This is a genomic window from Spiroplasma endosymbiont of Dromius quadrimaculatus (assembly GCF_964031155.1).
Classification (GTDB): domain Bacteria; phylum Bacillota_I; class Bacilli_A; order Mycoplasmatales; family Nriv7; genus Nriv7.
In genome coordinates this window covers 1,268,772-1,326,442 of the sequence record NZ_OZ035010.1, presented here as the reverse complement: position 1 = coordinate 1,326,442, position 57,671 = coordinate 1,268,772, and the positions used below count along the sequence as shown (strand labels likewise).

At 27.3% G+C, this 57,671-nt stretch carries 58 protein-coding genes and 1 pseudogene (2 of these 59 cut by a window edge); 45 read left to right on the top strand and 14 right to left on the bottom strand.

Features of this window, described 5'->3' with window-relative positions:
* The 5 genes from purB to AAHM88_RS07315 form a co-directional block, all read left to right on the top strand.
* On the top strand, positions 1-758 hold the 3' portion of the coding sequence (gene purB, locus AAHM88_RS07335; RefSeq protein ID WP_342262781.1) for an adenylosuccinate lyase. Its footprint begins 541 nt before the window's first position; only the last 758 of its 1,299 coding nucleotides appear in the window; its start codon lies off the left edge, out of view; its stop codon occupies positions 756-758.
* A 12-nt stretch (positions 759-770) separates the two neighbouring features.
* Positions 771-1,616 (top strand): 16S rRNA (cytidine(1402)-2'-O)-methyltransferase, encoded by an 846-nt coding sequence (gene rsmI / locus AAHM88_RS07330; protein ID WP_342262780.1) that lies wholly within the window; start codon positions 771-773, stop codon positions 1,614-1,616.
* A gap of 124 nt (positions 1,617-1,740) precedes the next feature.
* The gene (locus AAHM88_RS07325) at positions 1,741-2,529 is read left to right on the top strand and encodes a hypothetical protein (RefSeq protein WP_342262779.1); all 789 of its coding nucleotides are present in this window, start codon (positions 1,741-1,743) and stop codon (positions 2,527-2,529) included.
* 61 nt (positions 2,530-2,590) lie between these two features.
* Positions 2,591-3,406, top strand: a complete 816-nt coding sequence (locus AAHM88_RS07320; RefSeq protein ID WP_342262778.1) for a hypothetical protein — start codon at positions 2,591-2,593, stop codon at positions 3,404-3,406.
* 20 nt (positions 3,407-3,426) lie between these two features.
* Complete coding sequence (locus AAHM88_RS07315) at positions 3,427-3,663, top strand: hypothetical protein (protein ID WP_342262777.1); 237 nt, start codon at positions 3,427-3,429, stop codon at positions 3,661-3,663.
* Between the two features lie 69 nt (positions 3,664-3,732).
* Here the strand turns inward: AAHM88_RS07315 and tpx are convergent, their stop codons facing one another.
* Positions 3,733-4,221: a thiol peroxidase gene (gene tpx / locus AAHM88_RS07310; RefSeq protein ID WP_342262776.1), complete on the bottom strand. Its 489-nt coding sequence runs from the start codon at positions 4,219-4,221 to the stop codon at positions 3,733-3,735.
* A 92-nt stretch (positions 4,222-4,313) separates the two neighbouring features.
* Here tpx and metG point away from each other — a divergent pair, with 92 nt between their 5' ends.
* The 4 genes from metG to AAHM88_RS07290 all read left to right on the top strand — a co-directional run bounded on the left by metG (position 4,314) and on the right by AAHM88_RS07290 (position 8,361).
* Complete coding sequence (gene metG, locus AAHM88_RS07305) at positions 4,314-5,858, top strand: methionine--tRNA ligase (protein WP_342262775.1); 1,545 nt, start codon at positions 4,314-4,316, stop codon at positions 5,856-5,858.
* 28 nt (positions 5,859-5,886) lie between these two features.
* Complete coding sequence (locus tag AAHM88_RS07300) at positions 5,887-6,612, top strand: hypothetical protein (RefSeq protein ID WP_342262774.1); 726 nt, start codon at positions 5,887-5,889, stop codon at positions 6,610-6,612.
* A gap of 235 nt (positions 6,613-6,847) precedes the next feature.
* Positions 6,848-7,789 (top strand): hypothetical protein, encoded by a 942-nt coding sequence (locus AAHM88_RS07295; RefSeq protein ID WP_342262773.1) that lies wholly within the window; start codon positions 6,848-6,850, stop codon positions 7,787-7,789.
* Positions 7,790-7,857: 68 nt separating this feature from the next.
* On the top strand, positions 7,858-8,361 hold the full coding sequence (locus AAHM88_RS07290; RefSeq protein WP_342262772.1) for a hypothetical protein: 504 nt from the start codon (positions 7,858-7,860) through the stop codon (positions 8,359-8,361).
* A 333-nt stretch (positions 8,362-8,694) separates the two neighbouring features.
* Here AAHM88_RS07290 and AAHM88_RS07285 read toward each other — a convergent pair whose 3' ends face one another.
* The 12 genes from AAHM88_RS07285 to AAHM88_RS07230 form a co-directional block, all read right to left on the bottom strand.
* Positions 8,695-9,777 carry an integrase core domain-containing protein gene (locus AAHM88_RS07285; protein WP_342262771.1) on the bottom strand — a complete coding sequence of 361 codons (1,083 nt, stop codon included), beginning with the start codon at positions 9,775-9,777 and terminating at the stop codon, positions 8,695-8,697.
* 158 nt (positions 9,778-9,935) lie between these two features.
* Positions 9,936-10,379 (bottom strand): hypothetical protein, encoded by a 444-nt coding sequence (locus tag AAHM88_RS07280; RefSeq protein WP_342262770.1) that lies wholly within the window; start codon positions 10,377-10,379, stop codon positions 9,936-9,938.
* 56 nt (positions 10,380-10,435) lie between these two features.
* Positions 10,436-12,301 carry a hypothetical protein gene (locus tag AAHM88_RS07275; protein ID WP_342262769.1) on the bottom strand — a complete coding sequence of 622 codons (1,866 nt, stop codon included), beginning with the start codon at positions 12,299-12,301 and terminating at the stop codon, positions 10,436-10,438.
* Entirely contained in the window at positions 12,294-12,677 is a 384-nt protein-coding gene (locus tag AAHM88_RS07270) for a hypothetical protein (protein ID WP_342262768.1), read from the bottom strand. Before AAHM88_RS07270 ends, AAHM88_RS07275 begins: the two co-directional genes overlap by 8 nt.
* Positions 12,678-12,703: 26 nt before the next feature.
* The gene (locus tag AAHM88_RS07265) at positions 12,704-12,958 is read right to left on the bottom strand and encodes a hypothetical protein (protein WP_342262767.1); all 255 of its coding nucleotides are present in this window, start codon (positions 12,956-12,958) and stop codon (positions 12,704-12,706) included.
* A gap of 9 nt (positions 12,959-12,967) precedes the next feature.
* Positions 12,968-13,294, bottom strand: coding sequence for a hypothetical protein (locus AAHM88_RS07260; protein WP_342262766.1), 327 nt, complete (start codon positions 13,292-13,294; stop codon positions 12,968-12,970).
* Positions 13,295-13,306: 12 nt separating this feature from the next.
* Complete coding sequence (locus tag AAHM88_RS07255; RefSeq protein WP_342262765.1) at positions 13,307-14,290, bottom strand: hypothetical protein; 984 nt, start codon at positions 14,288-14,290, stop codon at positions 13,307-13,309.
* Positions 14,291-14,330: 40 nt separating this feature from the next.
* Positions 14,331-14,573: a hypothetical protein gene (locus AAHM88_RS07250; RefSeq protein WP_342262764.1), complete on the bottom strand. Its 243-nt coding sequence runs from the start codon at positions 14,571-14,573 to the stop codon at positions 14,331-14,333.
* Positions 14,574-14,588: 15 nt separating this feature from the next.
* Positions 14,589-14,822 (bottom strand): hypothetical protein, encoded by a 234-nt coding sequence (locus tag AAHM88_RS07245; RefSeq protein WP_342262763.1) that lies wholly within the window; start codon positions 14,820-14,822, stop codon positions 14,589-14,591.
* Between the two features lie 164 nt (positions 14,823-14,986).
* On the bottom strand, positions 14,987-15,199 hold the full coding sequence (locus tag AAHM88_RS07240) for a hypothetical protein (protein WP_215826178.1): 213 nt from the start codon (positions 15,197-15,199) through the stop codon (positions 14,987-14,989).
* A 29-nt stretch (positions 15,200-15,228) separates the two neighbouring features.
* The gene (locus tag AAHM88_RS07235; protein ID WP_342262762.1) at positions 15,229-15,405 is read right to left on the bottom strand and encodes a hypothetical protein; all 177 of its coding nucleotides are present in this window, start codon (positions 15,403-15,405) and stop codon (positions 15,229-15,231) included.
* Positions 15,406-15,595: 190 nt separating this feature from the next.
* The gene (locus AAHM88_RS07230; protein ID WP_342262761.1) at positions 15,596-15,925 is read right to left on the bottom strand and encodes a hypothetical protein; all 330 of its coding nucleotides are present in this window, start codon (positions 15,923-15,925) and stop codon (positions 15,596-15,598) included.
* A gap of 334 nt (positions 15,926-16,259) precedes the next feature.
* Here AAHM88_RS07230 and AAHM88_RS07225 point away from each other — a divergent pair, with 334 nt between their 5' ends.
* From AAHM88_RS07225 to tuf, 35 genes and pseudogenes are all read left to right on the top strand, one after another.
* Complete coding sequence (locus AAHM88_RS07225; RefSeq protein WP_342262760.1) at positions 16,260-16,784, top strand: hypothetical protein; 525 nt, start codon at positions 16,260-16,262, stop codon at positions 16,782-16,784.
* A gap of 115 nt (positions 16,785-16,899) precedes the next feature.
* Positions 16,900-18,771, top strand: a complete 1,872-nt coding sequence (mnmG, locus tag AAHM88_RS07220) for a tRNA uridine-5-carboxymethylaminomethyl(34) synthesis enzyme MnmG (RefSeq protein WP_342262759.1) — start codon at positions 16,900-16,902, stop codon at positions 18,769-18,771.
* Between the two features lie 27 nt (positions 18,772-18,798).
* A complete protein-coding gene (locus AAHM88_RS07215; protein WP_342262758.1) occupies positions 18,799-19,941 on the top strand; it encodes a hypothetical protein in 1,143 nt (380 codons plus the stop codon).
* Positions 19,941-21,611: an ATP-binding cassette domain-containing protein gene (locus AAHM88_RS07210; protein WP_342262757.1), complete on the top strand. Its 1,671-nt coding sequence runs from the start codon at positions 19,941-19,943 to the stop codon at positions 21,609-21,611. The genes AAHM88_RS07215 and AAHM88_RS07210 overlap by 1 nt, the downstream gene beginning before the upstream one ends.
* Positions 21,612-21,613: 2 nt before the next feature.
* The gene (locus AAHM88_RS07205) at positions 21,614-22,741 is read left to right on the top strand and encodes an ABC transporter permease subunit (RefSeq protein ID WP_342262756.1); all 1,128 of its coding nucleotides are present in this window, start codon (positions 21,614-21,616) and stop codon (positions 22,739-22,741) included.
* 2 nt (positions 22,742-22,743) lie between these two features.
* Positions 22,744-23,637 carry an ABC transporter permease subunit gene (locus AAHM88_RS07200; RefSeq protein ID WP_342262755.1) on the top strand — a complete coding sequence of 298 codons (894 nt, stop codon included), beginning with the start codon at positions 22,744-22,746 and terminating at the stop codon, positions 23,635-23,637.
* Position 23,638: 1 nt separating this feature from the next.
* On the top strand, positions 23,639-24,325 hold the full coding sequence (gene rsmG, locus AAHM88_RS07195; RefSeq protein WP_342262754.1) for a 16S rRNA (guanine(527)-N(7))-methyltransferase RsmG: 687 nt from the start codon (positions 23,639-23,641) through the stop codon (positions 24,323-24,325).
* A 78-nt stretch (positions 24,326-24,403) separates the two neighbouring features.
* Positions 24,404-25,192, top strand: coding sequence for an AAA family ATPase (locus AAHM88_RS07190; protein ID WP_342262753.1), 789 nt, complete (start codon positions 24,404-24,406; stop codon positions 25,190-25,192).
* The gene (locus AAHM88_RS07185; RefSeq protein WP_342262752.1) at positions 25,164-26,066 is read left to right on the top strand and encodes a ParB/RepB/Spo0J family partition protein; all 903 of its coding nucleotides are present in this window, start codon (positions 25,164-25,166) and stop codon (positions 26,064-26,066) included. Before AAHM88_RS07190 ends, AAHM88_RS07185 begins: the two co-directional genes overlap by 29 nt.
* Before the next feature lie 194 nt (positions 26,067-26,260).
* Positions 26,261-27,361, top strand: a complete 1,101-nt coding sequence (gene ychF / locus AAHM88_RS07180; protein ID WP_342189694.1) for a redox-regulated ATPase YchF — start codon at positions 26,261-26,263, stop codon at positions 27,359-27,361.
* A gap of 117 nt (positions 27,362-27,478) precedes the next feature.
* Positions 27,479-28,936 carry a glutamate--tRNA ligase gene (gene gltX / locus AAHM88_RS07175; protein WP_342262751.1) on the top strand — a complete coding sequence of 486 codons (1,458 nt, stop codon included), beginning with the start codon at positions 27,479-27,481 and terminating at the stop codon, positions 28,934-28,936.
* Position 28,937: 1 nt separating this feature from the next.
* Positions 28,938-30,161: an HD domain-containing protein gene (locus AAHM88_RS07170; protein WP_342262750.1), complete on the top strand. Its 1,224-nt coding sequence runs from the start codon at positions 28,938-28,940 to the stop codon at positions 30,159-30,161.
* Between the two features lie 19 nt (positions 30,162-30,180).
* A complete protein-coding gene (rpoE, locus tag AAHM88_RS07165) occupies positions 30,181-30,612 on the top strand; it encodes a DNA-directed RNA polymerase subunit delta (RefSeq protein ID WP_342262749.1) in 432 nt (143 codons plus the stop codon).
* Between the two features lie 28 nt (positions 30,613-30,640).
* Positions 30,641-32,242, top strand: a complete 1,602-nt coding sequence (locus AAHM88_RS07160; protein WP_342262748.1) for a CTP synthase — start codon at positions 30,641-30,643, stop codon at positions 32,240-32,242.
* 25 nt (positions 32,243-32,267) lie between these two features.
* Positions 32,268-33,137 (top strand): class II fructose-1,6-bisphosphate aldolase, encoded by an 870-nt coding sequence (gene fba, locus AAHM88_RS07155; RefSeq protein WP_342262747.1) that lies wholly within the window; start codon positions 32,268-32,270, stop codon positions 33,135-33,137.
* Positions 33,138-33,359: 222 nt separating this feature from the next.
* Complete coding sequence (locus AAHM88_RS07150; protein WP_342262746.1) at positions 33,360-34,577, top strand: hypothetical protein; 1,218 nt, start codon at positions 33,360-33,362, stop codon at positions 34,575-34,577.
* 54 nt (positions 34,578-34,631) lie between these two features.
* Positions 34,632-35,900, top strand: coding sequence for a hypothetical protein (locus AAHM88_RS07145; RefSeq protein ID WP_342262745.1), 1,269 nt, complete (start codon positions 34,632-34,634; stop codon positions 35,898-35,900).
* A 147-nt stretch (positions 35,901-36,047) separates the two neighbouring features.
* Positions 36,048-37,601 (top strand): ABC-F family ATP-binding cassette domain-containing protein, encoded by a 1,554-nt coding sequence (locus tag AAHM88_RS07140; RefSeq protein WP_342262744.1) that lies wholly within the window; start codon positions 36,048-36,050, stop codon positions 37,599-37,601.
* A gap of 30 nt (positions 37,602-37,631) precedes the next feature.
* Positions 37,632-38,930 carry a hypothetical protein gene (locus AAHM88_RS07135; protein WP_342262743.1) on the top strand — a complete coding sequence of 433 codons (1,299 nt, stop codon included), beginning with the start codon at positions 37,632-37,634 and terminating at the stop codon, positions 38,928-38,930.
* Between the two features lie 108 nt (positions 38,931-39,038).
* Positions 39,039-39,251: pseudogene (gene rpmE, locus AAHM88_RS07475) on the top strand (50S ribosomal protein L31); the annotation flags it as partial.
* A 221-nt stretch (positions 39,252-39,472) separates the two neighbouring features.
* A complete protein-coding gene (locus tag AAHM88_RS07125) occupies positions 39,473-41,404 on the top strand; it encodes a hypothetical protein (RefSeq protein ID WP_342262741.1) in 1,932 nt (643 codons plus the stop codon).
* Positions 41,405-41,420: 16 nt separating this feature from the next.
* Positions 41,421-42,374, top strand: coding sequence for a bifunctional oligoribonuclease/PAP phosphatase NrnA (locus AAHM88_RS07120; RefSeq protein ID WP_342262740.1), 954 nt, complete (start codon positions 41,421-41,423; stop codon positions 42,372-42,374).
* Positions 42,374-43,027, top strand: a complete 654-nt coding sequence (locus tag AAHM88_RS07115; protein ID WP_342262739.1) for a thymidine kinase — start codon at positions 42,374-42,376, stop codon at positions 43,025-43,027. Before AAHM88_RS07120 ends, AAHM88_RS07115 begins: the two co-directional genes overlap by 1 nt.
* Positions 42,978-44,057 (top strand): peptide chain release factor 1, encoded by a 1,080-nt coding sequence (gene prfA / locus AAHM88_RS07110; protein ID WP_342262738.1) that lies wholly within the window; start codon positions 42,978-42,980, stop codon positions 44,055-44,057. The genes AAHM88_RS07115 and prfA overlap by 50 nt, the downstream gene beginning before the upstream one ends.
* Before the next feature lie 2 nt (positions 44,058-44,059).
* Positions 44,060-44,902, top strand: a complete 843-nt coding sequence (gene prmC, locus AAHM88_RS07105; RefSeq protein ID WP_342262737.1) for a peptide chain release factor N(5)-glutamine methyltransferase — start codon at positions 44,060-44,062, stop codon at positions 44,900-44,902.
* Between the two features lie 57 nt (positions 44,903-44,959).
* Complete coding sequence (locus tag AAHM88_RS07100) at positions 44,960-46,552, top strand: hypothetical protein (protein WP_342262736.1); 1,593 nt, start codon at positions 44,960-44,962, stop codon at positions 46,550-46,552.
* A gap of 13 nt (positions 46,553-46,565) precedes the next feature.
* Complete coding sequence (locus AAHM88_RS07095; RefSeq protein ID WP_342262735.1) at positions 46,566-47,084, top strand: hypothetical protein; 519 nt, start codon at positions 46,566-46,568, stop codon at positions 47,082-47,084.
* 7 nt (positions 47,085-47,091) lie between these two features.
* Complete coding sequence (locus tag AAHM88_RS07090) at positions 47,092-47,505, top strand: hypothetical protein (RefSeq protein ID WP_342262734.1); 414 nt, start codon at positions 47,092-47,094, stop codon at positions 47,503-47,505.
* Positions 47,484-48,305: a hypothetical protein gene (locus tag AAHM88_RS07085; RefSeq protein ID WP_342262733.1), complete on the top strand. Its 822-nt coding sequence runs from the start codon at positions 47,484-47,486 to the stop codon at positions 48,303-48,305. Before AAHM88_RS07090 ends, AAHM88_RS07085 begins: the two co-directional genes overlap by 22 nt.
* A 12-nt stretch (positions 48,306-48,317) precedes the next feature.
* Positions 48,318-48,845: an L-threonylcarbamoyladenylate synthase gene (locus tag AAHM88_RS07080; protein ID WP_342262732.1), complete on the top strand. Its 528-nt coding sequence runs from the start codon at positions 48,318-48,320 to the stop codon at positions 48,843-48,845.
* 165 nt (positions 48,846-49,010) lie between these two features.
* On the top strand, positions 49,011-50,930 hold the full coding sequence (locus tag AAHM88_RS07075) for an MFS transporter (RefSeq protein ID WP_342262731.1): 1,920 nt from the start codon (positions 49,011-49,013) through the stop codon (positions 50,928-50,930).
* Positions 50,931-51,099: 169 nt separating this feature from the next.
* Positions 51,100-51,513, top strand: coding sequence for a 30S ribosomal protein S12 (gene rpsL / locus AAHM88_RS07070; protein WP_342262730.1), 414 nt, complete (start codon positions 51,100-51,102; stop codon positions 51,511-51,513).
* Positions 51,514-51,536: 23 nt separating this feature from the next.
* A complete protein-coding gene (gene rpsG / locus AAHM88_RS07065; RefSeq protein ID WP_342262729.1) occupies positions 51,537-52,004 on the top strand; it encodes a 30S ribosomal protein S7 in 468 nt (155 codons plus the stop codon).
* Positions 52,005-52,025: 21 nt separating this feature from the next.
* Positions 52,026-54,104 carry an elongation factor G gene (fusA, locus tag AAHM88_RS07060; RefSeq protein WP_342262728.1) on the top strand — a complete coding sequence of 693 codons (2,079 nt, stop codon included), beginning with the start codon at positions 52,026-52,028 and terminating at the stop codon, positions 54,102-54,104.
* A 99-nt stretch (positions 54,105-54,203) separates the two neighbouring features.
* Positions 54,204-55,391: an elongation factor Tu gene (gene tuf, locus AAHM88_RS07055; RefSeq protein ID WP_342262727.1), complete on the top strand. Its 1,188-nt coding sequence runs from the start codon at positions 54,204-54,206 to the stop codon at positions 55,389-55,391.
* Positions 55,392-55,474: 83 nt separating this feature from the next.
* On the opposite strand, the gene AAHM88_RS07050 is transcribed toward tuf, so the two are convergent.
* Positions 55,475-56,839, bottom strand: coding sequence for a M17 family metallopeptidase (locus AAHM88_RS07050; protein ID WP_342262726.1), 1,365 nt, complete (start codon positions 56,837-56,839; stop codon positions 55,475-55,477).
* Between the two features lie 113 nt (positions 56,840-56,952).
* Between AAHM88_RS07050 and pepF the strand changes: the two genes are divergently transcribed.
* Positions 56,953-57,671, top strand: the beginning of a protein-coding gene (gene pepF, locus AAHM88_RS07045) for an oligoendopeptidase F (protein WP_342262725.1). The gene runs 1,069 nt beyond the window's last position; 719 of the gene's 1,788 nt are visible here — the first part of the coding sequence; the start codon lies at positions 56,953-56,955; the stop codon falls past the right edge of the window.

Genomic DNA, 57,671 nt, shown 5'->3' with positions numbered 1-57,671 from the left:
GTGCGGTTGGTAATTATGCGAATGTTGAACCAGTTGTGGAGGATTTTGTCAGACAAGAGTTAGAATTAGGTGTTGATAATATTTCAACACAAGTAACCCAAAGAGATCGGCATGCCTTTCTTTTTAGTGTTTTTGCAAATATTGCTTCCACATTAGAAAAAATTGCTCTTGAAATTCGTCATAGTCAGCGAAGTGAAGTTGATGAAATTCGCGAAGGATTTTCATTAAACCAAAAAGGTTCTAGTGCGATGCCTCATAAACAAAATCCAATTGGGAGTGAAAATATTTGTGGGTTAGCGCGTCTGATTCGTGCTAATAGTGTTGTTGCTTATGAAAATAATTTGTTATGAAATGAAAGAGATATTTCGCATAGTTCTAATGAAAGAATAATTATTAGTGGAACATTTTCATTATTACATTTTATTTTAAAGCGGATGAATGCGATTCTTAATCTTTTAGAAGTTAATGAAAAAAATATTGCTTTAAATATTGAAAAAACATTTAATACTTTTTTTAGTCAAAGATTATTATTAGAAATTATTAAGAAAACCCAATTTTCTCGTGAAGAAATTTATGATTTTTTACAAGAGTGTACTTTTGCTAGTTTAAAAGAAAAACGAGATTTTAAGGAAGTTGTTAAAGAATATAAAATTTCTAAATATTTAGATGATAAGCAATTAGAAAAATGTTTTGATATTAATTATTTTGTTCGTAATGTTAATATTATTTATGAACGGGTTTTTCCTAAAAGAGAATAGGATAAGATAATAATGATTCAGAAAAGTTTTCGTAATGAGCAGCCATCGCTATATTTAGTAGCAACACCAATTGGCAATTTAAAAGAGTTAAATAGTCGGATTGCAGAAACTTTACAACTGGTTGTTGTAATTTTTTGTGAAGATACAAGAGTAAGTAAGAAAATATTACAACATTTTAATATTAAGAAAAAACTTATTTCGTTACATCAACATAATGAAAAAGAACGAATTGATTTAGTATTACAATTTTTAAATAATAATCAATCAGTTGCTTTGCTAAGTAATGCTGGCTATCCATTAATATCGGATCCCGGATATCAATTAGTCCAAGCAGTAATTGCTAAGGAATATAATGTTGTTAGTATTAGTGGTTCTAGTGCGTTATTAAATGCTTTAGTTTGTTCGGGATTACCACCATATCCGTTTTCTTTTTGAGGTTTTTTAGACCACAAAGTAGGAAAACTTAAACAACAAGTTGAACAATTAAAATATCGTTCTGAATCGTTAATTTTTTATGTTGGTGTGCATCATTTAGAAAAAACATTAAGGGTGATGAAAGAAATTTTAGGTAATCGTGATGTTTGTTTAGCAAGAGAGTTAACGAAGATGTATGAAACTATTTATCGAATGCCATTAAATGATATTATTAACCTTGATTTAACTTCATTAAAGGGTGAATTTGTGTTAATTGTTAAAGGATATGAAGTGGTGGTTGATTATCGTTCTTTAACTATTAAAGACCACATTATCTTAGTAGCTAAAAAGCAAAATATTACTATTAAAGAAGCAATTAAGGAAGTAGCAAATATGCGAAATCTTCCTAAAAGTCTTGTATATCAAGTCTATCATCAAGAGTAACCCTAGGAGCAGAAATGTTGACATTTTCCTATTTTTACTGTATATATTAACGAGTTAAGGTATAAAATAGGAAAAGAAAGTTTCAGTTTATACTGAACAAATTATTAAAAAAAGAGGGAAAAATATGAATATGAATGGAACAAAGCGTTTATTAATGGCTTTAACTAGTATTACATTAGGTTTAGGAACAGCGACAATTGGTTTAGTTGCTTGTTCAACAGGGACAGTTACTTTTGATAAAATTACAAGTCAAGAAGCAATTGCTCAACTTAAAACAAATTTTGCTAATACTGTTAATACTTTAAAGACAAGAATTAAAACTTTGGAAACTCAATATGATGCACAAAAACAAGCATTTAAAGCAGTAAAAGGTAAGATTGATAACCTAATTAGTAGTGTAAAAACTATTGGAGAAAATAATGATGCATTATTACTAGAACTTAAAACACAATATGATGCGATTAAATCAAATGATACAGTTGTTGTAATTAAAGAGTTAACTGAATTTAATAGTGAAAAAACTACTGCTTTAAAGTATGTTAAGGCTCTTGAAGACTACCGATTTGAAAAAGAAAAATCTTTAAATGCTAAATTAGTTAAGAAGGATGAACAAATTGCTAAATTAAATGAGCAAATTGAATCATATGAACAACAAGTTAAGTTAATTACTGATTTAGTTGCTACTTTTGGTAAAGAAGGTAGTTTAAAAGAACTTAAAAAAGTAAAAGAAGAAGCGAAATTTGAAGACCAAGTTGATCATATTAAAGCTGAGTTTGAAAGAATAATTAAAGAAAAAACTAAGCTTAATACTGAAAATGAAGCAAATAAGCAAGAAATTAAGGATGCTAATGAGGCTTTAGATGCTTTACAAATAGCGCGATTGATACTGGTAAAGCCGTTAAAACTGAATTAGAAACTGCTGTTAACGATTTAGAAGAGTTAATTAACAACTTCAAACAATAAGAGGCAATATTATGATGTTTAAAAATCTTTTAAACCTTTTAATTGTAGCTAGTTTGACAGTTGGGGTAGGGGTTACTTTAACAGCTTGTGCTGATAAAGCACCAATTCCTACGGAACAAAACTTAATTGTTAACGATAGTATTTTTGATGAAATTGTTAATAACACTTTATTTCGTGTTGAAAAACAAAGTTTAGTGAATAAAATTAATGATTTGACTAATCAAATAAAAAATCTTGATAAAAATATTGATTTAACTATTGCACAACTAGAAAATATTAAGGTCAAATTAGAAATTAAGATTAAAAAATACCAAGATGAATTAGCACTTTTAAATGCTGATTTACAAAAATTGGATGAGTTAGTTAATAGTTTTGGTAAAGATAAATTAAAGGATATTAAACCTTTTACGGGTTCTAAAACTGATTGAAAGGGTAAAATTGCCCATATTAAAGCTGAATTTTTACGAATAATTGGTGAACGAAAAGATTTAATTAAGGAAAATCATAGTTTAATAATACAACTTATTAAATTGTATTTTGAAACTGAGTTTGATTTTAATGTCCACAAATTAAATACTGGTAATACCAGATTAGATGCGTATAATAAGGCAAAAGAATTAATTAAAACTTTATTAGGTGATGATTACCAACTTTTAAAAATTTCATTTAAAGGTTCAGAAACTGATAATTTAACTGGTAATTCAGAATGATACGATATGGATATTACTATTGGTAAAGAAACGGCAACGATTCGTTTTAAAGTAAAAAATGTTAGTTTTATTAGAAAATCAAATGAAGAAATTTTAACTTTAGTTAAAAATTTTTAAAAATTCGCTATAACTGACGTTTGAAAGAACTTACAAACTCAAGGAGCGAAGCTATTGCTCTTTTAAAAGAACAATTACAAAAATATTTGGGAAAAATAAACTATGATCAAGTAATTATTGAGGATGGAACACCAATTTCAAAAAATAATAAATTAACTTCTTTTTTTGGTGAAACAGATCTTGATTTAACTGTTAAAGTTGGTAGTTTAGATGAAGTTTCATTAAGTTTATATTTAGAAGGACTTTCACATATATAAAACTTATATAAATTAATAATAAAATAAATAAAACACACTTTGTATAAAGTGTGTTTTTAACATATGTGATTATTTGTTTAAAAAGTCTCATAGTTTAGCGTAATTCGGTTCCACTGATGTTTCTTCGTTAATATCAATATAGATAACGATGTTATTTTCATCTAATACTAATAAGGTTCTTGCTAGAAGTTCTAGTTTTTGGATTACTAAACCAGTTTTAATGCCGAAATCACGGTATTTGTAATCAGATATAAGGATGTGATTATTGTCTTTAAAACTTTCACAAGCTTTATTTTGGGCGAAGGGTAGGTCTCTTGAAATTGTAATTAGTTGCATATTTTCTAGTTTACTAATATTTTCGTTCATATGTTTAGTTTGGGTTAAACAAGTGCTAGTATCAACACTGGGGACAACTGAGATTACTTTCTTTTTATTGACGATATCAGTTATTTTAAAGTCTGACATATTAAGATTAGTGGCGATAAAATCAAGAGTTTCACCAATTTTAATTGGTTCTTTAATTAATTGTAAAGGTTTTCCTTTCATTTTTACTTCCATATTAGTCCTCCTTAGGGTATGTATAATTTAATTATATAAAGAAATGATGTAATATAATATATAATATAAATAATTTGATAAAGGATGAAGTTATGCAACCAAAATATTTTTATGTTTCAACGCCAATATATTATCCGAATAATGAATTGCACTTAGGGCATGCGTATACAACAGTTTTAAGTGATGTTTTAGCGCGTTATAAGAAACAACAAGGTTATGAAGTATTTTTTACTACTGGTAGTGATGAACACGGACAAAAAATTGCTAAGGCGGCACAATTAGCAAATATTACCCCCCAAGAATTTGTTGATGGCATCGTTAATAAGTTTAAAGATTTATGAACAGCCTTACACATTGATTATTCTAAATTTATTAGAACTAGTAGTCAAGAACATACTATTGTTGTTGAAAAAATCTTTAATCAGTTATTAGCCCAAGAAGATATTTACTTAGATCAATATGAAGGCTGATATTGTATTGCTTGTGAAGAATTTGTTACTAAATCACAAATTTCTCGTGATAAGTTGCATTTATTATGTAATCAACAATTAAAGTTTTTACAAGAAGAAAGTTATTTTTTTAAAGTTTCAAAGTATCAAGAACAATTGTTAGCTTATTATCATCAACATCCTGACTTTATTTATCCCGAATCACGAATGAATGAAATGATTAATAATTTTTTAAGTCCGGGACTTCAAGATTTAAGTGTTACAAGAACAAGTTTTAATTGAGGGATTCCGGTTAAAGAAAATTCCAAACATATAATTTATGTTTGAATTGATGCTTTAAGCAATTATTTAAGTTCATTAGGTTATCTTTCATCAGATAATAGTGAATTTAATAAATATTGAGGCGAAAATAGTGAAATTGTGCAATTTTTAGGTAAAGAAATTACTAGATTTCATGCTATTTATTGACCAATCCTATTAATGGCATTAAATATTCGTTTACCTAATAAATTAATTAGTCATTCGTGAATCACAATGAATGATGATAAAATGTCAAAATCAAAAGATAATAGTATTAATCCATTACAATTAATTAATGAGTATGGCAGTGATGCTTTACGATTTTTTCTTGTTAATGATTTACATATTACCAGAGATAGTAATTATAGCTTACAATTATTAATTGATTCTTATAATAGTAATTTAGTTAATAATTTAGGTAATTTATTATCAAGAACAATGACAATGACCGAAAAATATTTTAATAATGTTATTCCGCAGTATGTTCCTAGTACTAATGATTTAGATAAGGCATTAGAACAACACATTCATTTAACAATTGAAAGTTATGAAGCAAAAATGGATCAATATTTAATTAATGATGCTGTTAAAGCAGTAATTGAATTATTACATTATGCTAATAAGTATATTGAAGAAAGAACTCCTTGAATATTATTTACTAATCATGATGTTAATTTAAATAAAGTTATTAATAATTTATTACAAGTTTTAAAAGTAAGTGCGTATTTATTACAACCTGTTTTAGTAACGAAAAGTATTGTTATTTTTCAACAATTAAATATTAATTACGAACAGTTAAATTTTACAAATTTAACTAATTTTCAAGACTTAGATAATGTTAAAATTAATTTGAAACAAATATTATTTCCACGAATAAATAATAGTTAATTATTTTTAATTTAAAGGAGGATATTTTATGAAAATTACTAAAGATTCTAATAAATGATGGTTCATTTATGAAATCGTAATTGCCGTCTTTACATTATCAGTTTTAATTTTTGGTTATGTTGAACATTTAATAACTAAAACTTGAATGCGAAGTATTGATGAGCCTTTTTCTTATACGGGTTTTCAAGGTCAATATTTTAGTTATTTTACAATTCAAAGTAATATTATTGTTTTTGTGTGATTTTTATTAGCAGCAATTTATCACTTTAAAAGTGATAAACCACTAATTTTAAGACAAGGTGGTTTAATTGTCATCTCATTATATATTTCTATTACTTTTATAACATATATGACAATGATGCTCCCTTTTGCGGCGACAACAATGGCACCGATTACTTGATTTGAAAATATGAGTCAGCATTTAATTATTCCATTATTAGTAATTTGCTATATGTGTTTTCATATTGGTGAAAAACCAATTGTTATTAAAGAATATTTAAAGAAAAAATTATGAATTAATTTTCTTTATCCATTGTTTTACTTTTTATATATTATTCTTCGCTTGTATATGGGAGTATTAGATGATAAACCAACTTTATTGTATTTCCCTTATTTACCTAAATTAGATGTTGCGAATTGATTGTTAGTTGTTTTAGTTATTATCGCTAGTATCATTATTTTGATTTTATTTGTTGTTGTTAATATCTTTTATTGTTATATAAATAATAAAATATATGAACGAAAAGAAAAATAATCAAAAACCGCTAGAGTAGGGGAATATTTGACTTTTTAAGGTATTTTTTATATAATTAATAGGATAAGGTATAAATTAGAAATGAAGAGTTACTACTTTTTTATGTAGTTTTGGTTTATATTGAGTAAAAATGAGGTATTAAAAGCTATGAATAAAATAGAAATAACAGGTCAAAAAATTACAAATTTAAACTATAAAAAAGTTTTAAATAAATGACAAATAGAAGTAGATTAAAATGGTTAAACGATGATTAAATATTTTAATTGTGACTGTTTTTTCGTTAGGAATTGGTACTAATTTAATTGCTTGTTCTTCGCAAACAATGGCAAAAAATTTCATTAAGGAAGAAATTACGAATAATCAGTTATTAAATGAGGAAATAAACGCGTTAAAAAGAAAAATTGCGATTTTAACAAATGATTTTCAGGAGTTAATTAAGAAAAACAATGTTACTAAAAAAAGAATTGGCCAACAAGAAAGTGAAATCGTGCAATTAATTGAATATACCAGTGAATTAACTAAGTTAATAAGTAGTTTTGGTAGTGGTGAATTAGCAGATATTGCTAAGTTGCTTAAAGATAATGCTACTTTGGAAGATAAACTGCATCATATTAGAACGGAAATGGCAAGATTGTTAAATAAAGAGGAATTAATTGCTAAAAATGATGCTTTAAAAGTAAAAATTGTTTCTACATATTTAGAACAATTTAATGCCAATAATCGTTTCGATTTAAGTGGATTAAATATAAATCAGCAACGAAGTTATGCTTTGGATAAAGTAAAAATAAAATTACAGGAAAAATTTCCTAATATCTTTAAACATATTAGTAATCTTGAAATTTATAATGAAACTTGAACACTAGGAAAAAATGCTATTGAAGTTTTTAAAGATGGTAATACCGCACTGGAAATTAGGTTTAAAATTGGTGTTAAAACTTCGCAATGAATTCCAATGTATTTTAAAAATATTAAAAATAATGATGAACAGTTATTTAATAAAGTGAAAACATATTTAGAGAATTTTGATTTTTCTCATCCTTTTGACTTAGAAGGAATGACTGCTGATAAAAAAATTAGTGATGTTTTAGAAAAACTTCGAAAAAATTTAAAAAATCAATTTAGTCAGGAATATAATCGGATTAAGATTGATATGTCGGGTTATTTAATAAGACAATAGAAGAAGATGGTTTATTACGACCTAAAAGTGGCGATTATGATAATAATTATAAGCAAGTTACTCTTACAGTGGGTTCATTTAATGATACAATAGAACTTTTCTTTAAAAATATTAAAAGAACTGATGAACAGTTATTTAATAAAGTAAAAGAGTATTTAGCGAAATTTACTAAAGATAATCCTTTTGACTTAGAAGGAATGACTGCTACTGAACAAATTCGCGATATTTTATCAAAAATGAGAAAAGATTTAAAAAGTCAATTTGGTGATGAATCTAGTCGGATGGCAATTACTATGAAGAATGTTAATAACACCATAGAAGAAGATGGTCTTTTTGACCTTAATGAAAATTATAAGAGAGTTAGTTTGACAATTGGTTCATTTACAGGCGAAATAAATGTTTATTTTAATAATTTTAAAAGAACTGATGAACAGTTATTTAATAAAGTAAAAGAGTATTTAGCGAAATTTACTAAAGATAATCCTTTTGACTTAGAAGGAATGTGTAATATACCACAGATGTTTTGCACAATCAAGAAAAACATTAAAAAGGGACGCATAAAGTTTTGTTAGGTGGTAAAAGATTTAAATAATTATGAAAGAAAAGCAACTACAAATTGGTTACCTTTTTATTTGAAAAATAAGTAATAAAACAAAATATTTAATATTAACAAACATAATCTTAATAAAAAGGTTATAAAAACTAAGTAAAATGCTTATAAAACCAACATTAAAATAATTTTTTACAACAAAAATCATACATTAGAAATATATACTTAATTTGCATATTAAAATAATTTATAGCAAATAATTATTTTTTCTTTTTTTAAAAATACCTAAGAAAACTAAACGCGACCAGTTTATTTACTTGTTAAGAATAAAAGTATAAATTGTATATAATTAAAATTATTTTGTTAAAAATTTTTGTAATGTTTGAAATGGCGTTTTAGTGTTTAGTGATGAATGACAGCGTTCAAAGTTATAAAAGTAATAATATTTGTTTAAATAATGTTGAAGTTCATTTTGATTTAACTTTTTATCCTTAGCATAAAATAATTTAGTATAATGTTGATGAAATCGCTCAATTTTACCGTTACTTTGTGGTGAACGAATTGGAGTGGTTTCATGGATAACCCCATTCTTTGAAAGAAAGGTTGTAAAAGGCCTTTCTTTTACTTTGTATGCTTTTTTATTACTTCAATTAGTAGTGGTGAATTCAGGAGCATTATCAGTACGAAGGCGTTTAATTGTTATACCAAGTTCGTCGAAATCTTTCATTGCTCTTTGCACGGCATTAAGGGCATTGTTAGTTCCTAAACTATCATAAACATAACCAAATACTATTCGTGTTATTTCGTCAATGAAATCATAAATATAATATTTTTTATCAACCGGAAAATTTGATGGGGTAATAATTTTGGCATCCATTTGTAAAAGACCAATCTCGGACACTTCATAACGCTTAAAATGGCGTTTTGTTTGTTTGATTTGCTGTTTTAATTCTTTTCAACGAGGGTCAGATTTAATTCAACGATAAAAAGTTTTAATATTTTTCGGAACTTCCGAATTTTTAACATCATGAAAACCGATTTTTAAATTGTTAAATAAAGACCACATCCCGCCGGCTTGAAGATTTTTGTAATCAAAATATAAATCACATACTTTTTTGCGAGAATTTAAACTATATTGATAATTAATATTTTGTGGTTTTGTAGTTTTAAACAATAACAAATCTAAATTGTCAGAATAATAAGCGGTCATAATTTTTTCTGCCCAACGATAAAAGGTTTTCGTTGCATTCTTAAAATATTTTTTAATAAGTTTTGTTAAAGTAGTTTCTTCAATATAGAAATAAGTACATAAATTTAAATAGTTAGTAATGCGTTTTTTAGTTTTATAGTAATAAGGATTACGGCAATTAGCACTTAGTCAACTTTGGGTTTTTGCTTTTAAATCCGCTAAATCAGCTTGAGAAATAATATATTTCATTTTAAAACTCCTTAAATTAAGAAAATCGTATTACAAAAAACACGATTTTCAAAAATATTTATTAAATTACTAATTTTTATTAGGCATTTTGACAGAAAAGGATGTTATAACTCGGTTCTAAATAATAATTTTGATTAGGCAATGGTTGCGGTTGCTCGTTATCCTTTTTGGGTAAAAGCAGGAGAAGCAAACATTAATTCTAATCAATCATATTGTCAATCAGCTCCCATACCCATTTCACTTGTTCCAATATTATAAGTATGAATTTTAGCTTTAATACTAACTGCATCAACTTTACCTAATTTTGTTAAATCATAATCACCAGTCAATAAATCACTAACAGTTTTTTCCGTAAACCGAAAAGATGGATATCAAGTAATACCATTAATCATATTCTCTGGTAAATTTTTTAACTCACTTTTATTAAAATTTGAAAACCCAACAAGATTTCTTTTAGAATTATTACCTTGTCAATTAATAGTTGCCTTAGATAAAGAAAATTCATAAATTTTATTTTTAACAAACTGAAAATCATTGCTTTTACAAGCAAAAGTAAACACCACAATTACTAAACTTAACACTGATAAACTTTTTTTTAACATAATTAAAAATCCTCCTTTCAAAGAGATTATATTATACTAAGAATATTAAAAATATTTTAAGAGAACTTTTTAATTAACATTAACAAAATTGCTAAGGGCACTACAAATTCAAATAGCATTTGAAATGCCGGAATAACTTCAAACACCGGAAAGGCAGTTTTGGTAAAATTAATCGTTGTTTTTGCAATATCCGCAAGCGGGCGAATTAAAAGATTAATCCCAGAAAGACCAAGTAATCAATTTAACACACTAACAGAAGCGTGCTGAATGCCACAAGATATTGCACTAAATAGGCCCCAATAAGAACAGTTGGGCGTAGGAATTAAATCATCGGTATTACCATTTGTTCCACCACCAATAAAAGCTGTTGAATTCAAAATGTTAAAATCGTATAAAGAATAATGATATTCAGTACTTTCATTTTTCTTTTTATATAGTGGAAAAGTTAGTGTAAAAATATTAATTCCATACATCACATCAACTTTGGCATTGTAAAAATACAATTTATTACTAGTAGTGTTTCATAATTGGTTATCATATGCTTTTAACACATTAAAATATACTTGATAAGAACTTTTGCCAATATTAAAACCATTGGCAACTTGTTTATCTTTAACAAAAAAATAGGAACGAAAAATCATATTCTTACTATTTTCGATTGTTGAACCAAAGTTAATTAAATACTGTTTGGGATAAAAAGTAATTAAGGAACGATAGAAAAAACCCATTTGTAAAACATTTTTAGGAATTTGTTGCATTCCTTTGTAATCTAATTCTACATAAGTAGAAGCATCCATATCAAAACTCGCATAAAAGAATTGTACAAAAAACTCACCTAAAACTTTATAAATTTTATTAAATAAACCATTAATAAAATCAATAGTTAAATCTTTTTGATAATAAAGCATAAAATCTTTAAAATCAAATTTTAATTTGTCATCATAGCGTAAAAAATGGAAAGTATTACCATAATAATTAACTTGTCCAAAAAAGGTATTAATAAAATCTCCTCCAAAACTTGTTCGCGAGCCAGATTTTCAAAGCGATTTACCATTTTCTAAAAACTCATTACTACCCACAATGCTGCCGTGCTCAGTTTTTATAGTAATAACATCACCAAAACTAGAAAAGGAAAGTTCTCTAAAAATAACTTTTTCAATAAAACCGGGTGGATATGAATTTTTGCGACTTAAATTAAATTTACTATTTTGTTTAAAACCATTTAATTTAATTGAAATTTCACTCATATATTTAAAATTATCGTCAAAGAAATTAAAAATTGGGACTCAATATAAATAACTATAATTAAATTTATCAAAATCTCGGCGTTGTATCATCAAATAGTCTAATTTATCTTGAAACTGAGTATAATCATACTCGCCATCATTTTTAGTTATTTCCGTAGGTAATGGTTGCTCGTTATATTTTTCGGGCAGAGGAGGAGAAGCAAACATTAATTCTAATCAATCATATTGTCAATCAGCTCCCATGCCCATCTCACTTGTTCCAATATTATAAGTATGAATTTTACCTTTAATACTAACTGCATCAACTTTACCTAATTTTGTTAAATCATAATCACCAGTCAATAAATCACTAACAGTTTTTTCCGTAAACCGAAAAGATGGATATCAAGTAATACCATTAATCATATTCTCTGGTAAATTTTTTAACTCACTTTTATTAAAATTTGAAAACCCAACAAGATTTCCTTTAGAATTATTACCTTGTCAATTAATAGTTGCCTTAGATAAAGAAAATTCATAAATTTTACCATTACTAGAATTTGTGGCTCGTTTTTGTCGTTTCATAAAAGATTGTTCCATCATAGCAGGTTTTGGTGGTTGTTTTGTATCAAAGAACGCCCCTAACGGTACCAAACTAATAAACATTATAATAAATCAAGAAATAATCTTATGCATCTCATCACATCTTAAAACTCTTTTTTATCGCTTTAAAAGCATCAGAAAATTTATAATGTTGATGTTGCGGACATTCACAATTAACAACTTGCATTTGATGCTTTCTAAAAACTTTATTAAAATAATAACCCCTAATAATTAACTTAATACCAGTTATTAACAAATAAACGATTAATAATCAAAAATACACCTTAAGAACTAAATTTTGAAAATCAAACAATATAAAATCTTTAAAAAACTCATCTGTATTAGTTCTAATTCTTGTTAAAAACATTCAAATTATAACCATAACAGTATGAAATATAATAAAAAAATGCATAAAACCTAAAACGCTTTTAAATCATTTAATACTTAATATTTTCTTTAACTTTTTCATTTTTTAACTCCTTTCAAAGTATTTTTTTATTCAGTAGGTCCTCTTAAAATTAAATATATTGTTGATAAAATACAAATTGTTCCTAAAATTTGGAAAATCGGATGTTGGGAAAATAACCTTATCATTGGTTTAAACAAATCTAAAATTTTAATATTTTTTGATAAAACTTTATTAAAATATTCTAAACCCTCACGCACATAGGCTCATAAACCTAAAAAGTCATTTAAAGCAAAAATAGAAAAAACAGCAACAAGAATGAATAAAATTATTAATTTAAACATTTTAAAAACCTACCTTTTTATTCGCCGTCCGTGTTGGTCGACTCACGGTCTATTTTTAGGGTTATTACCACTAAATTTCTTAATCGGACCACTAGATGATTTTTTCTTAGTTCCTCAATTAGCAACTGATTTTCGATATTTTTTACGAAAACCAACTTTTGGTCGTTCGATATGAATACCTAAAATGCCACCAATCACAAGATTTATTACAAGCATAATTAGCGGAAAAATAATAATGCGAATATCTGTTCCAGGAATGGTTAAAGTTCAAATTAAATCAAAAACTTTATAAAACATATCGCCAATCAAACTAGCCATTTTTTCTAAGTTTTCCATTTTTAAACCCCTTTACTTGTTTTTCTTATTCAGATTATTTTTTAACTTAGTAAGTATCTTGCTGAATTTTTCCATTTTTAAATATTCTAATGCTTCAATATCCATTACATTATCATTTCAAAATTTATGTTGATATTTATCATTCAAAGCACGATTACTTAATTCACGCAAGAATGATAAATATTTATTATCGTAAAGATTTAAGATTGACATCGGAATTTTTAATTTAAAGAAATAAATGTCTAATTCTGGAATGCTACGATACTTGATTTTGCGACCTTTTTTATCATTTTTTGCATTAATTAGCGTTAATCGTCATTGCTCATATTCACTTACCGATTTAAAAGTGCCGTAAATAACTTGTAAATAGGGTCGGAAAATACTAACCGGTTTTTTTCTAATACCAACAATTATTGAATTCGCAATATCACGAACTTTAACTCATATATGTTCGGCTCGTTGTCCGCTTGCTAATACGATATGGGTAAATTGCCGAGCCGAAGCGAAATATTCTTGTAAACCTTGGGTTACTCTATCATTTTCTTTATAATCAGTTCCTTCTAAAAATAAGTTAGTTTCATCTCATAACAGTAAATGTTTTTCATCTAAAATTGGATAATTATAATCTAAAAGTGACATGTGTCCTAATGAAAGCATTTGTTTATCTGTAATCGGAAAAGTAGAAATCGTTTTTCAACCACTTAATAAGTAAGAAGCTAAAACCATTAAAGCGGTTTTTCCAGTTCCTAAAGCACCAATTACTAAATTTAAAGGTGAATTTAATAAGAAATTAATAAAACTACGACGAGCAAAGAAATGAGAAATTTTAGTATATAAAACATACAAAGCAATTAATAAATAAATAATATCAAATAACATTCTTCAACTTTGGGGATTATAATAATGCAAAATCGCACCATAAAATCACGCAATAATAAATAAAGTGCGATTTAAAGCGACAAAATCATATAATCTTAAATTTATTTTCTTAAACAATAGCATCACTTAAATCACACTTTCTTTATTATTTTTATTATTATCTGCCGGGCATTAATTTTTCAAACATTTTGAAAGCGATTAAAAATAAACCAATAATCACACCAAGCAAGAAAACTCAATATGTAGCAAAGAAATTAACGACATTTGGCATATTACCACCAATAATATCAGTTCAAATATTACCAAATGCTTTAATTAATGCTTTTCATAAGTTAGTAACCGCTTGTTCACCAGTAATTGCTACCGGTGGTGTTGTTACATCAAGAAAAGTTCTAAACATATAATCACCCCCTTTCTAAACAAAATATGATTTAACTTTATAAAATAAAATAACCATAAATAAGACAATAATTACTAATACCATTCAAAACGCAATGTTTGCTATTAAAAGCCAAAGTGTTTTTTGAGTTAAATCAATTTCTTTACCACCAGTAATACGAGCTGGAATAACTGTAATTTGAATAAATAAATCCCAAAAATACAATTTTATTTGTTCTCAATCTAAATCTTTTCAAGCAACTAAAAACATAATAATTACCGCTTAAAAGGTCAAAAGAGTAGAAAAATAATGGCTGAGAAAAGCATTACAATTATCAAAATTGAAAACAAAAATACAACTTGGGGTGGTAAATCGGCGGTTGGATAAATTAATTCAATTAACTCAATAATTATTTTTTTAAACATTTTCTAAACCTACTTTTTAATTTCTTTTTCATCTTGTTCTAATAAATTTCGCTTAAATTTTGCAATAAATATTCGTTGTGCATAAGTAAAATCTTTTGGCAACTGTTTTGCTTCACTACCATATTTCTTTTTATCTTTAAAAAACCGATAAATATTAACTGCAATATAATATGCTAGTAATAATGTTAAAATCGTAAAAAATACTAATCCAAATATACTCATTTTTCTTTTCTCCTTAATTTTCTAATCTTTTAATATACAATATCAACACAAAGTCAATTATCACCGACTAAATCAGTTCTAACAGATTCAACTGCAGATTTAGACACTCAAAATTTTTGTTCTAATCCAGTTTTATTATTAATAGAATATATAAACTTTTGACAATAATTTTTAGGTGTTTCATCCACACTAACTCACATTTTCATTTTTTAAACTCCAAAATTAATTTTTTTACTACATTAAATCAAAAAAATGCAATAACTTAGTTAAATAACTCAAACTAACATTGATAATTAACGGGCGGAGCATACGCTTTCCGCACCGTTTAAACACCTTAAAAGTTTTTTACCCCTCTTTTTCTCTCTCCTCTCTTTTTTTAAATATCGTAAAACATCTTTAAAATGAATTTTTAAAATAATCAAAACTTACAACCTTTTTATCATGTTCTTTTTCAGCAATAAAAAAACCTAACAGTTCATGACCTAAAATCAAACTAGATTCTTGCCCTTTATTATTAACCAAAACCAATTGATATTCACCATCTTTAATTATTCCAATACAAATAGAATTTTCATATTTTCCTTTATAAACAAATTTTTTTGAAAACCAAATACCAGCAGGTTCATATAATCATGGAATTTTTGGTGCTTTAATAAGCATTGCCTTTTGCGTTTCTTTTAAAAGAAATTTTTCAGTATTTAAAAAAATATTTTCAATATTTCTCATACACATACCGTCCTTACAATATTTATTTATACTAAACTAAGTTATATTTAACTTAGTTACTTAGTCTTTTAACTTAGTTTAATATACTTGTCTTTAAACTTTTTCTTTAAACTAAATTAACATAACTTGTTAGTAAACTTTGTTTACTAAAAAACTTAGTTTATCAACAACAAGGCACAAAAAAATACAAGGCATAATTAAAAATAATAAGTATTAATTTAACCTTATATTTCTTGCAATAAATAAATGAGCTCATATTTATTTATTAATTAACAGTAAGTTTGTAGAAACCAAAATCTTGTCATATGTATATGGTTTCTACAGACTAGAAGGAATGACTATTGATAAAAAGATTAGTGATGTTTTAGAAAAACTTCGAAAAAATTTAAAAAATCAATTTGGTAAAGAATCTAGTCGGATGGCGATTACTATGCAGAATGTTGGTAATAATATACAATTTGATGGGCTTTTAAAGCTTGATGAAAATTATAAGAGAGTTAGTTTGACAATTGGTTCATTTACAGGCGAAATAAATGTTTATTTTAATAATTTTCAAAATATTAGTGATTATTTAAATAAAATAATTAAAAAAGATGCTAATTTCTTTGATGAGATAGTAGAAATTGAGTATTCTGATAATAAAGAAACTAATTTAATTGCTGCTAAAAAAATTGCTAATTTTTATAAAAACAAATTTGGCTGAGAAGTTAAAATAGGTTTCATATATAACTTAAAAAATTTTGTTATTTCGGTAGATGATTATCATTTTAAACTTACTAAGTTTCTTGATGACACATTTGTTGTCCCTATTAATAAAAGTGTTATTGAAGATGAAAATTTTATCAAGGTTTTTGGTTAATAAAAAAATATAAATTTAAAACAAGACTTGTAAAAAAGTCTTGTTTTTATTTGGGAGACAAATAAGATATAATTTAAGGGAAATAAATTAAAAGGTATTAAAGTAGGTGATTTAAATGGCATATGATGTAATTGTTATTGGCGGGGGACACGCTGGGGTGGAAGCAGCTTTAGCTTGTACACGGTTGAAACATAAGACACTGATGGTTACTCTTGATCCGACAAAGATTGCGAGTATGCCTTGTAATCCATCAATTGGTGGTCCTGCTAAGGGAATTGTTGTTAGAGAAATTGATGCTTTGGGTGGTGAGATGGCTAAAGCTGCGGATAAAACAGCATTACAAATGAAACTATTAAATAGTTCACGCGGACCAGCAGTGTGAGCATTAAGAACGCAATCGGATAAGATTGCATATAGTAAATATATGTATGATGTTATTAGGCAACAAGATAATTTAACGGTACTATCAGCAATGGTAAATGAGTTATTAATAGAAAATCATACTGTTAAGGGTATCATCTTAAATGACGGTACAATAATTAAAGCTAAAAAAGTTATTTTAACAACAGGTACTTATATGGAAGCTAAAGTTTTACAAGGGTCTAGTGTTAAAAAGGAAGGTCCTGATGGACAAAAAGGTTCTTATGGAATATCAAAACAATTAGCACAATTAGGATTTAAAGTTATTCGCTTAAAAACTGGAACACCACCACGAGTTCATAAAGATAGTATTGATTACAGTAAAATGCAATTAGAATTAGGAACTGATTTACCATTAGCATTTTCTTTTTCTACAAAGGAGTTTGTTCCTTTAAAAAAACAAGTTCCTTGTTGACTTATTTATACTAATGAAAATACCCATCAAATTATTAATGAAAATTTAAAGGCATCAGCAATGTATCGTGCTATCCCCACTAGTGTTGGACCAAGATATTGTCCAAGTATTGAAGATAAGGTTGTTAGATTTGCTGATAAATCACGACATCAAATTTTTTTAGAACCAGAATCAGTTGCTTTAGAAACAATTTATGTTCAAGGGTTTTCTACATCAATGCCGATTGATATTCAAGATCGGATGTTAAGAACTTTGCCGGGATTAGAAAATGTTCAAGTTCTTAAATGAGCTTATGCCATTGAATATGATGCTATTGATCCTTTACAACTAAAACCGACCTTAGAAACCAAAATAATTAAAAATTTATTTAGTGCTGGACAAATTAATGGTACTAGTGGTTATGAAGAAGCTGCTTGTCAAGGATTAATGGCAGCGATTAATGTTCATTGTCAATTAGTGAATAAGGCACCATTTATTTTAAGAAGAGATGAAGCGTATATTGGCGTTTTAATTGATGACTTAGTTACTAAAGGAGTATCGGAACCTTATCGGTTATTAACTTCACGAGCTGAACATCGGATTTTTTTAAGAAATGATAATGCTGAAGATCGTTTAAAACAATATGCTTATGATATTGGTTTAGTAAGTAGGGTAGAGTGAGATGAATATCAAAAGCAATGTCAATTACAAAATATTGTTGAAAATGAATTAAGAGTAACACGATTTACACCTAATTCAACAATTCAAAAGGCATTACAAGAAAGTAATTTTTCATTGTTAACTGCTGGTATTAGTGCGTGAGATTTATTAAAACGACCAGAAATATCATTGAATTTTTTAGTACCTTATATTACTAGTATTAATTTATTAAATCAAAATCAAAAAACTAATTGTGAAATTAAAAATAAATTTAGTGGTTATTTAATTCGTCATCAAAAGCAAATTACGCGAAAAATTAAATTAGAAAAAAAACAAATTCCGCAAGATATTAACTATGATTTTGTTGCTAATATTGCTATTGAAGCCAAAGAAAAATTAAAGTTAGTGCAACCGCTAACAGTCGCTCAAGCTTCACGAATTTCGGGAGTTAATCCCGCCGATATTGTATCATTGTTATTTCATTTACGAAAAAAATATCCACAAACTAGTTAATAGTTAGTTTGTTAAGGTGGGAATAAAGTGGATAAAATCTTTAAATTAATAAATAGTATTAATATTGCTAGTATCTTTGCTCTTCCCATTTTTGGTTTTAGTCGTTCTGTTACTGATCAAGCAGTTATTTTTGCTAATCATCCATTAAGTATTTATGATAATGCAACAACAAAAAACTTTTATAATTCATCAATTGATATTTTAGATAATTATTGGATTATTGATAATTTTGCTGATAAGACGACGCAATTGTTATTTTGACAAAATATGTTGAATACGCATACTAAAAATAAAACAAAATATTTTATTGCTTTAAATCATAATTTTGCTAATAATATTCCTAATTTAACAAAAGAGTTAGAAAAGTCGGTTGCTACGGGTAATAAAATTATTACCTTAGATTATGATTATGTTCATAATTCTGTTAGTAATAAAATTGTTAATTTAGTTGAAATTAAATTTGATGTTTTGACAATGGGTTATAATTTAGGATATCAATCAGGGATTTATATGTTAAAAAATCGTCAAGATTTTACAATTATTGATAATAAAATTCAAGTTAGTGCTGTTGAATATTTAAATGATCAATTAGCACAACGATTAACTTTTGGGTTTCAACAAGGACTATATCAAGCGCAAATTGATAGTAAGCAAGATGGTGATTATGAGTTTAATTTTGTTGATTGACAAACATCAATTGATAATCGTGATCCTTTAATTAGCTCTGATTGGAATCGTAATAATATGTATAATACTGCAAAAGCATTATTAGAAAATCATCAAGTTAGTTTAATTTTTGATCCGTTGTTATTATATAGTAATAATTTAGTAAAAGCTTTTATTGATAATAATGATAATTTAAAAAAACATTATTTTGTTAGTGTTGATATTATGAATAAAGAAAAATATCATATTAAATCCAAAAATTATTTACTTGCTAGTATTAATCGTAATTTTACAGGTATATTATCTAAAATTTATCATTCTGAGGAAATAAAACCACAGTTATTAACTGATTGAAATTTCGTTAGTGATATTATTGTTGATATCCAAGATATTAAATTTTCTCATCAACAATTTGATAATAATAAATTTGTGTGAAAGCCTTTGCAATGTAATGTTATTAATGCTCCATTATCACAACATTTTTGTAAAGAAGGAACTAGCTAATGTCATCACCTTTAATTGAATTTAATAATGTTTATAAACAATATCAAGATAATTTAGTTTTAAATAATATTACTTTAAAGGTAAATTCTGGTGAAATTCATGCCTTAGTTGGTGATAATGGGGCTGGTAAAACAACTTGTGTGCGTTTATTAGCTGGTTTGGAAAATCCCACCAATGGTGTGATTAAAGTTGCTAATAAACGCATCGGACAGTTTTTTACTCCTAACTATCAAATTAGTTATGCTGGACAAGATACTTACTTTATTCCTGATTTTAGTGTTCGTCAAAATATAGTTTTGGGAAATGAACCACAATTTTTGAAAATATTTATTAATTGAGGAAAAACTGAAGCTAAAATTGAAAAATTAATGCGGAAGTATAAAATTTATGTTGATTTAAATAAACAGTTTGGGATTCTTTCATTATCAGAACAAAGAAAGGTGGCATTACTAAGAGCTTTGTACCAAAAACCACGAATTTTAGTTTTAGATGAGCCAACAGTTGGTTTACCGTTGGAACAAGAAGAGGAGTTTTTACCAATTTTTAAGTCTTTTATTAAAGATAAAATTACAGTAATTTTTTCAACACGAAGTAAAGAATTTGCTAAAGCAGTGTCAAATCATTATTCATTATTAAATAAAGGTCGGATTGTGTGGACAAAGCATAATAAAAATGTTTTAAAAGTAAAGAAAATTCAACATAAATATTGAACAACAATGATTGACCATAAAAAAGTTTCTTTAAAAAAAAGAGAATTAGTGTTATATGCTGAAGATATTAGTTTTAATAAACGCAATTATCCAAAATTAGAAGGCATTGATTTAATTTTACAAGTTGGTGAAATTTTAGGAGTTTATGATCGCACAAATATTAGTAGTTCCTTAATTGGGGATATAATTTCAGGAAAAACTAAATCACCAACAGTAAGAATATTTTTTAAAAATAATAGTATTAATAAAAAGAATCAGGCTTATCGTTATAAATTAGGCATTGATTTAGTACCAGAAAATTTTTTACAAGATGCAACTATTGATAGTTATTCTTTAATTGATAATTTTATTTTATGGCATCATAATAATCCTAAATATTTAAATGCTGGAGTTTTAAGGCGTGATGATATTTGATTTAAATTAAAAAAGATTTTACAAAATTATCAAATGCCTGATTTTATTAATGGTAATAGTATTGCCAATACTTTATCTAATGGTGAATTACAAAAATTTGTTTTAGCAAGGACATTAGAAACGAACCCGAAAGTTGTTATTTTAGTTAATCCGTTGATGCATTTAGATAATGATTCAGCAAAATTGATTATTAATCGTATTATTGCCTTACAAAAAAAAGGCGTAGCATTTCTTTTAATTGATTGTGATTCGCATCTTTTAGAATTATTAGCTAATCGGGTGACAGTTATTCAAAATGGGAGAATGGTTGCTACCTTAGAAGGGGATGATGTTAAAAGTAATGTTTTAAATAATCCGCTGATTCTTTCTAAAAAACGCGAAGATTTGATTGATAAACATATTCAAATTACTAAAAGTGAATTAAAATATAAAAGTATTTCTCGAAAAGTTTTATTGTGGCAAAAAATTATTAATAAAATTACAATAGTTAAAGATAAAATTGTGCAAGTAATAGCGACAATTAAAATAAGGATTACTGGTGGTTAAAAATGAATATTATAAGAAATTTTTGAACTAACAAAAAATTAAAAGCAGCAACGGTGGTTTCATTAACAGTAGTTTTGCTTTTTGTCTTATCGGCAATAATCTTTACGCTTTTTAAAGTTAGTTCTTTGAAAGCATATGATACATTATTTTTAATGCCTTTTAATGATATTAATCATTTTCATAATTTTGTAAATTCATTTTCATATTTGCTATTAGCATCATTAGCTTCGTTAGTAGCATTTCGGTTTCGAATTTATAATCTTGGAGTTATTGGGCAAATGATTATTGGGGTAACAATCACATTTATTACTTCACGATTATTAAGTGCTGTTGGTATTACTACTAAATTTACAACAATGTTATTAATTTTAGTATCAATTATTGCGGGGGCATTGTATGCTCTCATTGCTGGTTTTTTTAAAACTTATTTTAAGATTAATGAAATGGCATCAACTTTGTTGCTTAATATTATTGCTTTTAATATTTATTATCATTTACCAGAATGAAGTCAATATAATGATGGTATTATTAATAATAATGCTTCTTTAATAATTAAATTAAGTATGACGGTTTATTTTTCCATTACAATTTTTATTGCTTTGTTTATTTATGGTTTTGTAACGATTTTATTAGATCGTCGCGTGTTTGGTTTTCGTTTAGAATTAACGGTTGCTAATGCTGAGGCGGCGCAATATGCAAGATTAAATCCTAATGCTAAGCAATTAATTATTATGACAATTTCAGGAGCAATTGCTGGAATTGCAGGCTATACTTATTTTGTTGCTAATCTAAATAAATTAGGAACATTAAGTTCAACAATGTTACAAGAATTTGATAATTTGTTGATTCCTTTATGAGCATTTAATTCGCGCATTGGGGTTTTGTTGCTTAGTATTTTAGTTGGTTTAATTCGTTCGCAAACTCAATTTCTTTCATTGACATCATTTGATTATGAAATCATTGATATTATTTTTTCATTTTGTATTACTATTTCTGTTTTAGTAAGTTATATTATTTTATGAAAACAAGAACCAAAGTTTTTAATTAATTTTAGAATGCGGGAGGCGTTAGTAAACCAACGACCTGATGTTAATGATGCAACTAATATAATTAATAAGGGGCGACGATAATTATGAATATTGTTAATATTTTTATTAGTAGTTTATCATTATCAGCACCATTACTATTCGCAGCTATGGGATGTTTAATAATGCAAAAAGCGGGGATTTTAAATTTTGGTGTTGATGGCGTAATGATTTTAGGGGGGTTATCGTATGCAATTGTGATTAAACAATATTTATTTCTTGGTGATAATATTTGTTTTTTAGGTTTTTTTTTAGCATTTGTTATTGGTATGGGATTAGGTTTAATTCATGCGGTATTAACGGTTTCTTTAAAAACTAATCAGTTTCTTGTTTCATTTATTTGAAATTATTTGGCTTTAGGTTTGAGTTCGCTAATTTTAATATTTAATTATGGACAAAGAACATTAGATGCTAATGAAATTTTTATTGCTCCAATATTTATCGGATATCCGTTATCTTTAGTTTTTATTTTTAATGTTATTTTAATATTAGTTGTTTCTTCTTTTTTCTTTTTAACGCGAATGGGGTTATATTTTAAAGCAGCTGGAAAGAATGCTGTTGTTTTAACTTTAAGTCAAATAAATGTTGTTAAAATTCGTTATTTAGCAGTTATTGTTGGCTTTGGTTTAATAGCATTAGGTGGTGCATTTTTTACAAACCAAAAAGGCACTTTTGATGTTAGTGTTAATAATATCGGATTAATTGCTTTTGCGATTGTGGCATTAAGTCAATGAGCAGTATTTCGCAGCGTATTTTTTACTTATTTAGTAACAGTTTTACTTGAATTTAGTGGATTTTTACGACAAGATAGTAGTAAGTGATGATGGACAATATTACCTTATGTTTTACCATTATTAATTGCGCCACTATTTGCATTATATGAAAAAAATGATCGGATGCCAAAAATGTTAAATACGCCGTATACGAAGGAAAAAAGTTAAGATGTTAGTTAGTTTATTAAAGAAAATAAATATTGTTTGTTCTAATGAACAAATAAAACAATTAGAAAAATATTTTGAATTATTGCAACAATGAAATGAGAAAATGAATCTTACAACAATAATTAGTAAAGAAGAGGTTTATCAAAAACATTTTTTTGATTCATTGTTATTAACAAAAAATGTTGTTTTAGAACAACAACTCATATGTGATGTTGGTACGGGAGCTGGATTTCCAGGAATCGTTATTAAGATTTTATTTCCGAAGGTTAAATTATTTCTTGTTGAAGCAATTACTAAAAAGTGTTTATTTTTACAAGCAGTAGTTGAAAACTTATTTTTAAAAGATGTAACGATTATTAATAATCGTGTTGAAAATATTGCGATTCAATATCGTGATTTTTTTGATATTGTTACTGTTAGAGCTGTTGCTCAGTTAAATATGTTATTAGAATTATGTATGCCAATTGTAAAAGTTAAAGGAATGTTTATTGCTTTAAAATCAGAAACTAATCAAGAATTATTTAATAGTCAAAATGCTTTAAAAGTTTTAAATACAAAGTTAATATCTACTTATAGTAGTAATTGAAATTTTTTAGGTAAAAGAACAATTTTATATTTTATTAAGCAAAAAGCGATTGATAAATTATATCCGCGAGATTTTGCTAAAATAAAACGGTGACCATTATAATTTTTAATAAACTCTTGTTATAATGTTAATATAATTAGGTAAAATATTTGGGAATCTTAAAAAAGGAAGTTAAAATTTATGGCTAAAGTAATTGCAATTGCTAATCAAAAAGGTGGTGTTGGCAAAACGACAACATCAATAAATCTTGCTGCTGGTTTGGGCAGATATGGACAAAAAGTTTTGCTGATTGATTTAGATCCACAAGGAAATAGTACAACAGGAATTGGTGCTGATAAAAGTAAAATTGAAAGGTGTATGTTTGATGTTTTAGTTAATGATATTACTCTTAGTGAAATTATTCAAAAAAATGTTTGTCAAAATGTTGATTTAGCACCAGCAACATTATCATTAGCAAGTGCTGATTTACATTTATTAGAACAATCTAAGGATAAGCAAAATATTTTGTTGGATAAGTTAAAAGGTATTCTTAATAATTATCATTATATTATTATTGATTGTCCACCATCGTTAGGATTATTAAATCGTAATGCGTTAAGTGCATCTAATACGGTAATTATTCCGATTCAAGCTGAATATTATGCTTTAGAAGGATTAACGCAATTGTTAACTTCAATTAGATTTGTTCAACAAAGAAGTAATAAACATTTAACTATTGAAGGTATTTTATTAACAATGTTTGATACTAGAACAAAATTATCGTATGAAGTAATGCAAGAAGCACAAAAGTATTTTAAAGAGAAAGTATATAAAACTTATATTCCGCGAAATATTAAAATATCGGAAGCGCCATCAAATGGGGATGATATTTTTAGTTATGCCGAAAATTCATCGGGGGCAATTGCTTATATGGAACTAGTTAAGGAGGTATTGCTAAATAATGGCACAGAACAACAAATTAATAAGTAAAAACAGATTATCGGCTAAAGGATTAGAAAAGATTTTTGGTGAAGAAATTAATGATTTAATTAGTGAAATTGAAACTAATGATGAAATTAAGCAAAATGCGGTTGAAATTTCATTAAATGAAATTCGTAGTAATCCTTATCAACCACGAATTGTTTTTGATGATGCTGAGATTACACAATTAGGACAATCAATTGTTAAGCATGGGGTTATTCAACCAATTATTGTTAAGAAATCAATTAATGGTTATGAAGTTGTTGCGGGAGAAAGAAGAATGCGGGCTTGTAAAAAGGTCGGATTAACTCATATTCCAGCAATTACGATTAATTTATCTGATAAACAAATGATGGAAATTGCTTTAATTGAAAATATTCAACGAGTTGATTTAAATACCATTGAAGAGGCACAAGCATATCGTGATTTAATGAATAAATTAAACTTAACGCAAGGTGAAGTGGCAATGCAAGTCGGAAAGTCACGGTCACATATTGCTAATATTATGCGAATTTTAAATTTACCGCAAAAAATCCAAGATTATGTTTTAAATGGTCAATTAACGATGGGGCAGGTGAAGCCATTATTAGCTTTACAAGATGATATGGAATTAGTTTCTCGTTTAAGTGAACGCATTTTTAAAGAAAATTTAACATCTAGAAAGGTTGAAGATATTGTTCGGGCGTATCAATTACAAATTGGTAAGAAAGATAAAAATGAACAAAAAGTTGGTGTTTTTCCAAAGTGAGAATATGCACCTGTCGCTGAAAAAATGATTAGAATTTTAGGAACTAAGGTTGTCATTGATGATAATCGTATTATCATTAAGTTTTCTAATGATAAAGATTTGAATCGCATTTTGGAAGTTCTTAAAATTATTTAAATTATTAAATAATTTTCTGTAAAATAAATCAGATTTTAAATTTTTCTAAATAATAGAAAAATTGCGATTTTATTAAGATTATTGGTATAATTAATAGATAAATATTTGTTTTAGGAAATTAATATTTTATGCTATTAGCATTTTATTTATTTTTATTAATTAAATATTAAATATGAAAGAGGAATAAAGAAATTATGTCTTTAAAAGCAGGAATTGTTGGATTACCTAATGTTGGAAAATCGACATTATTTAATGCCATTACCAATTCTAAAGTTGAAGCTGCAAATTATCCTTTCACAACGATTAATCCTAATGTTGGTATTGTTAAAGTACCCGATAGTAGACTTAATAAGTTGGAAGAAATTTTTCAACCTGAGAAAGTTATTGCTAATAATTTTGAGTTTACAGATATTGCGGGACTTGTTAAAGGGGCATCATTAGGCCATGGTTTAGGTAATAAGTTTTTAGGTCATATTCGTGAAGTTGATGCGATTTGTGAAGTTGTGCGTTGTTTTGATGATAGTAATGTTAATCATGTTGAAACTACGATTGATCCGATTAGAGATATTGAAATTATTAATTTAGAATTAATTTTAGCAGATTATGATATCGTTATTAAAATATTACAAAAATTAGAAAAACTTGTTAAAAATGATAAAAATCCAGTTTTACTGAAAGAAATTAATTTATTAAAGAAAATTAAAGAAGCGTTATTTGATGGTAAACCGATTCGGCGTTTAGAATTAACAGTTGAAGAAGTTAATTTGATTAAACATTATAGTTTTTTAACTAGTAAACCAATTTTGTATATTGCAAATATTAGTGAAAAAGATTTAGTGGATAAAACTAATAAGTGAGTTGAAAAAGTTAAGGATTATGCTATTGCTGAGAAATCACAAGTTATTGTTATTTGTGCAAAAACAGAATTAGAAATTTCATCGTTAGAAGATAATGATAAAGAAGAGTTTTTAAAATCATTAAATTTAGAAACATCAGGCTTAGATCAGATGATTTCAAAAACATATCGCACATTAGGTTTATCAACATTTTTTACAGCTGGTAAGAAAGAAGTTCGTGCTTGAACATTTAAAAGTGGTATGGAAGCTGTTGAATGTGCTAGTATTATTCATACTGATATTTCTCGTGGTTTTATTAAATTAGAAGTTTATAGTTATGATGATTTAGTTAAATATGGTAGTGAGAATGCCGTTAAATTGTCAGGAAAGTTGCGATTTGAAGGGAAAAATTATTTAGTTTCTGATGGTGATATTTGTTATTTCCGTTTTAATGTTTAAAGTCTTTAAGTTATTGAACATTTTTATGTACAATAAAGTAATTATTATAGTGTAAAATAAATTAGTAGTTAAAAACTAATTTATTTTTTTATATATTAAAAGAAATGGAGATAATGGATGAAGAAAATACGATTACGCTATGCACCTAGTCCAACAGGATATTTACATATTGGTGGTGCCAGAACAGCAATTTTTAATTATCTATTTGCTAAACATTATAATGGCACATTTATTGTGCGAATTGAAGATACTGATTTAGAACGAAATGTTAGTGGTGGTATTGCGTCACAATTAGATAATTTGCGATGATTAAATATTGTTATTGATGAAACTATTGATACATTAGGTAATTTTGGTCCATATCAACAAACTGAGCGCTTACAAATTTATATTAAATATGCTAATGAGCTTGTTACTAATAATTTAGCATATTATTGTTATTGTTCAGCAGAACAATTAACCCAAGTGAAGCAAAAGCAAATTGAGCAAGGAATAGCGCCAAGTTATGATGGTAAATGTTGAAGTCTTTCTATTAGTGATATTAAAGCAAAAGAAGTTTTAGGGATTAAACCAAGTATTAGAATCCGAATCCCAGAAAATAAATCTTATATTCTTAATGATTTGGTACGAAAAGAAGTAATATTTGCTAGTAAAGATATTAGTGATTTTGTTATTATTAAATCAAATGGCGTGGCGACTTATAATTTTGCTGTTGTTATTGATGATTATTTAATGAAAATTAGTCATGTTTTACGAGGTGAGGAGCATTTATCTAATACTCCAAAGCAATTAGTAGTCTATGAAGCTTTTAATTGAACACCACCAATTTTTGGTCATTTACCATTAATTGTTAATGAAAATCGAAAAAAATTGTCAAAACGCGATGGGACAATTGTACAATTTATTAGTCAGTATCGCGAATTAGGATATTTACCAGCAGCGTTATTTAATTTTTTTGTTTTATTAGGTTGATCACCACCAGATATGCAAGAAATTTATTCAATATCGCAATTAATTGCTATTTTTAATGAAAATCGTTTTAGTAAATCTAGTAGTTTGTTTGATGTTAATAAACTCAATTGAATTAATAATAAATATATTCAAAAATTAGATGCGATTGCTTACTGAGAATTATGTTTGCCATTTTTATGTAAAGTTTATGAAATAAAAGCATATCCGTTAGTTTGATGACAGGAAGTAGTTGCTTTGTATCAGCAAGAATTAATTTATGGGCAACAAATAAGTGGTTTAGTTGCGATGTTTATTGAAGATGATATTGTGGCTACGGAAGTTATTGAATATTTAAAAACTAATAATGTTTTATTAGTCATTAATAATTTTAAGCAATTAATTCAAAATTTAAAGCAATGAGATGATGATAGTATTAATGACATTATTACTACAATTAAAAAAGAACAAAATCTTAAAGGTAAAGACTTATTGATGCCAATTAGAATTGCTAGTTCAAAACGAATGGTAGGACCACAATTAGTAAAAACAATTAAACTTTTAGGTCAAAAAAAAGTAATGAATAATATTAATGAAATATTAGAAATATTTAATAGGGTGGGGTAAGATGATGAGTCAATGAATGGTTCGTGATAGTATTTATGGTAATATTAATGTTCAAGAATCAGTTATTATTGCTTTAATTAATAGTAAAGAGTTTCAACGCTTAAGAAGAATTTTACAATTAGGTGGTGGACAATTTGTTTTTCCTAGTGCTGTTCATAATCGTTTTAGTCATTCATTAGGAGTTTATTATTTAATTGATAAAATTTTTAGAAATTCTAGTTTTGATAATATATCTAATGAAGAAAAAACTTTAACAAAAATTGCTGGTTTATTACATGATTTAGGGCATGGTCCTTTTTCTCATAGTTTTGAAAAAGTTTCGCCAATTAATCATGAACAATGAACAATTGCCATTATTCAAAATGAACAATCGCAAATTAATCAAGTTTTAAAAGCATTTAATATTGATGTGCAAGCTGTTTGTCAAATTATTGCTAAAACCCATCCTAATAAAATTCTTTTATCATTAGTAAGTTCCCAACTTGATTGTGATCGGATGGATTATTTGTTAAGAGATTCTTATCATACAGGTGTTGAATATGGAAATTTTGATATTGATTGAATTATGGAAAATTTACGAATTATTAATAATGAAATTGTTTATGATGAAAAAGCATTATTTGCAATTGAAAATTATTTGTTAGGTCGTTATCATATGTATTGGCAAATTTATAATCATAAAGTTGGCATTAGTTTTGATTATTTATTAGTAAATATTTTTAAACGCTTAAAATATTTATTTACAAAAAATTTTAAGTTTAAAACTGATATTGCTTTAGTTGTACCTTTATTACAAGAAAATAATTCCGAACAATTAAATGTAAGTCATTATTTACAACTTGATGATTATAGTTTAATGAGTCTTTTTAGTTTATTAGCTAAAGAAGAAGATAATATTTTGCAAGATTTAACAGACCGCATTGTTAATCGAAGATTTTTTAAATTAATTCCTAATTTCAATGCTAATGATTTAAAAAACTATCAAAAATTGTTAGTTGCAGGAAATTATGATTTAGATTATTATTTAATTATTGAAGAATTTAATCAGCCAACATTATATCAGCAAGACTTAATGGAGCAACCAATTAAATTAGTTAATAAAAATGATGTAGTATTTAATTTAGAAAAAAAATCTAAATTGATTAATACTAATGAACAAAGTAGTAAACAAGTGGAAAAACAACAATATGTATTATTACCAAAAGAAGTTTTAGTACAAACATAGATTTAGAAGGAGATAATATATGAATAAGTCTTTAGTTGATCTGGCATATGAATTTCTTATTAAGCGAAAACACGCTGGTTTTAAAGAAATTTATGATTATGTTAAGATTGCCAAGGAAACACCAATTGAGGCTGAAGCAAAAGAAATGGTTAATTTATATACTGATATGGTATTGGATAATCGTTTTTTGTTAATTCAGGATAACGAATGGGGGGGGGTACGACAAGATTATAAGTTTGATGAAATTAAGAAACAATTAGAGTTTTTATTTGCTATTAATGATAATATTGATCCTAAGAAATTAGAAGTTACTGAAATTATTGATGAAGTTGATAATACTTTTGAAGAAAGCATTGATGATGAAGAAGATGAATTAGAAATTGATAGCGATGATGAAGAAGATGAAGTTGATTGAGATGAAATTGAAAAAGAAATGGAAGAAAATAACTAGTTGTTAGAGTTAAAGAAGGTGAATTATAATGACAAAATATATTTTTATTACGGGTGGTGTAGTTTCCAGTTTAGGTAAGGGAATTGCTGGTGCTTCAATTGGTCATATTTTAAAAGATAGAGGATTAAAGGTTTTTATGCAAAAATTTGATCCATATATTAATGTTGATCCAGGAACAATGAATCCCTATGAGCATGGTGAGGTTTTTGTTACTGCTGATGGTAGTGAGACTGATTTAGATTTAGGTCATTATGAACGCTTTATTGATGAAAATTTGACTTGCTATTCATCAATTACTGCTGGTAAAGCATATTTAGAAGTAATTGAAAAAGAGCGGAATGGTGATTATGAAGGTAAAACAGTTCAAGTAGTACCGCATTTAACAGATATTATTAAGAATAAGATTTATTTAGCGTCAACTGTTAGTAAAGCCGATATTATTATTGGTGAAATTGGGGGCACAGTTGGTGATATTGAGTCATTACCATTTATTGAAACGATTCGGCAAATAAGAATGGAAAAAGGGAAAGAAAATGTGTTATTTATTCATGTTGCTTTAGTACCATTTATTGCTGCTAGTGGTGAATTTAAAACAAAGCCAGTTCAACATTCAGTTAAAGAATTATTGTCGTTAGGAATTCAACCAGATATTGTTCTTGCTCGTAGTGAACAAGAATTATCAGCACAATTAATTGATAAAATTTCTTTATTTTGTAATGTTAATCGTAATGCTGTTTTTAGTGCTTATGATGTGGATAATATTTATAAAGTACCAATTGTTCTTTATGAACAAGATATTTTAACAACGCTTGCTTCGTTGCTACATTTAAAAATTAAACATAATAATTTAAAGAAATTAAAATTGTTTTTACAAAAAGCTAGTGATGCTAAAAATAAAGTTATTACAATTTATTTAGTTGGTAAGTATATTGAATTACCAGATGCGTATTTATCAGTTTTAGAGTCATTAAAGTTAGCTGGTTATGAAAAAGGTGTTGAAGTTAAAGTGCAATGAATTAGTGCCAATGATATTGATGAAAATAATTATGAAGATATCTTTAAACATTGTAAAGGTATTATTGTACCTGGTGGGTTTGGTTATCGGGGCATTGAAGGAAAAATATTAGCTGCTAAGTATGCTAGAAAACATCATATTCCTTATTTTGGCATTTGTTTAGGCATGCAAACGGCATTAATTGAATTTGCCCAAGATGTTTGTAAATTACCAGATGCTCATTCTGAGGAATTTTTTCCTGAATGTAAAAATCCGATATTACATTTAATTAGAGGAAAAAACTCAACTGATCATATTGGTGGTACATTGCGACTAGGAAATTATGATATTACTATTGAAGATAAAACGCATGTTTCGAAATTATACAAGAAAAAGGTTATCCAAGAACGCCATCGGCATCGTTACGAAGTAAATAATGATTATTTGGATTTATTTAAAGAAAAAGGAATTATTTTTAGTGGTATGTATAAAGAACAATCTTTAGTGGAAATTATTGAATTAAAGAACCATCCGTTTTTTATTGGTAGTCAATTTCATCCTGAATTTACTTCCCGACCGAGCAAACCAAATCCATTATTTATTGGATTTATTGAAGCAGTAATTAAAGCATATTAACAAATTTTAATCTTGGAGGATAGAAATGACAAAATTAGTTAATCCAACAGCAATGTTGCAAAAAGCGAGAAAAGAAAATTATGCAATTGCGCATTTTAATATTAATAATTTAGAATGAATTAAAGCAATTTTAAAAGCAGTACAAGAAACTAATAGTCCAGTAATTTTAGGAGTATCCGAAGGGGCAATTAAATATATGGGGGGAGTTAAAACGGTTTATGGATTAGTTACTAATCTAATGGATTTCATTAAGGTGACTGTTCCCGTAGCATTACATTTAGACCACGGTCAAACTGTTGAATCGTGTATTGCAGCGATTGATGCTGGTTTTTCTTCAGTAATGTTTGATGGTAGTCATCATCCTCTTGCTGAAAATTTAAAATTAACTGCCCAAGTAGTAGATTATGCTCATAGTAAAAATGTTGCTGTTGAGGCTGAAGTGGGAACTATTGGTGGTGAAGAAGATGGTGTTATTGGTACGGGGGAATTAGCAACCCTTGATGAATGTCAAGCAATGAAAAACTTGGCGGTTGATTTTTTAGCTGCCGGAATTAACAATATTCATGGTCCATATCCTAAAAATTGGGACGGTTTAAAATTAGATTTGTTAAAAAATATTTCTGAAAATATTTCTTTACCACTAGTATTACACGGTGGTTCGGGAATTGATATGGAACAAATTAAACAAGCGATTAGTTTAGGAATTAGTAAAATTAATGTTAATACGGAATTACAATTAGAATTTCAACAAGCAACCCGACAGTATATTATTGCTGAAAAAGATCAAGCGGGTAAAGGTTATGATCCGCGAAAATTATTAAATCCGGGAACTGTTGCTGTTGAGAATAAAGCGAAACAATTATTAGCAGAGTTTGGTAGTTTAGGTAAAGCTTAATTTAAAAAAGAATATTGATGTATTAAAAGAACGCCTTTAAAGGCGTTCTTTTTTATTTATCATAATCCAGTTAAAGGATAAATCACGTAATCAAAAAGTAAAATTTTAGTATTGATTTAGTATCAAATAATACTTTTTAAAATTATGTGATAAAATATTTTATATTAAAGGATATTAAACTATCACTTGTAAACTTTAAAAATATTTTAGGAGATAATTGTAATGTGAAAAATGATTAGTTTTTTTAATATTTATTTATTAGTAGGTATTAGTTTTGTAAAACCACTATATCTTGTTAATGAGGATAATGAAAATCTTTTAACTGGTTATCGTTGTACTTTTGAACCCAATAATCGTAACGAACTAATAATAAGAGATAAAAATCGTAGTCAATATTTAGATGTGAATAGTGATGATGCTATTGGTATGGAAGTTATTATGCAGTATGCAAAGATGGTTAGAAAATATTATTTTCAATCTCAAGAAATAGCATCATTAAGGTCTTGTTATGAAGAAATATTAAAAGTTTCGGAAAATAGTAAATTGGCGTATGATAAGTTTATCCATAATACTAAACAATTACAAAATGAATCAGGTTATTTTCCTTCTTTAACAACATTAATTGCTAAAATTAGAACAACAATATTACGCCATAATTATTATCCGCTGTTAGATTTTAATTCTATTATTAATGCTGTTGGTAGCGAAGAACAACATTTATTAAGTTTATATAATTATCTAAGTAAATATTATGGTATTGAAAATATTAAGCGTTGACTGTTTACTCTTGTTTTTACTAATAATATCCAAAAACGCTATTCAGGAATTTTAGGGATTACAGTATTAAATAGTTTTTATGGTTATCAGTTTATTGCTTTAGATCCAAATATTTTAAGTAAAAATGTTGTTTTTGAAAATTATCAGTTAGGTCATTGAGTATCTAATAATATTATTACGGGTGTTATTCATGAATATGGTCATATGTTAGAATTTGCTTTATCGTTTTTACCTGAACAATTAAATAAAAACATTTTACCAAATAAAGTTACTAATAATGAAAGCAATTATTTTTTAAACAATTGGTTTTCACAAGTTGATTATAAAAATATTAATAATAATATTATTAGAGGTTATAAAGTTCAACCAAGTAATTTCTCAGCATCTAATGAATTTATTCGTTTTATTAGTAAAAAATTAGGTTTTAATCCTGCCGATATTAATGTTTGAAAAGTAGAAGATAATAATGAATTTTTGGAAATTAATCGTAGTACCTTAATAAGTGCTTTAGTATCAAAATTATTTGTTGATAGTCGTTATGGCAAATTTACTGATTGAAATGAGCAATTTGCCGAGTTAGTTAGTCAATGATTATTAACACCGAATAATTATAAGCAAAATAAACTTTCTGTTCGTTGAACTTTATTAAATGAGTTTTTTTAGAATACTTACCTAAAAAATATCAACAAATTCTTGGTAATGATTAGGAGTGAAAAAATGAAATCATTGGTTTTATTAATAGTTATTAACTTACCTTTAACAATTATCGGTTGTTCACAAGGTAATATTGATAATATTATTAGTAGTACATCTTTTTGTGATTATCAAAGCAATTTAGTAAAAGAACAATTAATTTTAGAATCATCAGAAGAAGAAAGATTAAATTTATTTAAACCAGAAAATAATTGGGATAAGTATGAAGAGGCTTTAAATAGTAAGAATTCTTTTACTAATATTCAAAAAGCAAAAATTCAAGGATGTTTTAATGTTTTTAATAATAAAAAAATGAAAATAAGTCAAATCCATACTTATGCTAATAAAATTAAATATAAAAATGATCAAATTAGTTTTAAAAATTGAGATGCTTTAAAAACTTATTTTCATCAACAAAAACTAAGAAATAAACAAGATTTTCTTTTTCAATTTGATAAATTAGAAAAGTTTGTTGAAAATGATATTTTTCTTAATTTATATAATTATCTAAGTTATGCTTTTGGCAAAGAAAATGTTCATGAGTGGTTGTTTATGTTAGTTTTTTCACAAAAAATGACCGAATTTATTGCCGAAAAAAAGAAAGAAAATAATTTTCCTTGAATATTATCAGGAATATTATATTATGACGAAAAACAAAATCATCAAGCATTACTTCTTAATAATGATCTATTTAATGAACAAGCATTATTAAATAATTATAAAAACGGTTATGCGAATTTTAAAACAGGAATGGGAGCAATCGTATCGCTTTATGGCAAGGTATTGGAGTATTCATTGGCAAGATTACCTAATTCTATTAATACGGGAATGTTACCTGTAAAAGATAATGATGATAAATATGTGGATGCTGAATTTATGATATTTTTAGAAGAATGATTTAATTTTAATGCTACAAAGAATATTAATGAGGGTCTTCTAGAAATTGCTGATTTTAATAATAATAAAATTAATTTTAATCTTAATAAGGTATTTGATGAATGACTTTTTATGCAGTTTAAAAATCAAAATGATAAATATTTAAAGTTTCAAAAAGAAGAATTAATTACGATTTTAAAAATTCTTCTTACTGGTAATAGTATTTTAAGAGCAAATGATACTTTAAAAGTTTCGTTTAGTGATTTATTTTCGCAATGATTTTTAATGCCTTATTATCAAAATGAACTGCCAATTAAATGAAATATTTTAAATGATTTTTTTGATTATTTAACAAATGAGTATTGAAAATCTGTTGATAATTTTTTAGGAGTTGTTGAGTTTAGGAATTTTCATTAATTAAATCTTTATAGTATAATATTATTGTAAAGTTAAAAATATAAAGGTTTTTAAATTAAGTTATTGTTAACTTAATTATTTTTTATGAAATATAAAAAATTTTTAAAACAAGTTATTATTAACTTATTATTTGAGGTGAAAGAAGCAATGAGTATTTTATTTATTAAAGAATTAAGTCATAGTACGGGTAGTAAATCGTTATATCAAAAAGCAACAATGAAAATTAATGTTGGTGAGCATATTGCTTTGATTGGACCTAATGGTAGTGGCAAAACAACATTATTAAATATTATTTCTGGTAAAGTTAGTGCTGATAAAATTGATTTAATTTTTTTTCCTTATGTTAAAATGGGATATTTAGATCAACATCAATTGGTTGATAATAATATTTCAGCATTAGACTATTTAAAAACAGCATATAAAGATTTATTTTTAAAGGAACAAATGATTAATGAATTATATCATCAATTATCATTGAATTATGAAGAAAAAATTTTAAATAAAGCTTTAAAACTGCAAACTGAACTTGATAATAGTGATTTTTATAATGTTGAAAAAGAAATTAATAATTTAGTTATCGGTTTAGCAATTGATAAATCATTATTAGCACAAAAATTATCTAGTTTAAGTGGTGGCCAAAAAAGTAAGATTCTTTTAGCAAAATTATTATTATCAAAAAATGACTTTTTGTTATTAGATGAGCCAACTAACTTTTTAGATACCCAACAAGTTAATTGGTTAGCAAGTTTCTTACAAACATATCCGTATGCATTTTTATTAATATCACATGACCAAGCATTTGTTAATAAAGTTGCTCATATTATTTATGCAATTGAAAATTTTAATTTAGTTCGTTATGTTGGTAATTTTGATCATTATTTAGAACTTAAACAATTAAATCAACGACAGTATTTAATGGAATATCAAGGACAACAAAAGAAAATTGATAAGTTACAAACTTATGTTAATAAAAATATTGCTAGAAAGTCAACAGCAAAAAGTGCCCAGTCACGAAAAAAACAATTAGAAAAAATGGAAATTATTGCTAAACCACAAAAAATTAGTAAACCAAACTTTAATTTTAAGTATCGCCGAAGTTTAACATCGGTTACTCTTAAAGTAAAAGATTTAACGATTGGTTATACTAAACCGTTAATTAATTCATTATCATTTACGATTAAAGAAGGTGAAAAATGATTGGTGCAAGGTTATAATGGGATTGGAAAAACAACATTACTAGAAACTTTAACTGGTAATATTAAACCAATATCAGGGATAATTACGATTGGTGATAATGTTACGATTGGTTATTTTAAGCAGTTTTATAATTTTCCTGAATTATCACCAATACAATATTTAAAATCATTAAATCCGGAAATGGATGATGGTGAAATTAGGAAAATATTAGCTAGTTTTGGAATTAAGCGCGAGTTAGCGATGCAATCCCTTAATAAATTATCAGGGGGAGAACAAACTAAAGTTCGGTTAGCAGTTTTATCTTTAATTCCTTGTAGTTTGTTAATTTTGGATGAACCAACTAATCATTTAGATGATTTAGCTAAGGATTCATTATTAGAAGCAATAACCAATTATTCTGGGACAGTATTATTGACTAGTCATGATATTAATTTTAATACTTCTTGAGTGGATAAAACATTAAATTTTGTAGATTTTATGATAAAAAATGATAAAATAAAGTAATAAAATAAGTGATAATTAGGGAGGATAACAATGATTAAAAAAACACCATTAGTTGTTAATATTATTATCATATTGTTTTTATTAGTAGGGTGTAACGCTTTTAATTTTTATGATTATCAATTATCTAATGATAATGATTCGTTAATTAATTATAATTGTGCTTTTGAGGGTAAGAATGTTAATCTTAAAAGTGTAAGAAGGTTAAAGTTAGAAGATATTGTTCATCGTTGGAATTTAGATTTTGAATCACCATTTGATGATGGTAATTCAAAATATATGAAATATTTAGCAACTATTAATAGAAAGAAAAACAATATTGCTGAAAGAAAAGCGTTACAATCTTGTTATAATGAGATTTTAAAAGTTTCTAATAAAAGTACAGAGCAATATAATAAGTATGAACAAAGTTCATTATTGTTAAGAGATTATTATTCAAGTTATGATGATTTAGTAAAAAATCTTGAAAATACTGATTTAAGAGATGGACAAAAACCAATGCTTGATTTGAAACTATTGGAACAAAAAATTGGTAATAATTCAAAGTATTTGTTAGCGATGTATAATTATTTAAGTAAATATTATGGTAAAAAAAATATTGCTAAGTTATTAGTTGCCCTTTCGTTTACTAATAGTTTTGATTTCCAGACTGATTCAGAAAAGACCTTAGGGGTTACGGTTTTAGATTTACGATATGGTTATCAGTTTATTACTTTGCGACCAAGTATTGTTGATAAAGATCATATTAAATCCCAATATTTTAATGGTCAATTTTCAACTAGTAATGTTACTACTGGGGTTATTCATGAGTATGGTCATGCGTTAGAAAACTTGTTAAATTTTTTTCCTGAGCAGTTAAATAGTAATATTTTACCAGATGAAACTAATGCTGCTGATGAACTTCGTTTAGATAAATGATTTAAAAATGGATTACAAAAATCTACTAATAAAAATCAAGCGTGATATAAAAAAGGGTGAAAATTAAAAAAAACAAAAATTTCTGCATCCCTAGAATTTGTTCGTTTTATTGCTAGTAAATTGGGGTATCTTCCAAGTAAGATTAAATTTATTGATATAAATGGCAAAATATATTTTTCTAATTCAGAAGCAAAAATTAGTGCTTTAGTATCAAAATTATTTGTTGATAGTAACTATGGTAAGTTTGTTAGTTTAAAAGAACAGTTTGCAGAGTTATTTAGTCAATGGTTATTACAACCGATTAGTATGCCAAGCGATCAATTATCGGTTCGCTGAACAATACTCAATGAGTTTTTCTTGGAATACTTACCTAATAAGTATTATCAGATTATTGGAACAAAATTGCTTGCGTAAGCGATAATGTTGTTGCCAACAAGATAGGTTAAAAAATACTTCGCCGATTTTGTAATTAACATAATATATGTTATTATTTTATAGTGAAAATATTTTAGAGGTGGAATAATGAATAAAAAAGGTCAAGAGAATGCTATTAACTATTATGAAGCAGAAATTACTTGTATAACATGTTCTAATGTCTTTACTGTTGGTTCAACTAAGGGAAAAGAAATTAGAGTAGATGCTTGTTCAAAATGTCATCCTTTTTATACTGGTCAACAACAATCAATGCGTGCTGATGGCCAAGTAGAAAAGTTTGCTAAGCAACAAGCAAAACAACAAGAAATTTTAAAGCAACAAATTGCAGATGCTAAAAATCAAAAACCAATCGTTAAAAATACAAGTAAAAAAAGTGATAAGTTAAAAGAGGTATCATTAGAAGACTTGAAAAATTCTTTAAACAAATAGTTTAAAACTCACTAAAACAAATTATAGTGAGTTTTTTCGTATTATTTTTAGTTTGTCGTATAATGTAATGAGACTAAGAAATAGGTGATTTTGTGATATTAGAACTTAAGGATATTGTTGTTAAACAAAAAGATATTGTTATTTTGAAAAATATTTCCTTTAATATTTCTAATAATGATGTTTGTGTTTTACTTACTAATTCTTATGAAGAAAAAAGTGCTTTATTTAAAGCTTTTAAAGATGGTAAGAATTTAGAAACTGGGCAAATAATTTTTAATGAAGAAAATATTACAACACAATTACCAAAAAAACGCCCGTTAGCATTAATTTTTCCACAAAAATTTCTTTTTTCAATTTTTTCAATTCCTTGAAAATTAACTAGTTTATATTTAAAAAATAAAAATTTTTATTTGCAAGCTAAACAAGATTATCGTGATGCTAAACATCATTTAAATGATTTAATTGATAATGGTATTAATCTTGATAAGAAAAAATATAAAGACCAGTTACGAGATTTTAATGAGAATTTTCTTGAAAATAGTCGGATTCTTGAAGAAACACGGATTAATAAATATTATGAGTTTATTAACAAATTTCATCAAACAGCAATTAAACAAATTATGAATGATGTTAATGCTAATAATACTTCAATTTTAATGCAGAGATTTCAAAGTTGAGTTGTAGAAGCGGAAAAATTAACAATTTTAAATAGTCGGTTAACTTTTTTACAAGCTTTATGAGATAAAATTTTTATTTTAACAAGAATGGAAAAAAGTTGTCATTGTCATCAAGGACATAAGGAAAATAAGCGTTCATTTAAGATGAAAGAAGTAACATTTGTTGCTAATGAGTTTTTAGAAACTTTAGATGGGGAAATTACTGAGTTAAGAAAAAATATTTTACAAGCGGAAATTGATACGAAAGCATATGCGAAAAACTTTTGAAAGTTAGTTAAAAGCATTGAATATCAACATAAAAATGCTGATTTTATTCATTTAAAAAAAAGTAATAAATTTAAGCAGTGAAAACAGGCAACAAGAGAATATCGCAATGAATTTTATTTTCAACAAGGACAAATTATTAGTGAAATTTTAGTTTCAGAAATTAAAATGCTTCAAGGAAAAATTATGAATGAAACCTATATTTATCATCAATTGCTTTTAAATGGTTTTGATAAAATTAGTGTAAAAAAGTTTAAAAATGAAGTTCATACTGCTAGTAGAGCAGTTATTAGGGTTCGTCAGCAAGCTTGATTACAAGTAAAGAATATTATTGATGATATTGAGTTAAAAGGCTTAAAGTTTAGTTTTATTTGACAATTTACGGGTTGAGATCGCATTAAGTTGCAAATTGTTATTGCTCTTATTCAACAAAAACGATTACTTATTATTGATGATACTTTAGTTAAACAATCTAAACAATATAAAAATGAGTTTGGTCATTTAATTGAAAAACTTCAAAAGCATTATAATTTAACGATTCTTATTATTAGTAAATATGGTTATCGTGTTATTGATGTTGCCCAAAAAGTTATTATTTTACAAAATGGTGATATTGTTCAGCAAGATACAAAAGAAAATATTATTGCTCAACCTTTTAATAAGGATGTTTTACAGGCGATTAGCTCACCACATTTAAATTGATTTGCGTACTTTAATTATACTGAATCGTGATTATTAATTGATAATATTAATATTGTCAGTTTAAAGACACTTTATATGGAAAATAAAAATTTTAGTTTTAATGTTGGTATTTTACCAGAAAAAATTGTTCCTGATTTTTACAAACATAAAATAAAAGTTATTAATAAGCAACCTCTTTATGGATGAGTTATTAAGTTAAAAAAAATGCGTAAAGGTGATTGATTACTTGATGTAATTTTAAATGATAATAAAATTATTAAAGTAATAACTCCACCATCAAATAATAAAAAATTTTTAAAAGAAGAAATTAAATTTGATATTTTGTCAGGGGGTATTTATTTATTTGATAGTAAAACTGATCAATTAATTAAGAGATGATAGAGGAGAATAATAAAAAATGACAAAGCAAATCTGAGATAAGATAAGAGAATATTCCACAGTAATAATTTTACGCCATATTAGTCCTGATGGTGATGCGTATGGTGTACAATTTGGTTTAAAACATTTAATTGTTGCTAATTTGCCTCATATTAGAGTTTTAACTGGGGGTGCTAGCTTATTAGACTTGAATTATATTGGTATCTGTGATGATGTTAAGGAAGAAGACTATCGTGATGCTTTAGTAATTATTGGTGATTGTGCTAATGCCGAGCGAATTGATGGTGTTGGTTGAGAAAAAGGAAAATATAAGATTAAAATTGATCATCATCCATTTTATGAACAATATGCCGATTTAGAGTGAATTGATGATGTGGCACCATCAGCAAGTGAAATGGTAGCAAAGTTAGCTTTAGATAATAACTTGCAAGTTACAAAGGAAGCTGCTAAAGCGATATTTCATGGAATGGTAACTGATACGGGAAGGTTTCTTTATGGTAATTTACGACCAGAAACTTTTTTATTAGCAAATTTTTTAATGACAACGGGTTTTAATATTGAACAACTTTATAATAATTTGTATCAACGGCCAATGAATATTATTAAATTTCAAGCATTTGCTTTGAGTAATTTTACGGTTACTGACAATGGTGTTGCTTTTTTAAAGTTAACACCAGATATTTTGAAAGAATTTTTAATTACTAAAGAAAAAGCTAATAATTTAGTTAATCTCTTAGGGAGGATTTTGGGAATACATATATGAGCATTTTGTAGTCAAGATGAAAATGATGAGTTTATTAAAATTAGTATTCGGAGTACTGGTTTGAAAATTAATGATTTAGCAGCAAAATATGGTGGCGGTGGTCATCATCGTGCAGCAGGTGTAAAAACTAATTCTTGACATACTGTTGATGCCTTATTAAATGATTTAAATTTGTTAGCAAAAAAAATTAATCAAAGTGAGGGGAAATAATGTATGTGCGTTATAAAGATGGATGAATTGAAGTAATTAGTGGTTGTATGTTTGCTGGTAAAACTGAGGAATTAATTCGTCGAATAAATATGTTGTCATTTGCTAATAAAAAAATTCAAATTTTTAAACCATTAATTGATAATCGTTATGAAGAAGAAGAAATTGTTAGTCATAATAATAGAAAAATTAAAGCAATAAGAATTTGTAATGCGCAACAATTAATTGAATTTTTAGATAATGATACCGAGGTTATTGCGATTGATGAAATTCAGTTTTTTACAAGTGATATTTTAATAGTTTTAGAACAATTAGCAGATCAGGGGAAGAGGATTATTGTTGCTGGTTTAGATAAAGATTTTCGTGGTGAACCTTTTAAATGTATGCCAGAACTATTAACGCGAGCTGAATTTGTTACTAAATTAGAAGCAATATGTGTTAAATGTCATTCGCCGGCAACAAGAACTCAAAGAATAATTAATGGATTTCCTGCTAGTTATCATGACCCGATTGTTTTAATTGGTGCTAATGAATTTTATGAGGCACGCTGTCGTCATTGTCATATTGTTAATGATTATCCACAAACTAATATTAAGGAGAATAAAAATGAATGTCAAAACCCGAGAACGATTGGAAACAATGAAACATCGTTATAATGAAATTAATAGTTTACTAAGTCAATCCGATATTAATAATAATATTGAATTATTAACTAAGTTATCTAAAGAAAGAGCTAAACTTAATGATACAGTATTGCTATATATGAAATATCTTAGTATTGAAAGCAATCTTCAAGAAATTAAAAATATTTTTCAAAATGAAAAAGATGCTGATTTGTTAAATTTAGCAAAAGAAGAATTAAAAGGTAATGAAGAATCATTATTATTTGTTGAACAGCAGTTAACAATTGCATTATTGCCAGCAAACCCTAATGATGATAAAAATGTTATTATTGAAATTCGTGGTGCTGTTGGTGGTGATGAAGCTAATATTTTTGCTGGTGATTTATATCGGATGTATTTACGATATTGTGAATCACAAAATTGAAAAACAGAACTTTTGGATGCACGAATATCAAATTCTGGTGGTTTTTCGCAAATTTCATTTTTGATTAAAGGTGAAAAAGTCTATGCAAAAATGAAATTTGAAGCTGGTAGTCATCGCGTGCAAAGAATTCCTAAAACCGAATCACAAGGAAGAGTTCATACTTCTACAGCTACGGTTGTTGTCTTACCCGAAGCTAGTGCTTTAGATGTTGATGTTAAACCGTCAGAATTAAAAATTGATACTTATCGGGCTTCTGGTGCTGGGGGGCAACATGTTAATACTACTGATTCAGCAGTGCGTATTACTCATTTACCAACTGGAATTGTGGCAACTTCACAAGATGGTCGTAGTCAACATGATAATAAGGATAAGGCTTTAAAAGTGTTACTTGCTAAAATTTATGAAGCTAAACTTGAAGCTCAACAAAGTGAAATGGGCACATTACGAAAAAGTGCTGTCGGTAGTGGTGTGCGGGCAGAAAAAATTCGAACATATAATTATCCTCAAAATCGTGTTAGTGACCATCGGATTAATTTGACATTAAATAAACTTGATCGAATTATGCTGGGTGAACTTAATGAGATTATTAATGCTTTAATTGATGATGAACAAAAAAGAAAAATGGGAATGGAAGATTAGTTATGACCTATCATCAGTTATTACAAAAGGGTGAAAAATTATATGCTGATTATCGTAGTCACCATTGTAAATGATTATTAGCTCATTTAGCAGACTATTCATTGCAAGAATTATATGCCAATTTAGATATTGAAAGTAAAGTTAGTGAAGAAGACTTTTATGCTTTAATTAATATTAATTTACAGGGAAAACCGTTGGCATATATTTTAGGTTATCAAACTTTTTTGGGGCGTGATTTTATTGTTAACCCCAATGTTTTTATTCCGCGTACTGAAACGCAAGAATTAGTAGAAAATCTTTTGTATTATGTTGATGACTATTTTCAAGATGTAAAGCAAATTAAAGTACTTGATGTTGCTACGGGTAGTGGTGCGATTGCTATTAGTTTAGCGTTAGAAGAAGCAAAAGTTTTTGTTGTTGCTAGTGATATTAGTAGTGAAGCTTTAAAAGTTGCAAAAGCTAATGCGCTAAATCTTAATTGTCAAAATATTAAATTTGTTAATAGTAATTTGTTAGCGTCCTTTGTTAATAATGATGATAAGTTTGATATTTTAGTATGTAATCCCCCTTATATTGGAATTGATGAACAGATTGAAAATATGGTTAAAGACTATGAACCGCATTTAGCATTATTTGCTACTGATAATGGTTTATTTTTCTATAAATTAATTTTTAAACAAGTAAAAACAATAATGAATAATAAATATTTATTAGCCTTTGAATTTGGTTATTCACAAAAAGCGGCTTTAGAAGTATTAGTAAAGGAATATTTTGCAACTAGTGAATATGAATTTATTAAAGATATTAGTGGTCGATGGAGAATGCTTTTTATTTACAATGAATAATAAATAATTTTATAGTAAAATAATGACATTAGAAAATAAAGAATTGGGTGAAATGAAATGAAGGGTAAAGCAACAAAACCATTGTTAATATCACTTTTTTTAATTCTTTTGTTAGCACCGGGAATTGCTTTTCTTATTGTCTTGGTTAATGATTCATTAGTTACAACTTTTACTAATGATCTTAATGTTTTTACAAGAGAAGAATATTACTTACAATATTTTCAAAAGACCTATAATTTTTCTTTGGAAAATACTAAAATCCTTTTGCAATATTTATCTGATTTTTATGATTTTAAAATAATTTCCAGTATGAATGCGCAACTTGCCTATACAATTACGGGAACTTCATTAGTATTTTTAGGAATTTTTATTATTTTAGGGGGAGCATTTTTTTTAAATAAAAAGTGAAAAACAACAAGGGCATTAGTAGTTGTTTTATTAATTTTTTGAATTATAACAATTGTTGGTTTTGGATTATTAGCTGTGGGGCAATATAAATATCAATGAACTAATGAAGCAACTTTAAATTCGCTAGTAAAAGTTAAGGATGCTAAAGATATTATCATTATTCCCAATCCTTATCATTTTGCGAGTGAAGAATTTCATGAATTTTTAGTGGCGTTATCTGGTAAAAAAATTCATTCTGAAGCTATTGAGTGATTTAAAAATTTTCTTTTTAAAGAATTTTATCAAAAGTTAATTAATTTAAAAGGAAATACTAATGATTGAATTAGTGAAGTTGGTATTTGATGAGTTTTTCTTATTCAAGCAACATTAGTTTCTTTAATTGTTGCTTTTGATTATACTAGTTATGCTAGTCATTTAGTGAAACCGGCTTTTGTTTTTAATAAACGGGAAAAAATTTTATTATTTGGTCAAAATTGATTTCGAAAAACTTGGGTTTCTTTTAAACAACCAACAATTTGAAATGTTTTGCGAATTTCAATTTTTTTAATTTCAATATTTATTTTAATTGAAGTTATTTTAATTATTGCTAATTTTCTGAATAAAGATTTAGTAAATCTTTATGATTTGTTATCAAAATTTCCTTATGGTCATAATAATCCTGGAAATATTCTTGAAATTCCTGAACAACCACAAGAAATTATTCGTGAGACTTTTTTGATTGAAATTTTAGCACCAATTTATTATTATCCTAATTTACCAACTGTTTTTGTTGTGCAATTTGTGCCAATTTTAGGTTTAACATTTTTAATAATTATTTGAAGTGTATCTTTTGTTCTTATTAAGAGGATATCTTATTTATCTAGTGGTTCAATAATCTTATTTTATACTTTTTTTCTGCCAATTCTTTTTGCTGGTTTGTTTCTTTTTACATATTCACAAACTAATACTAATAATTTAATTGCTGTTGCTAATGATATGCGTTATAAACTTAAAGAAAAATATCCTGATTTTCATATATCATATTATAAATCATCCTTATTTGGGGGTGCTATTTCTAATACTGGCGAGTGAATTGTGTTTAGTGTTGAAATTATTGTTCTTGCTGTCTTTTCAATTATTATTTCAATTTTGTTATGGAAAATTTATCAACAAGATAATTTAAAAATAAAAATGACAATTCCTAATTTTATTTTAGAAAAGAAAAAAAGAGTTAAGAAAGTAAAAAAAATATCCAAAAAATAAAGAGGAAAATAAAATGTTTTTTGCATATAATCGTTCAATGTTAATTTGATTTTTGACTAATATATTATTATTTTTTAGTCACTTTTTAGTCATTTGAACACTTTATTATTTTACATATAATTATAAAGCTGCCCCATTGGAGTTTTCAGCGTTAATTTGAGCTATTGGTATTAGCATTGTTGCTGTTCTTTATTTGAGTGAAGTATTATTTATTATGATTAAGTTTTATCCGCTGTGGAACCGACCATTTTTAACTGTTAGTGATTATTATCAATGATATCTTTTGAATCGTTTTCTTACTTATACTACTTTTATTTTGTTAATGATAACGACTTTTTTTAGTTTAAGAAAATTGCCGATTAGTGTGGGAAATGCTGTTTATCAGAATGCGGATTATTTAATTTATTTAATATTTATTCCAATCTTAATATTTAATGCAATTGTTGTGTGATATAATTACAAATATAAAAAAATTATTAGAACGCGAAAAAAAGCATCTAATAAAGTAGAATTAGTTTCTAGTGTGAGGTAGAGATAATATGATTAGAAAAGAAAAATGGCTTTATTTAATTGCTAATGTAATATTAATATGAAACCTTGTATATTTTATTATTGCTAATTACCTAAGTAGTGAAGTTGTTCTTTGAAGTGATGTTTTTAAAGATTCTTTACTATTGTCTTCAACAAAAATTCTTTTGTTACCATTATTATCGCTACTTATTAGTTTAATAAGTATTGCTGTTGCTTTATTTTTAAATTTTAAAAATTATAAAACTAAGCAAAGTAAATATCTTATTGCTTGAATTTTTTTATTATCATTATCAATGGCAATATCTTTAATGTTATCTTTTTATTCGCAAATATCATTAGCAATGTATATGGATGATGGTAACAGTGGCTTAAGTATTTCGTGGTTAAATAGTCGTTCAATTTGTGAATTATCGGCGGAGTAGTAATCGTTGCTAAAATTGTTGCTATTGTTGATTTTGCAATGAATTATAATTCATTATTAAAATATAACTCGCTATTAGAAAATAGTTTTGAGAATGATGGAACAGCGTTTAGTTTAAATTCTAATTTACAAAATATGAAATATAATAATAAAGAACCAAAAACGGAATATATCCCTAATATTAATAATGTTTATGCTGGTTATGTAAATCCTAGTTATAATGGTAGTTTAAGTGCCACAATGAATATTAAAAACGATGATATTAATAACTTTTATGCTAAAGAAAATTTATTACAGGATAATAATATTAAACCATTAATAAAAGAAAATGAAGAATTTAATAGTTTGGGAGTTGTAAATCCGTTACCAAATATTACACCAGCAACAATGGGATTTACACAGCAAATTAAAAATGAATATGAAAAGGATTTTGTTTTGGTTCAGGAATTGCATCGTATTAATATGGCACAAAGTAATGCTCGTGTTGCGAAGTTAATTAATATTTTTTATAATCGTTATGACCGTGGTTTGGATCTTGATGTTGATCGGGTAATGCTCTTAATCTATCGGGTAGCGTTAGAACACGAACCGCTTTTTGGATATTTAAAAGATGCTATTTTATATAAACTAGATAGCAAATTTATTTCTGATTTAGCTCGTAAATGATTTAATTCTTATGCTAATAAGGTAAATAATTTTTATAGTACTAGTCGTTCTGCTTTTAAGAAAAGTCTTAATGAAGGAATAACTATTATGGATAATGATATTGAAAAGTATTTGCAAGAATCGGTACCGAGATAGTTTTATTAGTTTATGCAAATATTATCATTAGAACAAAAAAATCTTGTTATTCATAATTTATTAAACGAGCAAGTTGGTATTGTTCCTACCGATACCGTATATGGTTTAGTGGGAATTTATTCTTCGCAATTTGTCGCTAAAAGAATCTCGCATTTAAAATTAAGAGATAAAAATAAACCATTGGCAGTTATTGTTAGTGATATTGCAATGGCAAAAGATATTGGGGTTATTACTTCGCAAGTTGAACAGTTATATGAATCGTATCCTCGGGGGAAAATAACAATTATTGTTAAACAAAAAGTGAATGTCACAGAAACGATAGCGATTAGAATTACCAATTATCGCTGGTTACAAGATATTGTTTATCAAACAGGACCACTATTTGCCACTAGTGCTAATATTCATAATGAAAATCCAATTATAACTGTTAATGAGAATAAACTTGAAGTTGATTTTATTGTTGATGGGGGTATTATTGACCAAAAGGCTTCAACAATTATTGATGCTACAGGTAGTGAGATTGTTATTATTCGTTCATAAGTTATATTAGGCGTTATTGTATTAATATTTTTTATATATTAATTTAATTAATAATATATAAAAACTCTTTATTTTATTGAAGTTATTCAATAATTTTTTTATAAAATGGTGTATAATTTAATAAAATAAAAGGAAAATAATGGTTTATTTCTTGAATTTAAGTAAATGGATATTAAGGGGTGAAAAGCAATGACATTAATGATTATGGGAGCAATAATGATATTTTTATCTACGCTTTTAGGGGTATTTTTATTAGTATTATCAATGCCAATTATTTTTAATTTTATTACTAATGAAATTTGGTTAGAAAAATTATTTTTAAGATTTGGTAAAGAAAATTTTTCTTTTGCATTAATTAAATTAAAAAATAATTTAATGAGTAATCTTGTAATTTATGTATTTTTTGGAATTTTAATTACCCTATTTTTTGTTTTAGTAACAATAGTAATATCACAAATTCGTCATCGTAAAAATCATAAAGTGGCAATTAGACTATTTTATACAAATTTTGCTTTAACGGGAATTATTTTTACTATTTTGGTTTTAATGATTATTTTTACGGGAATATGATGATTTTCATTTATTTTAGCAGTTTTAGCAATGGGGTTATTTTTTTTACAAAATTCCTTCTTATCATTAATTAAAAATTCTATTAATCATAAAGAATACCAAATTGGTAATATTATTACTACGGGTGATGGAAAAATTAGTAATGAAAATTATTTAGATATTAATAACGAAATTGTAAATATTAGAAAAAATAGTATTCAAGCACAACAATCATTGTCTTTAGTAAAAGAACAGTTACATTCAGAGTTTTTAAATGATAAAGACTATGAAACTAATGAAATTAATAACAATAAGTTGGTGGTAAACTCAAAAGCGTCCTTACCAGATATTTTAAATCCAATGTTGTTAAAAGAGAATGAAGATGATGGTGATGCGGTTGGTAAAATAATTGCAGAACCGATTTATCACAAAATTAAAACAGATGAGATGTTATTTAACTCAGAGCAGAGAGTTGCGAGTAATGAACAACAACAGTTAGATTCAAAAAATAATGTGATATCATCAGATGAACAAAAGGAAGCTGATGATAAGGAGCAAGTGGATATTAATAAAGAAAATCTACAAGTTAAGCAACAGGAGGAGTGTTCATATGTTGCTCCAAGTGAATTGGAGTATAACGATGTTAAACAACCATTGATGAGTAATAGTTCACAAACTGGTAATGGGGAATATGGTTCTGGGAAGCAATTATTTACTAATGAGTATTATCAAGGACAGCAATATTCACAAGTTCAGGAACAAATAGTGGCATTAGGTGAACAAAAGGAAGCTGATGATAAGAACCAAGTGGATATTAATAATGAATATTTACAAGTTGAGCAACCTCAGTGTTCATATGTTGCTCCAAGTGAATTGGAGTATGACGATGGTAAACAGCCATTGATGAGTAATAGTTCGCAAACTGGTAATGGGGAATATGGTTTTGGGAAGCAATTATTTACTAATGAGTATTATCAAGGACAGCAATATTCACAAGTTCAGGAACAAATAGCGGCATTAGGTGAACGAAAGGAAGCTGATGATACAAACATTGAGCCTAATAAAATTTATTATCATTTACCAATGACACGAAGAACTGGTGAAATTGATCCACAAAAGACAAGAAAATTTTTATTTGCTAATCTTCCAGGAAAACCAGATGAGTTAGAAAGTCCGGTGTATGAATATAATCCGATTGAAGAACAAGATAAGAAACCAAAACAGGACAAAAAGAAGAATCACGAAAGTCGTTCTTATGGAATTTTTGACCAAACAATACAGCGCCAAGCTAATCCAGTAGGAATACAAGAAGCAGTTTCCTATCCACAAGGATATGTGCAAGCAAGATATCAAACAAAATCTAATTATTATAAACAACCAGCATTAAATATTAATTTACCGAACCAAGAAACATATAATAAATCTGTTGTTAATCAACAATTTGATGCAGCAGTAATTGCAGAGCATTATCATTTGCAATATCCAAATTATATATTTACTAATGATAGTTGCCCTATTTGTTATCAAGGTGGTTAGTTATTCTAAAATCTAGAACTTAATTATATATAAGTTCTAGATTTTATTTTGGGGATATGTTGCATTTTTATAATAAATTAGTTATTATTATAAAGGACTTTATTTAGATACGCACGGTATCGTGTGTATAAAATAATAACACGATGAAAGAATGAAAGGAGTATTAATTATGCCAACAATTAATCAATTGATTCACAAGCCAAGAAAAGGAAAGACTGATAAGTCAAATTCAGCGTTATTAGGACTAGGATATAACTCATTAAGAAGAAAGCGAACTACTGGTTCTTCTCCCCAAAAAAGAGCAGTATGTAAACTTGTGATAACAAAAACGCCAAAGAAACCTAACTCAGCTTTAAGAAAGATTACTCGTGTGCTACTAAGTAATGGTTTTGAAGTAACAGCATATATTCCTGGTGAAGGACATAACTTGCAGGAGCATTCAGTGGTACTTATTCAAGGCGGAAGAACGAAGGATTTACCAGGAGTACGCTATCGAGTTATTCGTGGTGTTTTAGATGCGGCTGGTGTTGAAGGGCGAAGACAAAGTCGTTCAATTTATGGAACAAAGAAACCTAAAAAGTAATAGTTTAAGAAAGGAGTTATTATATGCGTAAAAGAAGAGCAGAAAAACGAGATGTTTTACCAGATCCAATATATAATTCAAAGTTGGTTACGAGAGCAATTAATAAAATTATGGTTGATGGTAAAAGAGGAATTGCCCAAACAATTCTTTATCAAGCTTTTGATATTATTAAAGAAAAAACAAATGATGATCCATTGGATATTTTTAATAAAGCATTAAATAATGTTTCACCACAATTGGAGTTGAAAGTAAGAAGAATTGGTGGTGCTAATTATCAAGTACCTATTGAGGTATATGAAGTGCGAAAAATGACATTGAGTCTTAGATGATTAATTAATTATTCACATACTCGTAATGGAAAATGTATGCAAGAAAAGTTAGCAGCAGAAATTATTGATGCATCAAATGGTATAGGTGGCGCTGTTAAGAAAAAAGAGGAAACCGAAAAACAGGCAGAAGCGAACAAAGCCTTTGCTAATTACCGTTGATAATTTAAGAGGAGTAGATAGAGGATGCCAAGAGAATATAGTTTAGAAAAAACTCGCAATATGGGTGTTATAGCCCATATTGATGCTGGTAAGACTACGGTTACTGAGAGAATTTTGGTACATACTAAAAAAATTCGTAAAGCTAGAGAAACCCATGATGGTGGTTCACAAATGGATTGAATGGCTCAAGAACAAGAACGCGGCATTACGATTACTTCAGCAGCAACAACAGCGGTTTGAAGAGAATTCAGACTTAATCTTATTGATACGCCAGGGCATGTTGATTTTACTGTTGAAGTAGAGCGGTCATTACGAGTATTAGATGGTGCAGTTGTGGTTTTAGATGCCCAGTCAGGTGTGGAACCACAAACAGAAACAGTTTGAAGGCAAGCAAATACTTACAAGGTACCAAGAATTGTGTTTATTAATAAAATGGATAAAATTGGTGCTGACTTCTTATATTCTATTAATACAATTTATGACCGTTTACAAGGTAATGCTCATCCAATTCAATTGCCAATTGGTAGTGAAGATAATTTTGATGGTATTATTGATTTGATTGAAATGAAAGCATATCATTATAATCAAAATGATGTTCATGAAACAGTAGAGGAAATTCCGATCCCTAATGAATTACAAGAATTAGTTAAAGAAAAGCACAGTAGTTTAATTGAAACACTTGCTAAACTTGATGATGAGTTAGCGATGCAATATTTAGAAGGCGAAGCGATTGGTGTTGAACAAATTAAACGAGCGATTCGTAATGCTACTTTAACAGCTGAATTCTTTCCTGTTGTTTGTGGATCAGCGTTTAAAAATAAAGGGGTTAAGTTGTTATTAGATGCGGTTGTTGATTATTTACCATCGCCATTAGATATTCCAGCCATTAAAGGGGTGCTTCGTAATGGTGAAGAAGCAGAAAGAAAAGCATCTGATGATGAACCTTTTGCTGCCTTAGCATTTAAAATTATGACTGACCCTTATGTCGGAAAGTTAACTTTCTTTCGTGTTTATTCAGGGGTATTAAACTCAGGTTCTTATATCTTGAATGCTACTAAAGATAAACAACAACGCATTGGAAGATTATTAAAAATGCATGCTAATAACCGTGAAGAAATTCAAGAAGTATATGCTGGTGATATTGCAGCGGCTGTTGGTTTGAAAGATACAACAACTGGTGATACTTTGTGTGATGAGAAGCGTGCGATTGTTTTAGAATCAATGATTTTTCCAGAACCAGTTATTTCTTTAGCATTAGAACCAAAAACTAAAGCTGATCAAGATAAAATGAGTTTAGCGCTATCAAAACTTGCTGAAGAGGATCCAACATTTAAAACATGAACTGATAATGAAACTGGACAAACAATTGTTGCGGGAATGGGTGAATTACATCTTGATATTATTGTTGATCGCATGAAACGGGAATTTAAAGTTGAAGTAAATGTTGGAAATCCACAAGTATCATATCGTGAAACTATTAAAGTCTCATCTGATTGTGAAGGTAAATATATTAAACAATCAGGTGGTCGTGGACAATATGGGCATGTATGAATTAAATTTGAACCTAATCCAGATAAAGGATTTGAATTTATTGATAAGATTATTGGTGGTAGAGTTCCCCGCGAATATATTAGTTCTGTTAAAGCGGGACTAGAAGCTAGTTTATCTGGTGGTGTTTTAGCGGGATATCCATTAATTGATATTAAAGCAACATTATTTGATGGGTCATATCATGATGTTGATTCATCAGAGATGGCATTTAAGATTGCGGCTTCAATGGCTTTAAAAAAAATTAAGCAGCATTCGCAACCAGTATTGTTAGAACCAATTATGACTGTTGAAGTTGTAGCACCAGAAGCATATTATGGTGATGTGATCGGAAATCTTTCTTCAAGAAGAGGTCAGATTGAAGGCAGTGAGCAAAGAGGTAATATTCAAGTTATTAAAGCTAAAGTACCGTTAGCAGAAATGTTTGGGTACGCAACTGATTTGAGGTCCTTTACACAAGGAAGAGCAAGTTATACAATGCAGTTTTCTCACTATCAAGAAACACCAAAATCGGTTAGTGAAAAAATTGTTGCTCAAAATTCAAAACAAGGATAATAATTTTGTTGTTAGCAACTTGAATTTTAAGATAAATTTAAGATAAAATATAAATATCTTTTTTAAAAAGTAGTAATAAAAATGAAAGGAAGAAATGAAATGGCAAAAGAAGCATTTTCAAGAAGTAAACCGCATGTTAATATTGGAACAATTGGTCATGTTGACCATGGTAAAACAACTTTAACAGCAGCGATTACTGCGGTATTAGCAAAGCAAGGTGGAGCAAAAGCAAGAAAATATGATGAAATTGATGCTGCGCCAGAAGAAAAAGCAAGAGGGATTACAATTAATATTGCCCATGTTGATTATGAAACTGAAGCAAGACATTATGGACATATTGATGCTCCAGGGCATGCTGATTATGTAAAAAATATGATTACGGGTGCAAAACAGATGGATGGAGCAATTTTAGTTGTTGCTGCAACTGATGGCGCAATGCCCCAAACTAATGAGCATGTTTTATTGGCTAAAAATGTGGGAATTAAAAAATTAGTTGTTTATTTAAATAAAGTTGATTTACTTGATGATCCTGATATGTTAATCTTAGCAGAAGAAGATATTAGAGAATTATTAACTAAACATGGTTTTGATGGTGGCAATACACCAATTATTGAAGGTTCAGCATTAAAAGCATTAAATGGTGATCCCGAACAAGAAGCAAAAATTCTTGAATTAATGAAAGCTGTTGATGAATATATTCCAACGCCAGAGCGAGATTTAGATAAGCCATTTATGATGTCAGTTGGAAGTGTTGTGAGTGTTCCAGGTCGTGGAACAGTTGCTACTGGTCTTGTTGATCGGGGAATATTAAAACCTGGTGAAGCGGTAGAAATTGTTGGGTTTGGTGATAAGGTAATTAAAAGTATTGCTACAAGTATTGAAACTGGTCACAAAACGCTAGATGAAGCTAGAGCTGGTGATAATGTTGGAATCTTATTACGAGGTGTTGAAAAAGATGCCGTACGAAGAGGACAAGTTTTATGTAAACCAGGAACAGTTACGCCTCATAATAAATTTCAAGCAGAAATTTACTTATTGACAAAAGCTGAAGGTGGTCGTCATACGGCAACTAAAAGTAATTATCAACCACAATTTTATTTACATTCTTCAGATGTAACAGGAACAGTTACCTTACCTGCTGGTGTTGACTTTGTAATGCCTGGTGATAATACTGAAATAACTGTTGAGTTAAATACTAAAGTTGCTTTAGAAGAAGGAACACAATTTGCTATTCGTGAAGGTGGTAAAACCGTAGCTTCAGGAATAATTAATAAGATTTTAGAATAAAAATTTTAAAAAACAAAATAAAGAAAAGAAAAGAAAAAGTTATCTATTTAAAATAGATAACTTTTTAGTTTTATAAATTATTACTATTTAACTCTACTTAAAAGTTCAACTAGTGTTTTAACCATAACCCCACTACCACGAGAATCGCTATCAGCTGTTCCTGCAATATCTAAGTGAATGAAAGGTTTTTCTTCAACAAATTCTTGTAAGAAAGCAGCCGCTTGTGAAGAACCCATATCCCGAATTTTTCCAATATTTGCTAAGTCAGCTATTTGTGAGCATTGCATTTCTTCAATATTTTCTTTGTATATCGGCATTCTTCAAATGCGTTCTTTGCTTAAATTACTTGCTTGTTCAAATTGGTGGTAAAAATCATTGTTATTACTAAATACACCTGTAGCGTGCTTTCCTAACGATACCACGATTGCTCCGGTTAAAGTAGCAACATCAATAATTTTAGTAGCGTTGTTATTTCTAATGGCATAAGTAATTCCGTCAGCTAAAACTAAGCGTCCTTCAGCATCAGTATTTAAGATTTCAACGGTTTTACCGTTCATTGCAGTTGCCACAGCTTCAACTAAGGTAGCGTGACCTCCAATGCGATTTTCAGTTAAACAGGCAACAGCAACAACATTAATTGCGGGTTTAATTTTAGCAATGGCTAACAATGTTGAACAAACAATCGCTGCTCCCGACATATCAAATTTCATATTAATCATTGAAGCTGCTGGTTTTAATGAATAACCACCAGAATCAAAGGTAATTCCTTTGCCGACTAAACCAATTTTTTCTTTGCTATTAGGATTTCCTGTGTATTCAATTATCACAACTCGGGGGTCGTCGTTGTGGCTACCATTAGCAACAGCTAGCAAAAGACCCATTTTATTTTCAATAATTGCTTTTTTATCTAAAATAGTAATTTTAACATTATCAATGCCTTCAAAAACTTTTTGAATATCTTGAGCAAAGATTTCTGGGTACATTAAGTTTGGCGGTGTATCTTGTAAGTTTCTTGTTAAATTAACACTATCTAGTTTAATTTGAGCAATATTAAAAATTTTGGTGCTATCACTAATATTAGTAATTAGATGATAGTTTGCTTTTTCTTGCTTTTTTTCTTGTTTATAAGATATTACTTGATGTTGGGTATATAAAATGGCTTCACTAATGGCTTGTAATGCCAATTGTTCATTAAAATCATCAGTTGTAAAACTAGCAACATCAATATTTAATTCCCGAGTGTTGGTACTGCTAAATTTTTTCATTCATTGCTGTAATTTACAAAATGTCATTTTCTTTTCTTTAAAGTAAACGAAAAGGATTTTTTCTGAGTCGATTAAGGTTGTATTTCCTTCAGATTTTTCAACGGCCTCCTTAATTGTTGCGCCTTCAAAAATCGCTTTTAAAGTTACAATGTTTTGTTGTGATTCTTTTGTTAAGTTAATCATATTTTTCCTCCTAATAATAAAATTATATAAATTATAACACTTTTGATTGCACAAATGCCGTAATATATTGATATAATCATAAAATAGATTAATAAGGGAAGAGGATATAACTAATGAAACGAATTAATGCTGATAAGAAGTATCAATGAGATTTAAGTTATTTATTTACTAGTGATGATGAATGAACGAAGGCGTTACAAAATTATATTAGTCATTATGGTAAATTGTATAATTTAAAAGGGAAATTACATCAACAAGAAAATTTTAAGCAATATATTTTATTGTCAGAGGCGGGAGAAATTTTAGGTGCAAAACTTTCGCAATATTTACATTATGGTAGTTTAGATACTACTGATGAACGATTTATTAATTTAACTAATTTAATGATGAATGAGTCATTAAAAATTCAAACTAAGATGTCATTTGTTGAACCGGAATTAAAACAAATTGGTGCGGAAAAAATTATGCAAATGTTAGCAAATGATGCGGAATTAAAAAATTTTGAATATGATTTTCGGTCATTTTTTGAAAAAGTAAAATATTTATTAACAGAAGAACAAGAGGAATTATTAAACAATGTTGCTAAAACGCGAAGTACTAGTTATCAACTTTATGATTTATTAGCATATGCCGATAAGGAAAAACAATATCTTGATTATGATGGTAAAAAACAGGAATTAACAGAATCATTAGCAACTTCAATAGCACAATTATCGCGTCCCAAAGAAGATCAAAAATTACGACGAGAAACTAGTATCTTATTAAACAAACATTTAATTACAAAGAAACATTCATTAGCTAAAGTGTATGAAGATATTATTCAATATAGTGT